The sequence below is a fragment of the Citrobacter sp. Cpo089 genome, assembly GCF_030332695.1.
GTDB lineage: Bacteria > Pseudomonadota > Gammaproteobacteria > Enterobacterales > Enterobacteriaceae > Citrobacter > Citrobacter portucalensis.
The window spans coordinates 86,986-138,603 of record NZ_JAOWHJ010000074.1 but is presented as its reverse complement, the minus strand read 5'-3'; the positions used below and the strand labels follow the sequence as shown (position 1 = coordinate 138,603).

General features: G+C 50.1%; 49 protein-coding genes, 3 tRNA genes, 2 rRNA genes and 1 pseudogene. 36 read left to right on the top strand and 19 right to left on the bottom strand.

The window, feature by feature from the left end; all coding sequences use genetic code 11:
- The 4 genes from OGX92_RS21770 to dkgB all read left to right on the top strand — a co-directional run.
- Positions 1 to 1,401 (top strand): 23S ribosomal RNA (locus tag OGX92_RS21770); the annotation flags it as partial.
- A gap of 96 nt (positions 1,402 to 1,497) precedes the next feature.
- Positions 1,498 to 1,613 (top strand): 5S ribosomal RNA (gene rrf / locus OGX92_RS21765).
- Positions 1,614 to 1,668: 55 nt separating this feature from the next.
- A tRNA-Asp gene (locus OGX92_RS21760) sits at positions 1,669 to 1,745 on the top strand.
- Positions 1,746 to 1,909: 164 nt separating this feature from the next.
- Positions 1,910 to 2,713 (top strand): 2,5-didehydrogluconate reductase DkgB, encoded by an 804-nt coding sequence (gene dkgB / locus OGX92_RS21755; RefSeq protein WP_164563105.1) that lies wholly within the window; start codon positions 1,910 to 1,912, stop codon positions 2,711 to 2,713.
- A 21-nt stretch (positions 2,714 to 2,734) separates the two neighbouring features.
- On the opposite strand, the gene yafC is transcribed toward dkgB, so the two are convergent.
- Positions 2,735 to 3,649, bottom strand: coding sequence for a DNA-binding transcriptional regulator YafC (yafC, locus tag OGX92_RS21750; RefSeq protein ID WP_164563104.1), 915 nt, complete (start codon positions 3,647 to 3,649; stop codon positions 2,735 to 2,737).
- Between the two features lie 104 nt (positions 3,650 to 3,753).
- On the opposite strand from yafC, the gene OGX92_RS21745 reads away from it, so the two are divergent.
- The 3 genes from OGX92_RS21745 (at position 3,754) to OGX92_RS21735 (ending at position 6,708) form a co-directional block, all read left to right on the top strand.
- Positions 3,754 to 4,929: an MFS transporter gene (locus tag OGX92_RS21745; protein WP_126319178.1), complete on the top strand. Its 1,176-nt coding sequence runs from the start codon at positions 3,754 to 3,756 to the stop codon at positions 4,927 to 4,929.
- A 131-nt stretch (positions 4,930 to 5,060) separates the two neighbouring features.
- Positions 5,061 to 5,861 (top strand): endonuclease/exonuclease/phosphatase family protein, encoded by an 801-nt coding sequence (locus OGX92_RS21740; RefSeq protein WP_008783770.1) that lies wholly within the window; start codon positions 5,061 to 5,063, stop codon positions 5,859 to 5,861.
- Between the two features lie 76 nt (positions 5,862 to 5,937).
- Complete coding sequence (locus tag OGX92_RS21735; protein WP_126319176.1) at positions 5,938 to 6,708, top strand: class I SAM-dependent methyltransferase; 771 nt, start codon at positions 5,938 to 5,940, stop codon at positions 6,706 to 6,708.
- Positions 6,709 to 6,757: 49 nt separating this feature from the next.
- Here the strand turns inward: OGX92_RS21735 and mltD are convergent, their stop codons facing one another.
- Together mltD and gloB are read right to left on the bottom strand one after the other, a co-directional pair.
- Positions 6,758 to 8,116: a murein transglycosylase D gene (gene mltD / locus OGX92_RS21730; protein ID WP_032934340.1), complete on the bottom strand. Its 1,359-nt coding sequence runs from the start codon at positions 8,114 to 8,116 to the stop codon at positions 6,758 to 6,760.
- 71 nt (positions 8,117 to 8,187) lie between these two features.
- Positions 8,188 to 8,943 carry a hydroxyacylglutathione hydrolase gene (gloB, locus tag OGX92_RS21725; protein ID WP_197385267.1) on the bottom strand — a complete coding sequence of 252 codons (756 nt, stop codon included), beginning with the start codon at positions 8,941 to 8,943 and terminating at the stop codon, positions 8,188 to 8,190.
- Between the two features lie 33 nt (positions 8,944 to 8,976).
- Here gloB and OGX92_RS21720 point away from each other — a divergent pair, with 33 nt between their 5' ends.
- A complete protein-coding gene (locus OGX92_RS21720) occupies positions 8,977 to 9,699 on the top strand; it encodes a class I SAM-dependent methyltransferase (RefSeq protein ID WP_126319174.1) in 723 nt (240 codons plus the stop codon).
- On the opposite strand, the gene rnhA is transcribed toward OGX92_RS21720, so the two are convergent.
- The gene (gene rnhA, locus OGX92_RS21715) at positions 9,696 to 10,163 is read right to left on the bottom strand and encodes a ribonuclease HI (RefSeq protein ID WP_063941989.1); all 468 of its coding nucleotides are present in this window, start codon (positions 10,161 to 10,163) and stop codon (positions 9,696 to 9,698) included. The two genes, OGX92_RS21720 and rnhA, sit on opposite strands and share 4 nt — an antisense overlap.
- Positions 10,164 to 10,227: 64 nt before the next feature.
- Here rnhA and dnaQ point away from each other — a divergent pair, with 64 nt between their 5' ends.
- Together dnaQ and OGX92_RS21705 are read left to right on the top strand one after the other, a co-directional pair.
- Positions 10,228 to 10,956, top strand: a complete 729-nt coding sequence (gene dnaQ / locus OGX92_RS21710) for a DNA polymerase III subunit epsilon (RefSeq protein ID WP_095533177.1) — start codon at positions 10,228 to 10,230, stop codon at positions 10,954 to 10,956.
- A gap of 133 nt (positions 10,957 to 11,089) precedes the next feature.
- A tRNA-Asp gene (locus tag OGX92_RS21705) sits at positions 11,090 to 11,166 on the top strand.
- 157 nt (positions 11,167 to 11,323) lie between these two features.
- Here the strand turns inward: OGX92_RS21705 and OGX92_RS21700 are convergent.
- Complete coding sequence (locus OGX92_RS21700; protein ID WP_003830806.1) at positions 11,324 to 11,842, bottom strand: FidL-like protein; 519 nt, start codon at positions 11,840 to 11,842, stop codon at positions 11,324 to 11,326.
- A gap of 1 nt (position 11,843) precedes the next feature.
- Complete coding sequence (locus tag OGX92_RS21695) at positions 11,844 to 12,527, bottom strand: winged helix-turn-helix domain-containing protein (protein ID WP_223240930.1); 684 nt, start codon at positions 12,525 to 12,527, stop codon at positions 11,844 to 11,846.
- 750 nt (positions 12,528 to 13,277) lie between these two features.
- Here OGX92_RS21695 and OGX92_RS21690 point away from each other — a divergent pair.
- The 9 genes from OGX92_RS21690 (at position 13,278) to OGX92_RS21650 (ending at position 22,381) form a co-directional block, all read left to right on the top strand.
- A complete protein-coding gene (locus OGX92_RS21690; RefSeq protein WP_003830808.1) occupies positions 13,278 to 13,826 on the top strand; it encodes a fimbrial protein in 549 nt (182 codons plus the stop codon).
- A gap of 69 nt (positions 13,827 to 13,895) precedes the next feature.
- A complete protein-coding gene (locus tag OGX92_RS21685) occupies positions 13,896 to 14,444 on the top strand; it encodes a fimbrial protein (protein ID WP_003830809.1) in 549 nt (182 codons plus the stop codon).
- Positions 14,445 to 14,485: 41 nt separating this feature from the next.
- Positions 14,486 to 16,957, top strand: coding sequence for a fimbria/pilus outer membrane usher protein (locus OGX92_RS21680; RefSeq protein ID WP_148362415.1), 2,472 nt, complete (start codon positions 14,486 to 14,488; stop codon positions 16,955 to 16,957).
- Positions 16,958 to 16,983: 26 nt separating this feature from the next.
- Complete coding sequence (locus OGX92_RS21675; RefSeq protein ID WP_100247262.1) at positions 16,984 to 17,760, top strand: fimbrial biogenesis chaperone; 777 nt, start codon at positions 16,984 to 16,986, stop codon at positions 17,758 to 17,760.
- A 12-nt stretch (positions 17,761 to 17,772) separates the two neighbouring features.
- A complete protein-coding gene (locus OGX92_RS21670; RefSeq protein ID WP_193135073.1) occupies positions 17,773 to 18,378 on the top strand; it encodes a fimbrial protein in 606 nt (201 codons plus the stop codon).
- Complete coding sequence (locus tag OGX92_RS21665) at positions 18,375 to 19,439, top strand: fimbrial protein (RefSeq protein ID WP_003830813.1); 1,065 nt, start codon at positions 18,375 to 18,377, stop codon at positions 19,437 to 19,439. The genes OGX92_RS21670 and OGX92_RS21665 overlap by 4 nt, the downstream gene beginning before the upstream one ends.
- Positions 19,440 to 19,448: 9 nt before the next feature.
- Entirely contained in the window at positions 19,449 to 19,991 is a 543-nt protein-coding gene (locus tag OGX92_RS21660; protein ID WP_003830815.1) for a fimbrial protein, read from the top strand.
- Position 19,992: 1 nt separating this feature from the next.
- Complete coding sequence (locus OGX92_RS21655) at positions 19,993 to 21,660, top strand: O-antigen ligase family protein (RefSeq protein WP_286587041.1); 1,668 nt, start codon at positions 19,993 to 19,995, stop codon at positions 21,658 to 21,660.
- 1 nt (position 21,661) lies between these two features.
- On the top strand, positions 21,662 to 22,381 hold the full coding sequence (locus OGX92_RS21650; protein ID WP_267397898.1) for an EAL domain-containing protein: 720 nt from the start codon (positions 21,662 to 21,664) through the stop codon (positions 22,379 to 22,381).
- A 15-nt stretch (positions 22,382 to 22,396) separates the two neighbouring features.
- Here the strand turns inward: OGX92_RS21650 and OGX92_RS21645 are convergent, their stop codons facing one another.
- From OGX92_RS21645 to fadE, 3 genes are all read right to left on the bottom strand, one after another.
- Positions 22,397 to 22,807: a Spy/CpxP family protein refolding chaperone gene (locus tag OGX92_RS21645; RefSeq protein ID WP_286587040.1), complete on the bottom strand. Its 411-nt coding sequence runs from the start codon at positions 22,805 to 22,807 to the stop codon at positions 22,397 to 22,399.
- A 178-nt stretch (positions 22,808 to 22,985) separates the two neighbouring features.
- Positions 22,986 to 23,753: an amidohydrolase gene (locus OGX92_RS21640; protein WP_003830820.1), complete on the bottom strand. Its 768-nt coding sequence runs from the start codon at positions 23,751 to 23,753 to the stop codon at positions 22,986 to 22,988.
- Positions 23,754 to 23,863: 110 nt separating this feature from the next.
- Positions 23,864 to 26,308, bottom strand: coding sequence for an acyl-CoA dehydrogenase FadE (gene fadE / locus OGX92_RS21635; protein ID WP_286587039.1), 2,445 nt, complete (start codon positions 26,306 to 26,308; stop codon positions 23,864 to 23,866).
- A 239-nt stretch (positions 26,309 to 26,547) separates the two neighbouring features.
- Here fadE and lpcA point away from each other — a divergent pair, with 239 nt between their 5' ends.
- Together lpcA and OGX92_RS21625 are read left to right on the top strand one after the other, a co-directional pair.
- Positions 26,548 to 27,129, top strand: coding sequence for a D-sedoheptulose 7-phosphate isomerase (gene lpcA / locus OGX92_RS21630; RefSeq protein WP_003031390.1), 582 nt, complete (start codon positions 26,548 to 26,550; stop codon positions 27,127 to 27,129).
- A 111-nt stretch (positions 27,130 to 27,240) separates the two neighbouring features.
- Positions 27,241 to 28,008 carry a class II glutamine amidotransferase gene (locus OGX92_RS21625; protein WP_003031388.1) on the top strand — a complete coding sequence of 256 codons (768 nt, stop codon included), beginning with the start codon at positions 27,241 to 27,243 and terminating at the stop codon, positions 28,006 to 28,008.
- Here OGX92_RS21625 and dpaA read toward each other — a convergent pair.
- Positions 27,979 to 28,719, bottom strand: coding sequence for a peptidoglycan meso-diaminopimelic acid protein amidase (gene dpaA / locus OGX92_RS21620; RefSeq protein ID WP_003830823.1), 741 nt, complete (start codon positions 28,717 to 28,719; stop codon positions 27,979 to 27,981). The two genes, OGX92_RS21625 and dpaA, sit on opposite strands and share 30 nt — an antisense overlap.
- Positions 28,720 to 29,050: 331 nt before the next feature.
- On the opposite strand from dpaA, the gene dinB reads away from it, so the two are divergent.
- Complete coding sequence (dinB, locus tag OGX92_RS21615) at positions 29,051 to 30,106, top strand: DNA polymerase IV (protein WP_003830824.1); 1,056 nt, start codon at positions 29,051 to 29,053, stop codon at positions 30,104 to 30,106.
- Positions 30,107 to 30,257: 151 nt separating this feature from the next.
- Here dinB and pepD read toward each other — a convergent pair whose 3' ends face one another.
- Positions 30,258 to 31,715, bottom strand: coding sequence for a cytosol nonspecific dipeptidase (pepD, locus tag OGX92_RS21610; protein ID WP_003830826.1), 1,458 nt, complete (start codon positions 31,713 to 31,715; stop codon positions 30,258 to 30,260).
- A 261-nt stretch (positions 31,716 to 31,976) separates the two neighbouring features.
- Between pepD and gpt the strand changes: the two genes are divergently transcribed.
- From gpt to crl, 3 genes are all read left to right on the top strand, one after another.
- Positions 31,977 to 32,435, top strand: coding sequence for a xanthine phosphoribosyltransferase (gene gpt / locus OGX92_RS21605; RefSeq protein WP_003031380.1), 459 nt, complete (start codon positions 31,977 to 31,979; stop codon positions 32,433 to 32,435).
- A gap of 100 nt (positions 32,436 to 32,535) precedes the next feature.
- On the top strand, positions 32,536 to 33,780 hold the full coding sequence (gene frsA / locus OGX92_RS21600) for an esterase FrsA (RefSeq protein ID WP_286587038.1): 1,245 nt from the start codon (positions 32,536 to 32,538) through the stop codon (positions 33,778 to 33,780).
- 57 nt (positions 33,781 to 33,837) lie between these two features.
- Positions 33,838 to 34,239, top strand: a complete 402-nt coding sequence (gene crl / locus OGX92_RS21595) for a sigma factor-binding protein Crl (protein ID WP_003830830.1) — start codon at positions 33,838 to 33,840, stop codon at positions 34,237 to 34,239.
- A 57-nt stretch (positions 34,240 to 34,296) separates the two neighbouring features.
- Here crl and phoE read toward each other — a convergent pair whose 3' ends face one another.
- Positions 34,297 to 35,352: a phosphoporin PhoE gene (gene phoE, locus OGX92_RS21590; protein ID WP_003830831.1), complete on the bottom strand. Its 1,056-nt coding sequence runs from the start codon at positions 35,350 to 35,352 to the stop codon at positions 34,297 to 34,299.
- Positions 35,353 to 35,641: 289 nt separating this feature from the next.
- Here phoE and proB point away from each other — a divergent pair, with 289 nt between their 5' ends.
- The 11 genes from proB to OGX92_RS21535 all read left to right on the top strand — a co-directional run bounded on the left by proB (position 35,642) and on the right by OGX92_RS21535 (position 48,722).
- Complete coding sequence (gene proB, locus OGX92_RS21585) at positions 35,642 to 36,745, top strand: glutamate 5-kinase (RefSeq protein ID WP_003031373.1); 1,104 nt, start codon at positions 35,642 to 35,644, stop codon at positions 36,743 to 36,745.
- An 11-nt stretch (positions 36,746 to 36,756) separates the two neighbouring features.
- Positions 36,757 to 38,007, top strand: coding sequence for a glutamate-5-semialdehyde dehydrogenase (gene proA / locus OGX92_RS21580; protein WP_286587037.1), 1,251 nt, complete (start codon positions 36,757 to 36,759; stop codon positions 38,005 to 38,007).
- Positions 38,008 to 38,285: 278 nt separating this feature from the next.
- Positions 38,286 to 39,005 (top strand): Crp/Fnr family transcriptional regulator, encoded by a 720-nt coding sequence (locus OGX92_RS21575; RefSeq protein ID WP_126319150.1) that lies wholly within the window; start codon positions 38,286 to 38,288, stop codon positions 39,003 to 39,005.
- Positions 39,006 to 39,603: 598 nt separating this feature from the next.
- A complete protein-coding gene (gene ecpA, locus OGX92_RS21570; protein ID WP_193135077.1) occupies positions 39,604 to 40,191 on the top strand; it encodes a common pilus major fimbrillin subunit EcpA in 588 nt (195 codons plus the stop codon).
- 52 nt (positions 40,192 to 40,243) lie between these two features.
- Complete coding sequence (locus OGX92_RS21565; protein ID WP_003830836.1) at positions 40,244 to 40,921, top strand: EcpB family pilus assembly chaperone; 678 nt, start codon at positions 40,244 to 40,246, stop codon at positions 40,919 to 40,921.
- 58 nt (positions 40,922 to 40,979) lie between these two features.
- The gene (locus tag OGX92_RS21560) at positions 40,980 to 43,472 is read left to right on the top strand and encodes a CS1-pili formation C-terminal domain-containing protein (protein ID WP_206159796.1); all 2,493 of its coding nucleotides are present in this window, start codon (positions 40,980 to 40,982) and stop codon (positions 43,470 to 43,472) included.
- 4 nt (positions 43,473 to 43,476) lie between these two features.
- Positions 43,477 to 45,093, top strand: coding sequence for a fimbrial adhesin EcpD family protein (locus OGX92_RS21555; protein WP_286587036.1), 1,617 nt, complete (start codon positions 43,477 to 43,479; stop codon positions 45,091 to 45,093).
- Complete coding sequence (locus OGX92_RS21550; RefSeq protein ID WP_126319144.1) at positions 45,090 to 45,785, top strand: fimbrial biogenesis chaperone; 696 nt, start codon at positions 45,090 to 45,092, stop codon at positions 45,783 to 45,785. The genes OGX92_RS21555 and OGX92_RS21550 overlap by 4 nt, the downstream gene beginning before the upstream one ends.
- Positions 45,786 to 46,302: 517 nt before the next feature.
- Positions 46,303 to 47,751: an EAL domain-containing protein gene (locus OGX92_RS21545; protein ID WP_286587035.1), complete on the top strand. Its 1,449-nt coding sequence runs from the start codon at positions 46,303 to 46,305 to the stop codon at positions 47,749 to 47,751.
- Positions 47,752 to 48,016: 265 nt separating this feature from the next.
- Positions 48,017 to 48,481, top strand: coding sequence for a methyltransferase family protein (locus OGX92_RS21540; protein ID WP_164563096.1), 465 nt, complete (start codon positions 48,017 to 48,019; stop codon positions 48,479 to 48,481).
- A 165-nt stretch (positions 48,482 to 48,646) separates the two neighbouring features.
- Positions 48,647 to 48,722, top strand: a tRNA-Thr gene (locus OGX92_RS21535).
- Between the two features lie 389 nt (positions 48,723 to 49,111).
- Here the strand turns inward: OGX92_RS21535 and ykfI are convergent.
- The 7 genes and pseudogenes from ykfI to OGX92_RS21500 all read right to left on the bottom strand — a co-directional run.
- Positions 49,112 to 49,453: a type IV toxin-antitoxin system toxin YkfI gene (ykfI, locus tag OGX92_RS21530; RefSeq protein ID WP_003031349.1), complete on the bottom strand. Its 342-nt coding sequence runs from the start codon at positions 49,451 to 49,453 to the stop codon at positions 49,112 to 49,114.
- Between the two features lie 20 nt (positions 49,454 to 49,473).
- Positions 49,474 to 49,791: a type IV toxin-antitoxin system YeeU family antitoxin gene (locus tag OGX92_RS21525; RefSeq protein WP_003031347.1), complete on the bottom strand. Its 318-nt coding sequence runs from the start codon at positions 49,789 to 49,791 to the stop codon at positions 49,474 to 49,476.
- Between the two features lie 17 nt (positions 49,792 to 49,808).
- Positions 49,809 to 50,030 carry a DUF987 domain-containing protein gene (locus tag OGX92_RS21520; protein ID WP_003031346.1) on the bottom strand — a complete coding sequence of 74 codons (222 nt, stop codon included), beginning with the start codon at positions 50,028 to 50,030 and terminating at the stop codon, positions 49,809 to 49,811.
- A gap of 8 nt (positions 50,031 to 50,038) precedes the next feature.
- Complete coding sequence (locus OGX92_RS21515; RefSeq protein WP_003031345.1) at positions 50,039 to 50,515, bottom strand: JAB domain-containing protein; 477 nt, start codon at positions 50,513 to 50,515, stop codon at positions 50,039 to 50,041.
- Positions 50,516 to 50,530: 15 nt separating this feature from the next.
- Positions 50,531 to 50,992 (bottom strand): antirestriction protein, encoded by a 462-nt coding sequence (locus OGX92_RS21510; protein ID WP_003031344.1) that lies wholly within the window; start codon positions 50,990 to 50,992, stop codon positions 50,531 to 50,533.
- 112 nt (positions 50,993 to 51,104) lie between these two features.
- A pseudogene (locus tag OGX92_RS23515) lies at positions 51,105 to 51,197 on the bottom strand (DUF905 family protein); the annotation flags it as partial.
- A gap of 358 nt (positions 51,198 to 51,555) precedes the next feature.
- Positions 51,556 to 51,618: IS1 family transposase (locus tag OGX92_RS21500; RefSeq protein WP_071603212.1), on the bottom strand; the 63-nt coding region annotated here is incomplete at its 5' end.

The window sequence follows — 51,618 nt, the reverse complement described above, 5'->3', positions numbered from 1 at the left end:
TTAACGCTGAGGTGTGATGACGAGGCACTACGGTGCTGAAGTAACAAATGCCCTGCTTCCAGGAAAAGCCTCTAAGCATCAGGTAACACGAAATCGTACCCCAAACCGACACAGGTGGTCAGGTAGAGAATACCAAGGCGCTTGAGAGAACTCGGGTGAAGGAACTAGGCAAAATGGTGCCGTAACTTCGGGAGAAGGCACGCTGATATGTAGGTGAAGTGGTTTACCCATGGAGCTGAAATCAGTCGAAGATACCAGCTGGCTGCAACTGTTTATTAAAAACACAGCACTGTGCAAACACGAAAGTGGACGTATACGGTGTGACGCCTGCCCGGTGCCGGAAGGTTAATTGATGGGGTTATCCGTAAGGAGAAGCTCTTGATCGAAGCCCCGGTAAACGGCGGCCGTAACTATAACGGTCCTAAGGTAGCGAAATTCCTTGTCGGGTAAGTTCCGACCTGCACGAATGGCGTAATGATGGCCAGGCTGTCTCCACCCGAGACTCAGTGAAATTGAACTCGCTGTGAAGATGCAGTGTACCCGCGGCAAGACGGAAAGACCCCGTGAACCTTTACTATAGCTTGACACTGAACACTGGTCCTTGATGTGTAGGATAGGTGGGAGGCTTTGAAGTGTGGACGCCAGTCTGCATGGAGCCATCCTTGAAATACCACCCTTTAATGGCTGGTGTTCTAACGTAGACCCGTAATCCGGGTTGCGGACAGTGTCTGGTGGGTAGTTTGACTGGGGCGGTCTCCTCCTAAAGAGTAACGGAGGAGCACGAAGGTTAGCTAATCCTGGTCGGACATCAGGAGGTTAGTGCAAAGGCATAAGCTAGCTTGACTGCGAGAGTGACGGCTCGAGCAGGTGCGAAAGCAGGTCTTAGTGATCCGGTGGTTCTGAATGGAAGGGCCATCGCTCAACGGATAAAAGGTACTCCGGGGATAACAGGCTGATACCGCCCAAGAGTTCATATCGACGGCGGTGTTTGGCACCTCGATGTCGGCTCATCACATCCTGGGGCTGAAGTAGGTCCCAAGGGTATGGCTGTTCGCCATTTAAAGTGGTACGCGAGCTGGGTTTAGAACGTCGTGAGACAGTTCGGTCCCTATCTGCCGTGGGCGCTGGAGAATTGAGGGGGGCTGCTCCTAGTACGAGAGGACCGGAGTGGACGCATCACTGGTGTTCGGGTTGTCATGCCAATGGCATTGCCCGGTAGCTAAATGCGGAAGAGATAAGTGCTGAAAGCATCTAAGCACGAAACTTGCCCCGAGATGAGTTCTCCCTGACTCCTTGAGAGTCCTGAAGGAACGTTAAAGACGATGACGTTGATAGGTCGGGTGTGTAAGTGTAGCGATACATTGAGCTAACCGATACTAATGAACCGTGAGGCTTAACCTTACAACGCCGAAGATGTTTTGGCGAAAGACAGAGACAATATTCAGCCTGATTACAGATTAGATTGACATGCAAAAGCGTGTTGATAAACAGAATTTGCCTGGCGGCTGTAGCGCGGTGGTCCCACCTGACCCCATGCCGAACTCAGAAGTGAAACGCCGTAGCGCCGATGGTAGTGTGGGGTCTCCCCATGCGAGAGTAGGGAACTGCCAGGCATCAAATTGCAGTAAACCGGGATGAAGAATCCGGGTGGTGACAAAGAAATTCGGTGGAGCGGTAGTTCAGTTGGTTAGAATACCTGCCTGTCACGCAGGGGGTCGCGGGTTCGAGTCCCGTCCGTTCCGCCACTTATTAAAAGCCCTGAGCTAACGCTCAGGGCTTTTTCTTTGTCTGCAATTTAATTATTGCTGAATCCGCAAAAATCCTCTGCATTTTTCACTCTTTTTCTATAAAGAGCTGAAGCTCATAATCCTCTCAGTTAACGAACATAGTGATTAAAAAGAGGAATTCTATGACTATCCCTGCATTCGGTTTAGGTACTTTCCGCCTGAAAGACGACGTGGTTATCGCTTCTGTTAAAACGGCATTTGAGCTAGGCTACCGTGCTGTCGACACTGCGCAAATCTATGATAATGAAGCGGCTGTTGGTCAGGCGATTGCCGAAAGCGGCGTACCGCGTAACGAGCTGTATATCACCACCAAGATTTGGATTGAAAATCTCAGCAAAGAAAAACTGATCCCAAGTCTGAAAGAAAGCCTGAAGAAGCTGCGTACAGATTATGTCGATCTGACGCTGATCCACTGGCCATCTCCAGGTGATGCGGTATCTGTAGAGGAATTCATGCAGGCGCTGCTCGAAGCAAAACAGCAGGGGCTGACTCGCGAAATTGGTATCTCAAACTTCACCATTCCGCTGATGGAAAAAGCCATTGCCGCAGTAGGTGCAGAGAACATTGCGACCAATCAGATTGAGCTGTCTCCGTATCTGCAGAGCCGTAAGGTGGTTGACTGGGCGAAAGCACACGGTATCCACATCACCTCTTACATGACGCTGGCTTACGGTAAAGCGCTGAAAGATGGAGTGATTGCGCACATTGCCGCTAAACATAACGCGACCCCGGCGCAGGTTATTCTGGCATGGGCAATGGGGGAAGGTTACTCCGTAATTCCTTCTTCTACCAAACGTGAAAACCTGGCAAGCAACCTGCTGGCGTTGGAACTGCATCTGGATGCCGAAGATAAAAAAGCGATCGCGGCACTGGACTGCAACGATCGTCTGGTCAGCCCGGAAGGCCTGGCCCCTGATTGGGATTAATTGCCTGACCCTCTGTACCCTTTAACCCTCTTTCACAGCTCCTTCGGGAGCTGTTCTTATATATTCACTTAAAAAGTCGATAAATGCCCGAATGCGCGTACTGACGGCACGATCGCTGTAATAAACTGCGCTAAAAGGCATCTCTACCGGCAGACGTTTATCTGCCAATAACTCCACCAGTTCTCCCCGCGCGATCTCTTTATCTATCATATAATCTGAAAGACATGCGATGCCGTTGCCATTCAGGCAAAGCTGTTTTAGCGTTTCTCCACTGTTGGAAGAAATTCCGCACTCGACCTCATGCAGCTGTCCGTCGATACAGGCAATCGGCCAGGTATTGAGTGAAACCGGTTCGGAAAACCCCAGACACAGGTGCTGGTTTAACTCCTCGACACTCTCTGGCTTGCCAAAACGGGCAATGTAGTCCGGTGAGGCAATAATCTTACGATAGCTGGTAAATAACGGACGCGCACGTAGACTCGAGTCAGTCAGTGTACCCGCTCGTATAGCAACATCCACTTTTCGTTCAATAAGATTGATGAACGTTTCTGAGGAGACGAGAGACAGCGTCATATCGGGATACCGCTCCCGGAACGGCTTGATTAGCGGCATCAGGAAATGCAACATCACCGGTGTTGCTGCGTCGATGCGCAGCAGGCCGCGCGGAGTATTACGCGACTCCATGATTTCCGTTTCTGCTGCAGCCATCTCTTGCAGTATCTGCTGCACCCGCCTGAAGTAGCGCTCTCCTTCTTCGGTCAGGCTTAGCTGTCGGGTCGTGCGATTAAGCAAACTGACGCCCAGTTTCATCTCCAGCTTTTTTACTGCCCGGCTGACCGCGGAATTGGCTTGTCCAAGCTGTTCTGCCGCCCGGCTAAAGCTGCCACTTTCCACTACCGCCACAAAAATCGCAAGTTCTTCAGAGGTTGCTTTCATTTTTGCACCTGACGCAAAATTATATTGAGATTTTGAATATTTTTGTCATTAAAACATCCTGGCATACTGCGTGTCATCTGATTACTGATGTTACGGAGTTATTTATGCCTCTCGCTTTATTTGCACTAACAATAAGTGCCTTCGCTATAGGCACTACTGAGTTTGTGATTGTTGGCCTGGTGCCAACCATCGCTCAACAGCTGGCGATCTCGTTACCTTCCGCTGGGATGCTGGTTTCAATCTATGCGCTGGGGGTGGCAATTGGCGCACCGGTACTGACCGCTCTGACCGGACGCCTTCCACGTAAACAGTTACTGGTTGCGCTGATGGTTCTGTTTACAGCGGGGAATTTGCTCGCATGGCAGGCACCCGGGTATATGACACTCATTGTTGCTCGTCTGCTGACTGGGCTGGCACATGGCGTATTCTTCTCGATTGGTTCTACCATCGCGACAAGTCTGGTGCCAAAAGAGAAAGCGGCTTCCGCCATTGCCATTATGTTTGGTGGCTTAACGGTGGCGCTGGTCACCGGCGTGCCGCTGGGAACATTTATCGGTCAGCACTTTGGCTGGCGTGAGACTTTCCTCGCGGTATCAATGTTAGGCGTGATTGCACTGATCAGTAGCCAGTTGTTGATCCCCGCCAACATTCCCGGTCGCGCAGCCGCCAGCATTCGCGACCAGATGAAGGTGCTGACTCATCCCCGTCTGCTGCTGATTTACGCCGTTACGGCACTGGGCTACGGCGGTGTATTCACGGCATTCACCTTCCTGGCACCGATGATGCAGGATCTGGCGGGATTCTCCCCGGCAGCAGTAAGCTGGATCTTATTGGGTTACGGTGTTTCAGTGGCTATCGGTAATATCTGGGGCGGTAAGCTGGCGGATAAACATGGTGCGGTTCCTGCGTTGAAATTCATTTTCGCCGCGCTGTTTGTTCTGCTGATGGTCTTCCAACTGACGGCCTCTACGCAGTACGCCGCGCTGGCTACCATTCTGGTGATGGGGATCTTTGCCTTTGGTAACGTACCGGGATTGCAGGTCTACGTGGTACAGAAAGCTGAGCAATTTACGCCTAATGCTGTAGATGTGGCGTCAGGGTTAAACATTGCGGCGTTTAACATTGGGATTGCACTGGGGTCAGTGATTGGCGGGCAAACGGTCGAGCATTATGGTTTAGCTCAGACGCCGTGGATTGGCGCCCTCATTGTTCTGGTAGCTTTCCTGCTGATGGGGGTCAGCGGTCGTCTTGATAAACCGGTGCGTGTTGCTCTGGGGTAAATCATTGATGTAAGCGCCCACTTACAAAACAAACTGCAATTGTTCGTTGAAAGTGAGTGCTAAAATCCCTATAACAGAAGAACCAGTCCGGCTGCGGACTGGTTGACGTTACAGAGGTTTGAAAGTCTAAAGTGCGAAAAAACACCTATGCCATGCGTTATGTTGCCGGACAACCCGCCGAGCGGATTTTACCGCCGGGGTCGTTTGCGCATATTGGCCAGGCATTACCCGCAGGCGTTCCGTTAAGCAGTGAAGACCGCATTCGCGTGCTGGTATGGAATATTTTTAAACAGCAGCGCGCAGAATGGCAGTCGGTGCTGAAGAATTTTGGCAAAGATGCGCATCTGGTATTATTACAGGAAGCGCAAACCACGCCAGAGCTGGTGCAGTTTGCGACCGCTAACTACCTTGCTGCCGATCAGGTTCCTGCCTTTGTGTTGCCTCAGCATCCCTCTGGCGTCATGACGCTCTCTGCTGCTCATCCTGTTTACTGTTGTCCATTGCGCGAGCGTGAGCCTATTTTACGGCTGGCGAAATCGGCTCTGGTAACGGTGTATCCGCTGCCTGACTCTCGATTATTAATGGTGGTGAATATCCACGCGGTTAACTTTAGCCTCGGCGTCGATGTTTATAGTAAGCAGTTACTTCCCATTGGCGATCAGATTGCTCATCACAGCGGTCCGGTTATTATGGCTGGCGATTTCAATGCCTGGAGCCGTCGACGGATGAATGCGCTGTACCGCTTTGCGCGTGAAATGTCGCTGCGCCAGGTACGTTTTACTGACGATCAGCGCCGACGCGCGTTTGGTCGCCCTCTCGATTTTGTGTTCTATCGTGGTCTGAACGTGAGTGAAGCCTCTGTGCTGGTCACCCGTGCATCCGATCACAACCCGCTACTCGTTGAATTCAGTCCCGGCAAACCTGAACAATAACGGTGTGTCAGGTCTGCCGTAGGGCAGGCCTGTGATGGTTGCCCTTCCTATTTCACAACAACCGAAGGACAACACAATGACAACACGCTCTCACCATGACAACGTCGAAAAACAGTTTGGCTCTCAGGCTAATGCCTATTTAACCAGTGCGGTGCACGCCTCTGGCCGTGACTTGCAGCGTCTGAGGGAAAGGTTATCGGCATTTCCGCAGGCCCGTGTGTTGGATATGGGATGTGGAGCGGGGCATGCCAGCTTTGTAGCCGCGCAACACGTAAAGCAGGTTGTGGCTTATGATTTATCGTCGCAGATGCTTGAGGTAGTCGCTGAGGCGGCAAAAGACAGAGGCCTGGAGAATGTCGCCACACGCCAGGGTTATGCCGAAAGTCTGCCATTTGAAGATAGCGAATTTGACGTGGTAATTAGCCGCTATTCTGCGCACCACTGGCATGATGTCGGACGCGCGCTGCGGGAAGTGAACCGCGTTCTGAAGCCCGGTGGTGTATTGATTGTGATGGATGTGATGTCGCCAGGCCACCCAGTACGTGATATCTGGTTGCAAACCGTGGAGGCGTTACGCGATACCTCGCACGTTCGTAACTATTCCAGTGGAGAGTGGCTGTCGTTAATCAACGATGCCAATTTGATTGCCGATACTTTGTTAACCGATCGCCTGCCACTGGAGTTCAGTTCGTGGGTCGCGAGGATGCGCACGCCCGCGGCGTTGAGCGACGCGATTCGTGCATACCAACAAAGTGCTTCTGCAGACGTGAAAGCCTACTTTGCGTTACAGGAAGATGGCTCGTTTACCAGCGACACGATAATGGTTGAGGCACATAAAGCGGGATAAATAAAAAAGGCACTGGGGGGAATCCAGTGCCTTCATTTCTACAATCCTATCAGGAATCCGGCATGCCGTTGTTTTTCACAAACAACGTGAGCTGATCGCCTGGCTGTAGATTGTCCGTATCGCTGTTCCAGCGCATGACATCTTTGATGTTAACCCCGTGACGTTTGGCAATGCTCGACAACGAGTCGCCTTTACGCACACGATAGGTGATGCTATCGCTGTTGTTCGCCAGACGCTGCGCGCTGGTACCCGCACCCACCGTCAGGTTTTGACCCACTTTCAGGGATGACCCGCGCAGATTATTCCACTGCTTAAGGTCATTGGTGCTCACGCCAAGACGTGAAGCGACGCCAGAAAGCGTATCGCCAGAGCGAACTTTGTAGCTACGACTGTTCAGCGGCGTGTTATCCGCGACCAGCGTTGACTGCACGGCTGCAATTTCGCCTGAAGCCAGAGATTCACGCAGCTTCTCTGCATGCTTCTTTGGCACCATCACATATTGCGGGCCGCTGGCACCCAACGTGGAGCCTTTCACACCTGCATTGAAAGTCTTCAGCTTGCTGACGGAAATACCCGCCATATCGGCAACCTGAGCCATCTCAACCGGGCTACTCAGGCGAACACGTGCCAACGCGCGGCTTTCGTCTGTTGTTGGCAGACGCACGCCATAGCGTTTGCTGTTTTTGAGTATATCGCTCAATGCCAGCATTTTGGGCACATACTGCTTTGTTTCCTGAGGCAATGGTAACGACCAGAAGTCAGTGGATTTTCCACGTGCTTTGTTCGTTTTGATTGCCTTCATGACACGACCTTCACCGCTATTATAAGCAGCAACGGTCAGCAGCCAGTCGCCATCAAACATCTTGTTCAGACGCTGCATCATGTCCAGTGCGGCGGTGGTGGAAGCCACAACGTCGCGACGTGCATCATAATTGCGGGTCTGTTTTAAACCATAATTGCGCCCCGTGCTCGGAATGATCTGCCAAATACCTGCGGCATTGGCGCCAGACGTTGCGTGAGGATCAAAAGCGCTCTCCACTATGGGTAGTAGTACCAGTTCCATTGGCATGTTACGTTTCTTAACCTGCCCGGCTATCCAGTACATATACGGCTCTGCCCGTAAAGTTACATCGTGGAGATAGCTCTTATTACGTAAATACTTCTGTTTTTGTTCGCGAATCCGGTTGTTTTCCGGAATTCCCATCTTTAGCTCGTCACCAATGAAAGCCCACAAATCTTGATCAGCAGCGATAGATGTTCCGTCGTCCATCCATCGCGCCTGACTTGTAAACTTTCCTGCTTCCCCTTGACCAGCTGCAGAAAGGCTCTGTGCGTGTTGTTGGACGTTACCAGTATTCTGGCACCCAACAAGCAGGACAGAGGCGAGTAATATCGCTTTTGCCTTCATGTGTGTGTCAATAGTTGCTTAAAAGACGACCGATCATAACGGCGAAGTTTTCAAAAGGCAACCCGGAATTGTCAGAACGTATCTTTCTTTGACCTTAACCAGGCAAAACGCTCTTCAGGTTGTTGCAATATTGTTTCTTTGTTTATTTCATTAATTAAATCAATATCTTCTGTTCTCAAAAAAAGATTATTTCGCCGCTCATTTTTCAGAATTACGGGTAGTGTCATTTGTTTTTTTACGCGTAACTCATTAACTTTACGATAATATTCATTTATGAACGAATCGTGCGGGAGAATGCTTAAGGCAAACTTCATGTTTGCTAATGTGTACTCATGTGCACAACAAATTAATGTATCGTCAGGAAGTTCGTTTATTTTTTTAAGTGATTGATACATTTGAGTTGCTGTGCCTTCGAAAAGTCGACCACAACCGCCAGAAAAGAGCGTGTCACCACAAAATAAGTAAGGATGGCTAAAGTAACAGATATGTCCTAAAGTGTGACCCGGAGTAGCAATTACCCTAAATTCATGCCCCAAAACGAGTGCAATATCGCCATCTTCGACTATGTGTGTCGTTCCCTTATCTTGCGTTTCAGCCGGTCCGTATACCACTATTTGTGGGAAATGTTGCAGGAGTTCTTTCACACCGCCCACGTGATCCTGATGATGGTGGGTTAGCAGGATGGCTTCCGGCACCCAGTTATGCTCTGCAATGGCTTTCAAAACAGGAGCCGCCTCACCCGGGTCCACAATCAGACAATGCTGGTCATTATTTGACAGGACCCAGATGTAATTGTCCTGAAATGCAGGAATACTGTTAAGATTCATATATTACCTCTCAATGCGTAACGGAAGGTTGTGATGAAACCGGCAAGGATCCCTCAAACTGTCGTAGCGCCCGTTAGCTGGGATGATTTGCCCTGGGGCGAACACTATCGTGAGGCGCTGGAGCATCAGCTTAACCCGTGGTTTGCAAAAATGTACGGTTTTCATCTGCTTAAGGTTGGTAATTTAAGCGCAGAAATCGATTCTGAAGCGTGCGCGGTTTCTCATCAGGTAAATGTTTCTTTGCAGGGATCTCCCATGCAGGTGACGGCCGATCCTTTGCATCTTCCCTTTGCCGATAAGTCCGTGGATGTCTGTTTATTGGCCCATACGTTACCGTGGTGCTCTGATCCGCATCGCCTACTGCGTGAAGCCGATCGCGTGTTGATTGATGACGGCTGGTTGATTCTGAGCGGCTTTAACCCGGTAAGCTTGATGGGATTGCGTAAACTGATACCCGTATTGCGCAAGACATCGCCCTATAACAGTCGGATGTTTACCCTCATGCGTCAACTGGACTGGCTATCATTACTGAATTTTGAAGTGCTGCACTATAGTCGTTTTCATGTTCTGCCCTGGAACAAGAAGGGCGGGAAAATGTTAAGCGCCCATATCCCCGCGCTGGGCTGTTTACAGCTGGTGGTTGCGCGCAAGCGAACCATTCCGCTTACGCTCAACCCGATGAAACAAAATAAAAGCAAAACGCCTATCCGTCATGCCGTTGGCGCGACCCGGCAATACCGTAAACCGGACGCTTAAGCCTCAGCCTGATACCCAATATCATCCTGAGTCGGGCTCATGGCCGCGGTGCGCGCAAGCTCATCGCAGCGTTCGTTTTCCGGATGGCCCGCATGGCCTTTAACCCATTCCCATTTGATTTGATGCGGCCCCAGCGCGGCATCGAGACGTTTCCACAAATCGACGTTCTTCACCGGTTTTTTATCTGCTGTTTTCCAGCCGCGCTTCTTCCAGTTGTGAATCCACTGCGTAATGCCCTGGCGCACATACTGGCTGTCCGTGCTGAGTATCACTTCACACTGTTCTTTCAGGGCTTCCAGCGCAACGATTGCCGCCATCAGCTCCATGCGATTATTAGTGGTGAGGTTGTAGCCCTCGCTAAAGGTTTTTTCGCGCCCACGATAGCGTAAAATCGCCCCATAACCACCAGGCCCTGGATTTCCCAGGCAAGAACCATCGGTGAAAATTTCTACCTGTTTAAGCATCTCTGGTAGACTTCCTGTTTTAGCAAATCGAAATCAAACGATAAGTCTGACATAAATGACCGTTATGAGCACTGGAATTACACGACAGATCGTCCTCGATACCGAAACTACCGGTATGAACCAGATTGGCGCCCACTATGAAGGCCACAAGATCATTGAGATCGGTGCGGTTGAAGTGGTGAACCGCCGCCTGACCGGCAATAACTTCCATGTTTACCTGAAGCCGGACCGGCTGGTGGACCCGGAAGCGTTCGGCGTACATGGAATCGCAGACGAATTCCTGCTCGATAAACCTACGTTTGCCGATGTAGCCGACGAGTTTCTCGACTACATTCGCGGCGCGGAGCTGGTCATTCATAACGCATCGTTCGATATCGGCTTTATGGATTACGAATTCGCGAAGCTCAAGCGTGATATTCCGAAGACGAATGAATTTTGCAAAATAACCGATAGCCTGGCGCTGGCGAGGAAAATGTTTCCTGGCAAGCGAAACAGCCTTGATGCGTTATGCTCGCGCTATGAGATAGACAACAGTAAACGAACTCTGCACGGCGCATTGCTCGATGCCCAGATTCTGGCCGACGTTTATCTGATGATGACCGGCGGGCAGACCACGATGGCGTTCTCAATGGAAGGCGACAGCCAGCAGCAGAATGACACGGGGATCCAGCGTATTGTGCGACAGTCCAGTAAACTACGCGTTGTTTTCGCCACTGATGAAGAGTTAGCGGCCCATGAGTCACGCCTTGACCTGGTGCAGAAGAAAGGCGGAAGTTGCCTCTGGCGGGCATAGTTTGTACGTTTACCGTATGAAAATGGCCATTCGGGTGATTTTTGCAGCAAACGATTAAAAACGTGAGAAAAAGCGTTGACGAGGCGCGAGGCAATCCGTAATATTCGCTTCGTTCACAAGCGGAACACAACGCGGAGTGGTAGTTCAGTTGGTTAGAATACCTGCCTGTCACGCAGGGGGTCGCGGGTTCGAGTCCCGTCCATTCCGCCACTATTCAGAAAGCCTGAATCAGAAATGATTCAGGCTTTCGTCGTTTTAGCCCGCCAAAAAATAATAATCTCATTATCACGCTTTATCGACCGCGCCCGAGCTTTCGGGTGGGCAACACATCAGGTCATCCTTAACCCGACGCATATCCAGAAGGCGATTAACTCGCGAAGTGATTCATCACGCAGGCGAAGCGGGGTGAAAAGTTATCGCCAATAAGAACCGTTTCCTCATTCAGGTGCTTTAGCATATACAGCTTGTCGGCACGTTCGTAAGCGTCGAAGAAGAGATAGTCGACAGCGTCCGTTGCATCATCATCGGGGGATTTTTCCCGACCATCGGGAGTGAGCATAAAAACGCCTGCGGTATGGCCGAGTGGACGGGCATAGCGAAAGAACAGTTTTCTATTAACAGCGAACTCGCCGTCGTCACTTTTGAGTTTCCCTTGGACTGACAATGAAAGGTGTCCGGAGTTGTAGCTGGTTATCAGCATTATTCCGTGGAGTTCCTTTTTTGTATTCTGGATGTCGAGTATCGACGTGAATTCCGAGGAGCAGGAAAAACTGATTTCTTGTTTTTTCGCATTCCCGGCGATAATAAAAAAAGCGATAGCCGCTAGCCCAAAAATGGCAATCACGACTGACCATAGTAAAGGAGAGTGATCGCTTTCCTGCTTCATATCATTCCTCATGATGGCGATACTGGCTGATGCAATGGTAATAGCCGAGGTTTAGCCCGCATTCAGCGGCAAACGACCACTCAACCAGATTATGGTTGCTCGCCCAGGTATTGAGATACAGATCTTTTGGGTACGAACAGTTGGGGTTAATACCCACGGACTTGAAAATATCCAGCGCTTTTTTTTCGGTTATGGTGTCGGTGAGGGCGTTTCCTAATATATGCACACGGCATTGCTCGTAGTCGATAGTCCGCAGGATCGCCGCGTCCGTCATCGCGATTTCATTGGGTATCCATGTTAACCACGCTGTCGCCAGCACGGCGATGCCGGTAATTAACGTTGTTATCGTGACAGGCCACAGGTTTCGTTTCTTTTCCCTGGGCGTCAATGCAACATTGACTATTCTGGTGGGCGCTTGCGACTCCTCCAGTTGCTGAATATTGATACTGGCGTCGCTCATCCGAAATCCTATTCGCGGAATAGTGACGATCAGTTCTGCAGGATGGCCCGTAGACGTTATTGCTTTGCGCAGAAATGAAATGTGCTGATTGAGATTAGCATCCGTCGCTCTGGCGCCATTATGCTGGAAAACATTCTGCAGAATTTCATCGCGCGAGGATATCTCTTTACCATTTTGCAACAGATAGAGCAGTAATTGTGTTGCCACATTATTCAATGTGGCCATTTCACCAGATGCCAGGTCTTTTAGGGTATTTTTATGTGGTCTGAAAACTAAGCCATCACCAATAATTACGGATTTAATTTTGTTTATTGGTATATGAGAAATCACTGATGTCTCCTTTAAAGCAGGATATCTCGCATTCGAGTGGGGGAAGCAATAGCATAACATAATTCATTTATAAAAAATGATTGTACCATAGATCACTTTATTAATATTTATATAACAATCTCTTAATGTATCTAATAGAATCCTCCAATCTCCTTCCTCTCTTTCACTATCTTATTGTCATTACTCGATTTTGATGCCCAATTTCATTTTTACAAAACATTCATAAATACATTTTGCCTGTTCTTCTGGCTAAATAAAAAAATAGTTGATAGATAAAAACTCTATAAAAACCATAAATGATAGACATTAACACTGGCATTGGCGTATTTTTTGGCTATTTTTTAGGTAAACGATCGCTCTACAGACAGTGTTACAACACGATTCCCTGAGTTTGATTAATACCGGACTTTTGCATTGTGTCATTTTTTCGTCGACTTAATATAAGCCCCGAAACAGCGTAAACAACTGTGGACGGTATTTCTGATGGAATACCAATGAAGTTCAAAATACGGGGTGGCTTGAGATGGATTGTTTGCAAGGAAATGCACTTCCGCCACCTGCAGATCAGGGTTTCCCTTGCATAAATTGTCTGTGGAAATAGATCGTCGGAATAACCAAAAAACAGATATAAGGTTAAGTAGTAATATGAAAATGAAAAACGTGGCTGTGGCTTGTGCGCTGATGGCGGGAATGACTTTTACTGCATCTTCTGCTTTCGCTGCAAAAAATGTTGAACCGACTAACGGTAAAATTCACTTCACTGGTTCTCTGGTTAATTCCGCATGCGGTCTGGCCCCAGAATCCAGCCCGGTGCAGGTTAATTTTGGTGAGATCCCAACTTCTCAGTTAAAAGACAACCAACGTGCTGGTGTTAAGCATGCCAAAATCGTTCTGCAGGGCTGCGATACAACTGTTGCGAAAACCGCCACAGTAACTTACACCCCGGCAACGATTGATACCGACAACAATGCGCTGGCTGCATTTACCTCGGGTACAGCAAAGGGCGCGGGCATCGGTATGATTGACAGTGGTAACCAGGACGTGAAATGGGGCGAAGCCGCATCTCAGGTCAACATTACCGATGGCGAAACCGACATTGATTTCGTTGCTTATCTGCAGGCCAACAACGCATCCGCAGCAGTAACCCCGGGTGACTTCGAATCTACCGTTAATTTCCAGATCGATTATCAGTAACGATCTGCTGCGGGCGCAATTATGCGCCTGCTTAACCCTTCCTGCGAATAACTGAAAGGAAATGCGGTGATGCCTGGATGGCGTATTTTACTGCTTTTTATCTTCATATCGCCTGCATGGGTTTTGGCTGACACCCATCGTCTTGTCAGTACGCCCGGCAAAATGCGCATGCGGGGAAATATTATTGAGGCTGCCTGTTATGTCGATCCACACGACCGGTCGCTGCTGGTTGAATTTGATGACCTCTCAGCCAGAGATATTTCCGGAAAACCTGAAAAAGTATCTGCGCATGATTTCAGCATTCATTTGCTGGGATGTTCATTAGGGGATTCTCAACACCCCGGGAATCTGTTCCAACGCGCCAATATTACCTTTTCCGGCGCACCGGATAGTGACAATCCTGATTATCTGAGCGTGCAATCGGAAACTGAAAATTTAGCGATAGAAATATATGACGGCAGAGGCAAGCAAATTCATTTGGGTGAGCCATCACCGGATTATGCGCTTAACCCAGGGAAAAACACGCTCAATTTTACGGCTTATTTGATCTCCCGCGACGGAAGAATGACGTCTGGTGAATTTACTGCAGTCACGCATTTTGTTGTGAATTATCTCTGAGCTGCACAGCAATTCGGGTATCTGAAGGTTTGCGAACGAAAATGATCACGCTGAAAACAGATAAAAAACGTCTGGCGCTTTTAATTGCTCTGGTCTGTGCCTCTTCATGGGCTGAAGCGGATGAGTCTATTGAATTTAATACTGACGTCCTGGATGCCAGTGACAGACAAAATGTCGATTTACAGCGTTTTTCCGAAGGCAACTTTGTGACTCCCGGAGAATATCTACTGGATGTTCGTATTAACAGCCAGGAGATCCCTCAGCAGTCGATCCGTTATATCGTTGATCCTGCCAACGCGCATAAATCCATGGCGTGCCTGACGCCGCAACAGCTCGAATTACTGGCGCTCAAAGAAGAGGCGCTGACCTATATTCATCCGATTAGCGCGACCTGCTATGACATTTCCCGCCTGCCGGGTGTGGTGCTGAATAATAGCGCAGGCGTACTGGACATTACCGTGCCACAGGCATGGATGAAATATACCGATCCAGACTGGACGCCGCCGGAGCGCTGGGATAACGGCGTCGCGGGACTGATTTTCGACTACAGCGTTTCGGGCCAGGCCACACATTACGAACAAGGTGGCGATCATTACCGCTCACTGTCTGGTTATGGACAGACGGGCTTTAACCTCGGCGCGTGGCGCTTTCGTGGCCAGTATCAGGCCAATTATGCTTCGGATGAAAATCGTGGGCGTATCGACTGGGATCAGATCTATGCCTATCGCCCGTTACCGATGCAGGCTGCAAAACTGACGGTCGGTGAAATATATCTGAATTCCCAGGTGTTTGATTCAGTGCGATTTACGGGGGCTAACCTCGCCAGCGACGAGCGCATGCTACCACCGAATTTGCAGGGCTACGCGCCCGAAGTGCACGGCATCGCCCGCAGTAATGCGAAGGTCACCGTCAGTCAGCAGGGGCGTGTTATCTATCAAACCACTGTTCCAGCGGGGCCATTTAATATTCAGGATCTACATGGCTCGGTACGCGGCACGCTGGATGTTCGCGTCGAAGAGCAGGATGGCAGCGTACAAACCTTTCAGGTCAATACGGCCGATATCCCTTACCTGACGCGCCCGGGCTATGTTCGTTACAACGCCGCTGTCGGTAAGCCATCGCGTTATAACCACGACGTCCAGGGACCTGCATTTTATAGCGGTGATTTTTCATGGGGGGTCAGCAATGCGTGGTCACTGTACGGTGGCGCGTTGCTCACTGGCGATCGCTATAACGCCTGGTCGATGGGGATTGGGCGGGATTTGAGCTGGTTGGGCGCGCTGTCGGCTGACGCGACGCAATCCGTGAGCCGGGTGAAGCATCAGGCTGAACAAAAAGGGATGTCCTTTAAGCTCAGTTATGCCAAAACCTTTGATGAATACAACAGCGCCATCACCTTTGCCGGTTACCGTTTTTCACAGCGTAACTTCCGCACCTTCTCGCAGTTCCTCGACGAGCAGTATGAAAATAACAACAGCGCCGGTAACGAAAAAGAGATGTACACCATCACCGGTAACAAGACCTTTTTTGCCGACGACCCGCAATTAGCGACCACGCTGTACCTGACCTATACCCACCAGAATTACTGGGATCGTGGCTCTCAGGATCGTTACGGGGTGTCGATGGGGCACAGCTTTTCGTTCGCAGGCATTCAGGGGATCAGCGCTAACCTTGCTGCTTACCGCTCTGAGTATCAGGGCAAACGGGACGACAGCCTTTCGCTGTCCATTTCGGTGCCATGGAGCGATGGCCGCTCAATGGATTATGAAGTGCAAAACAGCGGCAGCCAGACCAGTCAGATGGTTTCGTATTCCGATAACCGCGACCGTAACAATCCATGGCGACTGCGCGCAGGGGTTTCCGGTGAAGGGCACACCGCGTTTGATGGCTACTACAAGCATCGCAGCATGATGGCGGAACTGGAATCTAACGTCAGCTGGCAGCAATCACGCTATTTCTCCGTTGGTGGCACGATGCGCGGCGGCTTTACCGCAACGCGTCATGGCGCGGCGCTACACAACAGCCAGGCGTCGATGAATACCGCCAGGGTGATGGTTGATACCGACGGTGTGGCGAATGTACCGCTGAACGGCGAACAGGCGCACTCAAACCGCTTCGGTATTGCCGTCGTACCGGACGTCGTCAGCTATCACAGCTTTGATACCCGTATCGATGTGGACGCAATGGACGAGGACATTTCCGCGACCAAAGCCATTGTCACCAACACCCTGACGGAAGGCGCGATTGGTTATCAGCGCTTCGCCGTGGCGCAGGGGCAAAAAATGATGGCGCTGCTGCGCCTGAAAGATGGTTCGGTACCGCCGTTTGGTGCCGAAGTGTTTAACGCCAACGGTGTTAGCGTCGCCATGGTGATGGAAAACGGCATGGCCTGGATTGCGGGTGTGAATCCAGCCGAGCGTCTTTCTGTTGCCTGGGGCGGTCGCGCGCAGTGTCACTTACAGGTGCCTCAACAAATCAACCCGGAAGGTAACGTGCTGTTGCCTTGTGAATAATATCAATAACCTGAATGAATTTTGTCATGAAAAATCAAGCATTTTACTCCGTGCAGCGTTGGCTCAAACCCGTGGTCTGCGGTCTGCTTTTTATTGCAGAGATCAACGCCTCATGGGCGGGCATTGCACTTGACCGTACCCGTCTGATCATCACCGGTGATGCGCGATCTGTCAGCGCGAACTTAACCAACACCAGTCCAAGCATTCCGTTTCTGGCTCAGTCGTGGGTGGAAGACGCCAATGGAACAAAAATTACCTCGCCGTTGATGGTTTTACCGCCGCTGCAGCGGATTAACGGCGGGCAAAAGGGCATTGCGCGTGTGACAAAAACCAGCGGTATTAACGCTCTGCCGCAGGATCGCGAAAGTCTGTTCTACCTGAATGTGCGTGAAATTCCGCCCAAGCCGGATAAGCCGAACGTGCTGCAACTGGCGATGCAGTCACGCATCAAACTGTTCTACCGTCCGACCGCCATCGTGCCGGAAACACCGGGCGCCGTGTGGCAAAACCAACTGGTCTTTCATAAGCAGGGGCAGCGCTGGAGTGTGGATAACCCTACGCCGTACTTCGTTACCTTAATCGGCTTAAGCCGCAAGCCTGAAGCGCAGGGCGGCGACCGGCTGACTGACTTCCCTGGGATTATGGTTTCACCAAAGTCCTCTCTCGATTTCAGCGTGGCCGACGGCAGCGTTAGCCAGTTCAGCATGATGTATGTGAACGATTTTGGCGGTCATCCCGAATTGAAATTCAGCTGCACAGGCAATGTGTGTAAAGCATTGCCGATGGAGCAACAGCCCCGGTAACAGGATTCGTAAATGAAAAAGATGCTTTGCGCTCTGCTGATGGCGGGCATGGCCTGCTCGGTTCAGGCCACAAGCGGTCGCCAGGATATGAGCAATGTGTCCGGCGAGTATGGCAACGTCCGCTTTCATGGGCGAGTGTTCGTTTCGCCGTGCGTGCTGGATATGGCCTCCCACGATCAGACTATCGATCTTGGTGATATTTCCGCCAGCCGTTTTCGCCAGGGCGGCGATCGCAGCGATCCGGTATTGGTCACGCTGTATCTGAACGGCTGTTTAAAGGGCTCCGGTCATACCTTAAGGGATTTCCCCGGGCAGACCAGTGAGATGCCGGAGCTGGCGCATAGCACGGTGGAACGTGGCGTTTCGATGACCCTAATGGCTGAAGGTGCGCCGGAAAACAGCGATTTGGGGCGCATTCGCGGCGATGTGCGTGGTGCAGGCATTCGGCTACTGACCGAACGCAACCAGTTGATCCACCTGAACCAACCGCAACGCATGTGGATCCTCAAACCGGGCGATAACGCCATTCATTTTCTTGCCGCGCTGGAATCTTTTGGGAGAGAGGTGACCGCCGGAGAATTTAACGGTCTGGTCAGACTCAAGCTGGAGTATCTATGAGCGTATTACGTAAAACGCTGTTGTGGGTGGTGCTGGCAGGCTGTCCGATAGCCGGGCAGGCATTTACACAGGGAGAAGGTGAGCCGGAAGGTGGGTCGCCGCATCAGTACGATATTGAACTGAGCTCGCTGGATGTGAGCAAAAACCACGTGGGTGGCAGAACGGAGCCGTTCCCATGGAATCTGGGTGGCTGGTATGTGGTGAATTTCTATTGCGAACAGGCTGACATCTCCCGAGCACCAATTTACTACACCACCACAACCACGATGCCGCCTTCAAATCAGGGGGCGAACCGTTTTCGGCTAAACGAGTATCTGGATGTGGAAGTTCAGGTGTGGGTTGCCGGGGGCTATAAAAAATATGTGCAGGCGCCTTTTACCAACGTTTCAAACCGCAACAGCAACAACAGCTGTAAAAAGCGTAAGGGCTACACGCGAGCGACTAACGTTGAAAGTGGTTCAAAAGGGAAAGTGACGTTTATTGTCACTAAACCCATTATCAATGGCATCAATATCACTTCCCAGTCGCTGGTGGAGGTGGCCGGGCGCATGGGAAGCGCGGGACCTACGCCAACCACGGCGATTTCTCGCGTGGTGATTAAATCCGGGCTGATTACCGTCCCGGACAAATGCACCTTCAACCGGGGAGACAAAATCAGCATTGAGTTTGGCGATCTGCCTGGATCCGCTGCCCGGCTCAACGGCACTAACTACAGCAAGTCAGTCCCTATACATGTGGTCTGTGAAGGCGGGAGTTTCGATCAGGGCGCGCTGAACATTAATCTTGGTATACAAACGACCACGGCGTCAGGTACGGCGGGGTTTAACGGTAATCTCCTTGGCACGCTGAGCGGCGGACAAAAGCGCGACGATCTCGGCATTATGCTTAAAGACGAAAGTGGTGGCACCGTCGTGCCTAATCAATTCTACAACGTGAAGGGGTTTTACCAGAATCAGGGCGACTGGAATCTCACCGCTGCGCCGGTGGCAAAGCCGGGCGTGGGAAGCGTGAAGGAAGGTGAATTTGAAGCCTCTGCTACCGTTGTCGCGCAGTTTCAGTAGGGGGATGTCATGAGATTCTCGGCGTTATTCGCGACCAGTATGTTACTGCTAGGTGGCATGGCGCAGGCCGACACCAAACTGGTCGGCGGCGACATGTATTTTCACGGCACCATCAGAGCGCTGGCCTGCAGCCTTGCACCGGGAGGCGACAAAATCGAGGTCGATTTCAAGCAAATCGCGACACAGGATCTCTATCTCTCGGGGCGCAGTAAGCCGGAAAAATTCAGCATCCAGTTACGCGACTGCAACCCTGAGGTTTTCCGTGGGATCTCGGTTACCTTCAGCGGTCGTGAGGATGCGGAGCTGACCGATCATCTGGCGCTGGATAGCAGTGAACAAGGCGGCGCGTCAGGGATCGGGATTGGGATGAGCGAAGAGGACGGTACGGCAATCCGCCTTGATGAGAGCACGTCAGTCAAAGAGATAACAGAAGGTTCGATGACGCTGAATTTCTTGGCGTGGGTCGCAGCGGAGCCATCGGCGATAAAAAATCAGTCTCTCGAATACGGTCCGTTCAGCGCCAGCGGGACCTGGACGTTGAACTACCAGTAGCATGATGAACGTACTGAATCGCATTGCGCCGCTGCCTGCGCAGAAATTATTGCTCAGTATTAGTCTGTTTTTTTGGTGTGGGGCCATGCATCTCTACTGGCCGAACAACGGCGGCAGCGGTCTGTCGTTGCCGCTTAATATTACGAGCTGGATCTACGCTGTTGTACTGGCTGCAAGCGTATTGATGCTGGTGCCTCGTCAACGCTGGCGCATCACTGTGCCCGCTGCGGGTTTTACAGTCGGGGTGTTCATCCTGACGTTGCTTTGCCTGCTAACGCCTGATGTCTGGCAGGCCGAGGCACTGCTGGTGGCGGGGGCGTTACTGGGCGGTGTGAGCGTCTATCTGGTCACATTACAAATTCCGCTCACGGCAAACACCCTGACGGCACTGCTGGCTCTGCTATGGGGAGCGTGCGTGATTGAATGTCTGGCGTTTGTCTATCAGTACTGGCATTTGCCGGGCGTTGATTACTGGGAGTTTGCCTGGCGGCGCGGTACGCGACCCTACGGGATATTTCAGCAGGTCAACCTGATGGCCAGCTTCACGGCATGCGGTGTGCTGCTGTCAGCGCCGCTCTTTTTACGTCTGCACCGCGGGTATCGAATTGCCATTGGAATAGGCCTGGTAATGATGGGATTTGTACTGCATGAATCTCAGTCGCAAACCGGCTACTTGTCTCTGGTAGTCGGTGAAGTGCTGCTGCTGGCGGTTTTCCCGGCGCAACGGCGCACGCTACTGCTGCTTCTACTGCCGATGGCGTTAGGCGTGGTGATAGGGGCCACGGCCCGCCATTTTTTGTCTGTGGTCACGGTCGATCATCTGACGACTTCTCAAGTGCGCTGGACGGTGTTGAAAACGTCGCTGGCATTATTTGTCGAACGCCCGTGGATGGGGTGGGGCGTGGGCAGTTTTGCTGCCGTGTTTCTCGAACGCGCGGGGCCATTGGGGCTGGGCAGCATTTCGCATCCGCACAACGAACTGGTGCTGTGGCTGGTGGAGGGCGGTCTGGTTGGGCTTGCGGGGGCGCTCTGTTTTATAGCGGGTGGTTTCTGGCTCTGGCTGCACGGTAATTGCTGGCGTCGCGCCTGCCTGGTGGCGGCACTGCCGGTGGTTATTCATATGTTGACGGAATACCCCGTCAGGCAGTCAACGCCACACTGGCTGCTGTTGATCCTGTTGCTTCGATGTGCAGACAGCGCGCGAACGGGAATACGCCTGGTGCTTACGTCAACGTCGCTGATTCGCGCGGCAGGGTTTATCTCGTTACTGACCGTCGCGCCATTGCTGCTTCTCACGCTGCACACGCAACAGCAATTGACGCTGGCGGAGAGGCAGTCAACGCAGTGGCGTCTTGCCGAACCGCTCCCTGTCGGAGGCTGGCTTCTTACCAGTCGCTATCGGTTTGATGTCCAGATGGGGTATCTGCAACGGTATCAGCGTACCCGGGACGCACGTTGGCTGGAAGCGGTTCGCCGCTGGGCGCCTGATTATGTGCGCGTTCACCCAGACCCTAATGTCTCCTTCACGCAAATCTTACTGGCGTTGCACCAGCGCGACCTGGTCGAGGCGCATCGTTTGGCGACGCGCTTTTGCCTGATATACCCAAACGATCGCCGTATCCCGTGGCTGCAGGATGCACGACGTCCTTTTAATAAAATAATGGAATGATATGAACAGATTCAGTGAACAGGCCCATTATGTGCCAGAACTTCCCCGCAACGCCGAACTGCTGCGGATCACCGGGATCCGTTTGCAGCGCATTCATTTTTTTGATGACGCATCGCTGGATGTTTGTGAGGTGTTAAGCCAGGTACGCACACCGCTCCCACTGGATCTGTTTTTCAAGCACCTTTCCATCACGGCAAAACAGCAGCTTTTTCTATGGCAAATGCAGCGGGTGCTGGCCCTCTCGGGAAGCTATTCGCTGAATTTATCCGTCAGGATGCTGACCAGTCTGGCATGGATCACGCGTCTCACAAAGCAGGGGCATCAGGGGAGGATTGTTATTGAGATTCAGGATCCGGGCTCCATGATGCGCCTGGATAAGGCAGAGCAGCAGGCCGTATGCATTGCCGTAAAAACGCTGGTGCGTCACGGATTTCGCGTGTGGCTGGATGATGTTTCGCCTGAGCTATTTTTTGTCTGGCGGCTGTCGGGCATCCGTTTCGATGCCATCAAAATTGAAAGTGGAATGTTTCATCAGTTCAGAACATCGGAGTGGCAGTTGAGGGTTCTGGTCAATCAATTTCGTGGGCTGGGTGAACGGGTTGTCATTGAGGGGGTAGAAACACCACAGGATTATGCCATTTGCCGTATGAGCGGCGCAGATGCTGTACAGGGCTTTCTGTTTGAGCAGGAAATTTTACCGAAAAGCCTGAATCATTGCTGACTCAGGCTCTGAAAATTACTCGCTCAGCGTCTGTGCGATATCTTTTTGCACCTGCTGGCGCTGTTCTGGGGTCAGCACTTTGTTCAGGTCAAAATAGTATTTTACGCGATAATAACGCGCCTGCTGTTCGATGTTGCTGAACGCAGAAAGCTGTTTCTGAACGGCAGCTTCATCCCATTTCCCGGACTTGATGACGTCAATCAACGCGCCGTCTTTAATATCTTTCACCGAAATCTGGCTGACGTTGGTTTCAAGCTGCTGGTGCAGTTTTTTAATCTGCGCCACCTGGTCGTTGGTCAGCTTAAGATGCTGAACGACAGGGTCCTGAGCTGGAGCAGGAACATTGGATACGTTTGCTGCAAGCGTACTAAAAGAAGCGCCCGCTAAGGTAGCCGCCAGCAAAGTCATGCGTAAGAAGTTCTTCATGTCGAGATCCTGATAAGGGAATTATTAACATTGTCAGTCACTCGCTGGTTGCGAGTGATTATCCTTTGCAGAATACGATGCCCGCCGCATGTCGCCACGCGAATTTGTTTTGCGGTTGGTTACGGAGTGAAACAATCCCGCCACGGAAAACGTTGTGCAGCGGGAGTGAAGGCGATAGTTATAGCGTGAACGGGTCGGCGTCTTGCCAGGCGGGAAACTTCTCGCGATACTCGCGCAGCGCTGAGAGTGACAGTTCGGCGTCAATGCGTGTGGCCTGATGCGGCTCGGCGGTGGCAATAATCTCACCCTGCGGATTAATCACCCGGCTGTCACCGCGATAATGATGACCGTTACCGTCTGTGCCCACGCGGTTACATCCTGCTACATAAGCCTGGTTCTCAATCGCCCGTGCGGCAAGCAGAAGCTGCCAGTGCAGCGAACGCGGCGCAGGCCAATTGGCAACATACAACGCCAGGTCGTAATCGTTGCGATTGCGCGACCATACCGGAAAACGCAGGTCATAACAGACCAACGGCAGAATGCGCCAGCCGCGCCATTCAACAATAACGCGCGCGTCACCCGCATGGTAATGCTGATGCTCGTCCGCCATGCGGAACAGATGGCGCTTGTCGTAGAAATGCACATTACCTTCGGGCTCAACCAGAAAAAAGCGGTTTACCGGGCCGCGTTCAGACTGGGTAGCAGCGCTGCCCGCGATCAGGGCGTTGGTCTGTTGCGCTTTGGCACGCATCCAGCTTACGACTTCTTCTTGCGGCAACGATTTATTTGCCGCTTCCATGGCAAATCCGCTGGTAAACATCTCGGGCAACACGATGACATCACGTCCGGCGACGGTTTCCAGTTGTCGGTCAAAATGGCGCAGGTTGGCCGGGCCATCCATCCAGATCAAGGGTTGTTGCAGCAGAGTAATTTTCAAACCAGGCACGATCGAGGCTCCTCGTTGAACAACATTTTGACACTGTAGCATGAGCATTAATGAAAATGTGGCAATAAAAAGCCCCGCATTAAGCGGGGCTAAACGTTGTGCGTATATCGTTATGCGGCTTCGACTTTACGCACTTTCTCTGGCAGCTTTACCGGCTGAGTCGCCAGCTCCTCGGGTTCAAAGTCATCCACGTTGATACTGCGCAGTCGGCTCGCTTCGGCTTTCACCAAAATCGCGGCTTCATCTTTATCAATCAGCCCTTTCGCCAGCGCATTGTGCGCCAGTTCGTCGAGGCGGGTAAATGGCAGGTTTTTACCCAACTCTTTACAGATCCGCTGGTGGATAGGGTCGGCTGCAATCACGTCCAGCAGCGCCTCTTCCAGCAAACCAACCGGGTTATGCTCGCTTGGCGTCAGATATTGACCACGACCAATACGAGAACGAGTCGCGCTCGGAACCTGCAAAATCTTCGCGACTTTATGGTCCAGCTTGTCAGACGGAGCATCATAGTGGCGACCGGTCGGGAAGATAACCACGTTCAGCAAGCCCGCGACCAGACGGTTCGGGAAGTTTTTCAGCAGATCGTCCATCGCCTGTTCCGCTTTGTACAACGCATCCTGAACGCCCCAGTGAACCAACGGCAGGTCCGCTTCATTACGGCCTTCATCGTCATAACGTTTCAGTACCGCGGAGGCCAGATACAGTTGACTTAACACATCGCCCAGACGCGCGGAGATACGTTCACGACGCTTCAGACTGCCACCCAGTACGGCCATGGACACATCTGAAAGCAATGCCAGGTTGGCGCTCAAGCGGTTCAGGTGCTGGTAGTAACGTTTGGTCGCATCGCCGGTTGGCGTGCTGCTGGTTAAGCCACGTGTCAGACCAAGCCAGAAGCTGCGTACTTTGTTACTGCCAACGTGACCGATGTGTTTGAACAGCAGCTTGTCGAACGCATTCACATCGTTACTCTGTGCCGCAGCCATCTCTTCCAGAACATACGGATGGCAGCGAATCGCACCCTGACCGAAGATCATCATGCTACGGGTCAGAATGTTGGCACCTTCTACGGTAATGGCGATTGGCGCACCTTGATAAGCGCGGGCGAGGAAGTTGCTTTCGCCAAGCATAATGCCTTTACCGCCAGTGATATCCATCGCATCGATGATTGACTGCTGCCCGCGGTGGGTACAGTGATATTTCACGATAGCCGACAGCACCGCCGGTTTTTCACCCAGCATAATGCCGTAGGTAATCAGTGATGCCGCAGCGTCCATCACGTAGGCGTTACCGGCAATACGTGCCAACGGTTCTTCAATACCTTCCATCTTACCGATGGAGATTTTGAACTGGCGACGAATGTGTGCATAAGCGCCGGTGGCCATCGCGACCGATTTCACGCCGCCCGTCGAGTTAGACGGCAGGGTAATACCACGTCCCACAGACAGGCATTCCACCAGCATGCGCCAGCCTTGACCGGCCATTTTCGGACCACCGATGATGTAATCAATCGGTACAAACACATCTTTACCGAGGGTCGGACCGTTCTGGAACGGCACGTTCAGCGGGAAGTGACGACGCCCAATTTGTACGCCCGGCGTTGAGGTTGGGATCAGTGCACAGGTAATGCCGAGATCTTCTTCACCACCCAGCAGTTTTTCCGGGTCGGAGAGTTTAAATGCCAGACCCAGTACCGTGGCGATAGGGGCCAGCGTGATATAACGTTTGTTCCAGGTTAGGCGCATACCCAACACCTGCTGGCCCTGCCAGTCGCCCATACAGACCATACCGGTATCAGGGATCGCCCCTGCGTCGGAGCCTGCTTCCGGGCTGGTCAGAGCAAAGCATGGGATCTCCTGACCGCGAGCCAGGCGCGGCAGGTAATGATTTTTCTGCTCTTCAGTGCCGTAATGTTGCAGCAGTTCGCCTGGGCCTAATGAGTTAGGTACGCCAACGGTGATCGCCAGGATCCCGGAAACACCGGAGAGTTTCTGCAGAACGCGAGCCTGAGCATATGCTGAGAATTCCAGCCCGCCGTACTCTTTCTTAATGATCATCGCGAAGAAGCGGTGTTCTTTCAGATATGCCCACAGTTCCGGCGGCAGATCCGCGAGTTCATGGGTTATCTGGAAGTCGTTCGCCATGCGGCACGCTTCTTCCACTGGACCATCAATAAACGCCTGTTCTTCAGCGGTCAGATGCGGTTGAGGATAGTTATGCAGTTTTTTCCAGTCAGGCTTGCCCTGGAACAGGTCACCTTCCCACCAGGTTGTACCCGCATCAATCGCTTCTTTCTCAGTACGCGACATCGGTGGCATGACTTTACGGAAACCGCGGAACACCGGCGCAGAGATCATGGATTTGCGCATCGGCGTAAAGTTAAACGGTACGAGAATAATGGCCAGAGGAACCAGCAGCCAGACTGACCACAGGCCAGCCACGCCAAGCGCAGCCGTCCAGGCGAGCAAAATTAAGCTGCTGAGGAATAAGCTCACGCGGTGATAAAACAGAACGCTGAGCAGAACAACCGTAGCGATAATACTCAAAATCATCATAACGAAAAGCTCCCTTGCTTGTAGGAGGTCTGACCACTTGTGATGATATGTTTGTAGTGGATGTAAATTCTTTTAGCAATGTGTTTACAAAATAATTACAACAAAGCTCACATTGTTGCTGTTTTAACCGGCACAAAAAATCAAAAGCGACAGCCATTCCTGTGGCTTGTACTTCTCGCTGGTAGCGCTATCCGGTACACTGCGTCTTGTCATTTACATTCATGCTGAAGGATATCCTCATGTACCAGGATCTTATTCGTAACGAACTGAGCGAAGCGGCGGAAACGCTGGCTAATTTTCTTAAAGATGACGCCAATATTCACGCCATTCAGCGCGCGGCGGTTCTGTTGGCAGACAGCTTTAAAGCGGGCGGTAAGGTGCTTTCTTGCGGTAACGGCGGTTCCCATTGCGACGCGATGCACTTTGCTGAAGAGCTGACCGGACGCTATCGTGAAAACCGTCCTGGTTACCCTGCTATCGCAATCTCTGACGTTAGCCATATCTCCTGCGTCAGCAACGATTTTGGTTACGATTATGTGTTCTCTCGCTACGTAGAAGCCGTGGGTCGTGAAGGTGATGTCCTGTTAGGCATTTCGACTTCGGGTAATTCCGGTAACGTAATTAAAGCGATTGCCGCAGCGCGTGAGAAAGGGATGAAAGTGATCACCCTGACCGGTAAAGATGGCGGCAAAATGGCGGGCAGCGCAGATATTGAAATTCGCGTGCCGCACTTTGGCTACGCTGACCGTATTCAGGAAATTCATATCAAAGTGATCCATATCCTGATCCAGCTGATCGAAAAAGAGATGGTTAAACCATAAGAAGACGATTGCCGGATGGTGGCTGAAGCCTTATCCGGCCTACATGAGCACCACGTAGGCCTGATAAGCGCAGCGCCATCAGGCAGTTCACGGTTTTAAGGTAGGTGATGTATGTGCGAACTGCTCGGGATGAGCGCCAATGTGCCAACCGATATCTGCTTTAGCTTCACTGGGCTGGTTCAGCGCGGCGGAGGGACCGGGCCGCACAAAGACGGCTGGGGTATTACGTTTTATGAAGGTAAGGGCTGCCGTACGTTTAAAGATCCGCAACCTAGCTTTAATTCGCCTATCGCCAAACTGGTACAAGACTACCCCATCAAATCCTGTTCCGTGATTGCCCATATTCGTCAGGCGAACCGTGGCGAAGTGGCGTTGGAAAATACCCATCCCTTTACCCGCGAATTGTGGGGACGCAACTGGACCTATGCTCATAATGGACAGCTCAGTGGCTATAAATCGCTGGAAACCGGAAATTTCCGCCCGGTCGGGGAAACCGACAGCGAAAAAGCTTTCTGCTGGCTGCTCCACAAGCTGACGGAGCGTTATCCGCGCACGCCTGGCAATATGACGGCAGTGTTTAAATATATCGCGATGCTGGCAGGAGAACTGCGGGAGAAGGGCGTCTTCAACATGCTGTTGTCTGACGGACGCTATGTGATGGCCTTCTGTTCGACCAACCTGTTTTGGATCACGCGTCGTGCGCCGTTTGGCGTGGCAACATTGCTGGATCAGGACGTGGAAATCGATTTTAGCTCAGAGACCACACCCAATGATGTGGTCACCGTGATTGCCACTCAACCGTTAACCGGCAATGAAACCTGGCAAAAGATTATGCCAGGCGAGTGGGCATTATTTTGTCTCGGGGAGCGTGTAGTTTGATGCCAGTTGCGGCTGAACCACTTCGTGACTCAACGGCTTGCTGACGACGTAACGACCATCGACGACAGAGACGGTCGGTGGTTTACGTGTTTGTTCAAAGTAATCGTATCCCGGCTTTAACTGGGCCCAGAAATCTTTGTAATACGAGAACTTATGGCGCTGCATGTTGGCATCGGTCATGCGGAACGGGTAAATGCTAACCTGTACGCTGGACTGCCCGAACACCAGAGCACCGGTCACAAACTGGAAAATCTCATCAATGCCGTTGTCTGTCATTGCGTAGCAGCCGACGGAAACACAGGCACCGTGGATCATCAGGTACTTACCTTCATAACCGTGTGCGCGGTCATAGGCATTAGGGAAACCAATGTTAATCGCTTTATAGAAGCGACTATCTGGTTTCAGCTGTCCACGCTGAACGCTGTAAAACCCTTCCGGACTTTTGAAATCACCCTGACGCTGTTTTGGCCCTAAGCCACCGGAATAATTACAGATCTTATAACTGTCGAGCAATTGATACTGTTCGCCCATCTTGACGTACAGATCCAAGGTTCGCTCTTCTTTGAAGATCTGGATATAAACGGGGGAGCCCATTAATTGCTGCTTATATTCTTTGCTGACAGGCGTAGTCGGGCTGCTGCTGCTCAGCAAACCGGCAAATGAAACGCACGGCAATAAAAGCATCGCAAGAAAAAATGCGATTTTACGCATACTGCTTATTCCTTGATAAAACGATCACACACGCCAGGACGGCAAAAAGAATCCCCAAATCGGATAAATCTGGATCTGGAGCGCTCACATTAGCACCAAGAGAGTTTTTCGCAAGTCTCTCGTGCGGCGTTTACACTTTAGTTTTTCTTTATACGGAAAATTGCGCTTAAAGGCAGTCAGACACTGGCGTATTTTGCTGGTTACTGCGCTTCATTGGGTCTTAATCGTGCTGGATGGATAATGGGTCAGGAACGGCTCAGCATTAGGTAAAACCAGACTTCTCACAACATAAAAATACTGTATACTTAAACAGTGATGTGGGAGACAAACGATGCGTAAAATCATACATGTCGATATGGACTGCTTTTTCGCGGCGGTGGAAATGCGCGACAACCCCGCCCTGCGTGATATTCCCATTGCTATTGGCGGCAGTCGAGAACGTCGGGGGGTCATCAGCACGGCCAATTACCCGGCGCGCAAATTTGGCGTGCGTAGCGCAATGCCAACTGGAATGGCATTAAAGCTGTGTCCGCATCTCACTTTATTACCTGGTCGTTACGAGGCCTATAAAGAAGCCTCCCGCCAGATTCAGGCTATTTTCTCCCGCTATACCTCGCTGATAGAACCACTTTCGCTGGATGAAGCCTATCTGGATGTGACCGACAGCACCCACTGCCACGGCTCAGCTACGCTGATCGCTCAGGAAATCCGCCAGACAATTTTTAACGAGTTACAGTTAACCGCCTCTGCCGGAATTGCGCCGGTAAAATTTCTGGCAAAAATAGCTTCCGATCTCAACAAACCCAATGGGCAATATGTGATTACCCCTGCCGATGTTCCTGAATTTCTCAGAACATTACCGTTAGGCAAAATTCCCGGCGTTGGCAAAGTCTCCGCCGCTAAGCTGGAATCAATGGGATTACGTACCTGCGAAGATGTTCAAAAATACGACCTGGCAATGCTGCTCAAACGCTTCGGCAAGTTTGGTCGCGTGCTGTGGGAGCGCAGTCAGGGGATTGACGAACGGGACGTTAACAACGACAGGCTGCGTAAATCCGTCGGCGTGGAGCGTACGCTGGCGGAAGATATTCACGAGTGGTCGGAGTGTGAGGCGATAATAGAACGGCTCTATCCCGAACTGGAACGGCGTCTGGCAAAGGTTAAACCGGATCTGCTGATCGCTCGCCAGGGGATAAAACTCAAGTTTAATGATTTTCAGCAGACTACGCAGGAGCACGTCTGGCCGCGCTTAAATAAAGATGACTTAATTACGACAGCGCGCAAGACCTGGGACGAGCGTAGGGGAGGGCGAGGCGTCAGGCTGGTGGGATTACACGTCACGCTGCTGGATCCACAAATGGAAAGACAGCTACTGTTGGGGCTGTGACTCAGAACAATTGCCGGATGTCGGCGTAAACGCCTTATCCGGCCTACAAACCAGCGTGCAGGCCAGATGGCTACGTAACAACTTTATCCGGCCTACAAATCAGCATGTAGGCCAGATAAACGTAGCGTCATCCGACATTTAGCGCAGAATCTTACTTCGCCGGAATAGACTTCAGCAGTTCAGTCAGCAGCGTCCAGTAATGGCCGACGCTTTCGATATGAACCTGCTCATCCGGGGAGTGTGGACCGGTGATAGTTGGCCCGATGGAAACCATGTCCATATCTGGATACGGTTTCTTGAACAGACCACATTCCAGACCAGCGTGGATGATCTGGATATTCGGTGTTTTATTGAACAGACGCTGATAGGTTTCACGAACCAGGTGCATAACCGGAGAGTTAGCATCCGGCTGCCAGCCTGGGTATCCGCCTTTTGCCTGGGTTTTCGCGCCAGCCAGTTTACCCAGTGAATCCAGCATGCTCACCACGTAGTCTTTACCGCTGTCGATCAGGGAACGGATCAGGCAGTGAATTTCAACGTTGTCGTCAGTCATGGTGACAACACCGACGTTCAGAGAGGTCTCTACCACGCCTTTGGCGACGTCAGAGTTGCGGATTACACCGTTCGGGGTGGCGTTCAGCAGACGCACAAAGCTGTCGCGAGACTGAGCGGTCAGCGCGGCTTTGTCTTGAGCTACGGCATCCAGCAGCAGAGCCAGGTTCTTCTCTTTGGCTTCCAGTTCGTTTTTCAGGATTTCCTGATAGGTGTTGACCAGCGCTTTTAACGCATCAACTTTATCTGCAGCCACGGCGAGGGTGGCAAAGGCTTCACGCGGAATCGCGTTACGCAGCGTACCGCCGTTGAAATCAACCAGACGCAGATCCAGCTCTTCAGCGTGGCCCGCCAGGAAGCGTACCAGCAGTTTGTTCGCGTTACCGAGACCCACGTGGATTTCGCCGCCGGAGTGACCGCCTTTCAGGCCTTTTAACGTCAGCTTAAAGCTCTGGAATCCAGCCGGGATTGCTTCACGGGACAGCGGCAGGTTAGAGGTAAAGTCGATACCGCCTGCGCAACCCATGTAGATCTCACCTTCTTCTTCTGAGTCGGTGTTGATCAGGATATCTGCCTGCAGCCAGTTAGCCTGCAGACCAAACGCGCCATCCATACCCGCTTCTTCGGTCATGGTCAGCAGCACTTCCAGCGGACCGTGTACCACGCTGTCATCAGCCAGAACGGCCAGCGCAGACGCCATACCGATGCCGTTATCCGCACCCAGCGTGGTGCCACGGGCTTTCACCCATTCGCCGTCAATATAAGGCTGGATAGGATCTTTAGTGAAGTCGTGCACGGTGTCGTTGTTTTTCTGCGGGACCATATCCAGGTGCGCCTGCAGAACGACCGGCTTGCGGTTTTCCATGCCTGCGGTAGCGGGTTTGCGAATCAGGATATTACCGACTTGATCGCGCTCGACGTGGAAACCTTTCTCTTGGGCCCAGCTCAGAATGTGTTCAGCGAGCTGCTCTTCATGATAGGACGGATGAGGAATAGAACAGATTTTGGCAAAAATATCCCATAGCGGTTGCGGGGATAATTGAGACAGTTCAGACACGTTGAGTCTCCTTGGCGATGTCCTACAAAACTTGCTTGCAGGCCACGGGGTTAGCAGAATTAAAAACACCACAAGTCAGGCTTGCGCGATGCGATTGAGAATACCACTTTCTCCGCTGACGGCTAGCATAAAGCATGCAAAAAGAGGCGCGGATTCCGCGAAACACTGGTTTTTAGTGCGTCAGATCTCTATAATCTCGCGCAACCTATTTCCCCCTCGAACACTTTTTAAGCCGTAGATAAACAGGCTGGGACACTTCACATGAGCGAAAAATACGTCGTCACCTGGGACATGTTGCAGATCCATGCACGTAAACTGGCAAGCCGCCTGATGCCTTCTGAACAATGGAAAGGCATTATTGCCGTTAGCCGTGGTGGTCTGGTGCCGGGCGCATTGCTGGCGCGTGAATTGGGTATTCGTCATGTCGATACCGTATGCATCTCCAGCTACGATCACGACAACCAGCGCGAACTGAAAGTGCTGAAGCGTGCCGAAGGCGACGGTGAAGGTTTCATCGTAATCGATGACCTGGTTGACACCGGTGGGACCGCCGTTGCGATCCGCGAAATGTATCCTAAAGCGCATTTCGTCACTATCTTCGCTAAGCCGGCTGGTCGCCCGCTGGTGAATGATTATGTTGTTGATATCCCTCAGGATACCTGGATTGAGCAGCCGTGGGATATGGGCGTGGTGTTCGTCCCGCCGATCTCAGGTCGCTAATCTAAAAAGTTTTCAACGCCTGGCATTTGCCGGGCGTTGTTCTTTTTGTGCTGTGTCAGGTTACACTATGCCTTAGTGAGTACTCATGGAGGCTGCAATCATGTCACAGGCTAACCTCAGCGAAGTCCTGTTTAAACCCCGCTTCAAACACCCTGAAACGTCAACACTGGTTCGTCGTTTTAATCACGGCGCGCAGCCGTCCGTACAATCTGCCCTGGATGGCAAAACCATTCCGCACTGGTATCGCATGGTGAATCGCCTGATGTGGATCTGGCGCGGCGTCGACCCGCGTGAAATCCTTGAGGTGCAGGCACGTATCGTGATGAGCGAAGCCGAGCGTACAGATAAAGAACTCTACGATACGGTTATCGGCTATCGCGGTGGGAACTGGATCTATGAGTGGGCGAAGCAGGCGATGGACTGGCAACAGAAAGCGTCTATGGAAGAGGATCCGCAAGTGAGCGGACGTCACTGGCTGCATGCGTCTACGTTGTACAACATTGCCGCTTACCCACACCTGAAAGGCGATGAGCTGGCAGAGCAGGCACAGGCTTTGGCGAATCGCGCCTATGAAGAGGCCGCACAGCGATTGCCGGGCACGCTGCGTGAGATGGAGTTTGCTGTTACCGGCGGTGCGCCGATCACCGGCTTCTTACATATGCCAAAAGGCGACGGTCCGTTCCCGACGGTGCTGATGTGCGGTGGCCTCGATTCCATGCAAACGGATTATTACAGTCTGTATGAGCGCTACTTTGCCCCGTGCGGTATTGCCATGCTGACGCTGGATATGCCGTCGGTCGGGTTCTCGTCAAAATGGAAACTGACTCAGGATTCCAGCCTGCTGCATCAGCATGTATTAAAAGCGCTGCCTAATGTTCCCTGGGTGGATCACACCCGCGTGGCGGCCTTCGGTTTCCGCTTTGGCGCTAACGTAGCGGTACGTCTGGCGTATCTGGAATCATCGCGTCTGAAGGCGGTGGCCTGTCTGGGGCCAGTGGTTCATGCGCTGCTTAGCGACCCGCAGCGTCAGGCGAGCGTCCCGGAAATGTACCTTGATGTACTGGCTAGCCGCCTGGGGATGCATGACGCCTCCGATGAAGCGCTGCGCGTTGAGCTAAATCGCTATTCATTAAAAGTGCAGGGCCTGCTGGGGCGACGCTGCCCGACGCCAATGCTCTCGGGATTCTGGAAGAATGATCCGTTTAGTCCGGAAGAAGAGTCACGTTTAATCACATCTTCATCTTCAGACGGTAAGCTACTGGAGATCCCCTTCAACCCGGTGTATCGCAATTTTGACAAAGGGCTGCAGGAAATAACCGGTTGGATCAATCAGAGATTGTGTTAAAAGTTTGCTAAATTTTATCGATTTGGTAAAACAGGTGCTTCACCTAAGGAGATCGTAATGACGTTACCGAGTGGGCATCCGAAAAGTAGATTGATCAAGAAATTCACCGCGCTTGGCCCGTATATCCGGGAAGGGCAGTGCGAAGATAATCGATTTTTTTTCGATTGTCTGGCTGTTTGCGTCAACGTGAAACCCGCCCCTGAGAAACGCGAGTTCTGGGGCTGGTGGATGGAACTGGAGGCGCAGGAAAAACGCTTCACGTACAGCTATCAGTTTGGTTTGTTTGATAAAGACGGTAACTGGACGGCAGTGCCGGTGAAAGAGACTGAAGTGGTAGAGCGACTGGAATACACCTTACGTGAATTCCATGAAAAATTACGTGGCTTGTTAACGACGCTGAATCTGGCGCTGGAACCTGCTGACGGCTTTAAGGATGAACCGGTTAAGTTAACGGCATAATGAACAGTGAAATGCCGGATGGCGGCGCAACCCCATCCGGCATTTTTTTATGCTATATCAAAACTGGTAGACCATACCGACAGCAACGATGTCATCATCGTTGATGCCCAGTTTATTATCGCTATCCAGCTGGTTGATTTTATAGTCAACAAACGCGGACATATTTTTGTTGAAATAATATGTTGCGCCCACGTCGATATAATTCACCAGGTCTTCATTGCCGACGCCTTCAATATCTTTCCCTTTAGAAAGTACATAACCCAGTGACGGACGCAGACCAAAGTCAAACTGGTACTGAACAACCGCTTCGAAGTTCTGTGTTTTATTGGCGAAGCCGCCGGAAATTGGCGTCATATTGCGTGTTTCAGAATAGAACGTCGCAATATAAATATCGTTAGCATCATATTTTAAGCCGGTCGCCCAGGCTTCAGCTTTATCACCCGTACCACGAGTTTGCAGATTCTGCTGGTTGGTACGATCGGAGTTGGTATAAGCGCCGCTCACCGCGAAATCGCTGCCGCCAAAGTCATAGGTAACGGAAGTACCAAAACCGTCGCCGTTCTGTTTTTTCACATCACGATCCTGGTTTTTACCCTGGTACTGCAGGGTCAGATCCAGGCCATCCACGACGCCGAAAAAGTCGGTGTTACGGTAAGTTGCCAGACCGCTGGCGCGTTTGGTCATAAAGTTATCGGTCTGTGCGGAGGAGTCACCACCGAATTCCGGGAACATATCGGTCCAGGCTTCCACGTCATACAGCGCGCCCAGGTTACGACCATAATCAAACGAGCCAAAATCTTTTAATTTCACACCGGCGAAGGCCAGACGTGTTTTTTGTTGGTTAGAGTCGCTTTCAGCTTTATTGCCGGCAAACTCTGCTTCCCAACGACCATAACCGGTTAGTTGATCGTTAATTTGCGTTTCGCCTTTAAAACCTAAACGGATATAGCTTTGGTCACCATCTTTGCTGTCATAATCCGTCATGTAATGCATGGCTTTTACTTTGCCGTACAAGTCTAGCTTATTACCATTCTTGTTATACACTTCCGCCGCCTGTACGGATGCCGACGCAACAATTCCCATCACCACTAATGCCAGAGTGCTCTTTTTCATTTTCATTCCTGATTAAAAGTACGCGCTAATATTCACTGGGTGTGATCCCCGTTAAAAGACAGGAGGGTTTTTAACGTCTGGCAATGAACGTTTTATGACAAAGTAAGAATATTTTTAAAAAAGGATGTTTTTATGTTTCTGTAATAAATGCGTCAAAATCTGCCGCTACGCTTGCTGATCCTGCGCAATAAAATTTCATGCTTTGTGCGCTGGTTGTTGGCAACCGGGGCCAGTCCTGCTAAAACGTTCGTTTGATATCATTTTCCCCAATTTTGAATGGCAGAGAATCATGAGTGACAGCCAGACGCTGGTGGTAAAACTTGGCACCAGTGTGTTAACGGGCGGATCCCGCCGCCTGAACCGCGCCCACATCGTAGAACTGGTTCGCCAGTGCGCGCAGCTCCATGCCGCAGGGCATCGTATTGTTATAGTTACCTCTGGTGCGATTGCCGCCGGACGTGAGCATCTTGGTTACCCGGAGCTCCCGGCAACGATAGCTTCGAAACAGCTGTTGGCGGCGGTCGGGCAGAGCCGACTGATTCAACTGTGGGAACAGCTGTTCTCGATCTACGGTATTCATATCGGGCAGATGCTGCTGACGCGTGCAGATATGGAAGACAGAGAGCGCTTCCTCAATGCCCGCGATACGCTCCGCGCGCTGCTGGATAACAACATTGTTCCTGTCATTAATGAGAATGACGCCGTAGCGACCGCTGAGATTAAAGTCGGCGATAACGACAACCTCTCCGCGCTGGCGGCAATTCTGGCTGGGGCCGATAAGCTGCTGCTGTTGACCGATCAGCAGGGGCTGTTCACCGCCGATCCACGCACCAACCCACAGGCTGAGCTGATTAAAGACGTACACGGCATTGATGATGCGTTGCGCGCCATTGCCGGGGATAGCGTCTCAGGTCTGGGAACCGGCGGCATGGGCACAAAACTGCAGGCCGCCGATGTCGCGTGCCGCGCCGGGATTGACACCATTATTGCCGCAGGCAGCAAGCCGGGCGTGATTGGCGACGTGATGGAAGGCGTTTCCGTTGGGACGCGTTTTCATGCTCAGGCCTCTCCGCTGGAGAACCGTAAACGCTGGATCTTTGGCGCGCCGCCTGCCGGGGAGATTACCGTCGATGAGGGCGCGACCGCAGCAATTCTGGAACGCGGCAGCTCATTACTGCCAAAAGGCATTAAAAGCGTGACAGGTAACTTTTCTCGTGGTGAAGTGATCCGCATCTGCAATCTCGAAGGGCGCGATATTGCCCATGGCGTCACCCGCTATAACAGCGACGCGCTGCGCCGTATTGCCGGACATCACTCACAACAGATCGACACCATCCTGGGCTACGAATACGGTCCGGTTGCTGTCCATCGCGACGACATGATCACCCGTTAAGGAACAGGCATATGCTGGAACAAATGGGCATTGCTGCCAAAGCCGCGTCATACAAGCTGGCGCTGCTCTCCAGTCGCGAAAAAAATCGCGTACTGGAAACCATTGCTGATGAGCTGGAAGCGCAAACGGAAAGCATCCTCAGCGCGAACATACAAGATGTTGAGCAGGCGCGAGCCAACGGCCTGAGCGAAGCGATGCTCGACCGCCTGGCGCTGACGCCGGCACGTCTGAAAGCGATTGCTGACGATGTGCGCCAGGTCTGTAATCTTGCCGACCCGGTAGGGCAGGTGATTGACGGCGGCCTGCTGGATAGCGGTCTGCGTCTGGAGCGTCGTCGCGTCCCGCTGGGCGTGATTGGCGTGATTTATGAAGCGCGTCCAAACGTCACCGTTGACGTTGCCTCCCTGTGCCTGAAAACCGGCAATGCGGTGATTCTGCGCGGTGGGAAAGAGACCTACCGGACCAACGCGGCGACCGTGGCTGTTATCCAAAAGGCGCTGGAAGCCTGCGGTTTACCCGCGGCTGCCGTACAGTCAATTGATAACCCGGACCGCGCGTTGGTCGCTGAAATGCTGCGGATGGATAAGTACATCGATATGCTGATCCCTCGCGGTGGCTCGGGCCTGCATAAGCTGTGCCGTGAGCAGTCGACTATCCCGGTCATCACCGGTGGCATTGGCGTATGCCATATTTATGTTGATGATACCGCGGAGATCGCCCCGGCCCTGAAGATTATCGTTAACGCCAAAACGCAGCGTCCAAGCACCTGTAACACCGTAGAAACTCTGCTGGTGCATCAGGATATTGCTGAGCATTTTCTGCCTGCGTTAAGCCAAAAGATGGCGGATAGCGGTGTTACGCTGCACGGTGATGAAATCGTGATGCAGGTACTGCATGGCCCTGCCAAACTGGTGTCACTGAAACCGGAAGAGCTGGATAACGAGTTTCTGTCTCTGGATCTGAATGTTGTGGTGGTCGAAAATATGGATGGCGCTATCGCCCATATTCGCGAACACGGCACCCAGCACTCGGACGCCATACTGACGCGCACGCTCAGCAACGCCAACCGTTTCGTGAATGAAGTGGACTCTTCTGCCGTGTATGTAAACGCCTCTACTCGTTTTACCGATGGCGGCCAGTTCGGACTGGGTGCGGAAGTGGCGGTGAGCACGCAAAAACTGCACGCACGTGGCCCAATGGGACTGGAAGCACTGACCACATATAAGTGGATTGGCTTCGGTGACGACACGGTTCGTGCATAATTGAAACTGGGTGATGCAATAATAGCCATCTGATTTAAAAGGCTATTAAGGCATCACCCAGTTAATTCTAACCTTCATCCCGCTGCCGTATTTTTTATCCTGTGTTTTTAACATCATCCGCACCAGTCTGGTTCTGACCTATGCATTCTCTGGCGCCAGAAAGGCGGCGTATCACAGAATTTTCCCTGCCTGCATAAATTTTCCTGGTCTTCGTTTCACGTATTGTTCCTATGGCCCGATCTATTAGAATCAATCTCATTTTTATGAGGAGTTGTTGCGTGAAATCGGATATTCACAAACTTAGCATTCCTGTTGTGCCGCTTGGCAACCCGTTTCCTCCCCGTCATTGTTCGCTGTGCCCAAAGGGAGCGGCGATTGATCGTAATAATCAATACAAATTAATAGACAAAAGAAGGCGGTTTAAAGCTGGGGAGATACTCGCCCGACAGGATGAAACCGCGGATATGCTTTTTGTTATCCATGAGGGGTACTGCAAGTCCAGCGTGGAATGTGGCGATAACGTTTTTATCAGCCGCTTTTATGTTCCGGGAGATATCATGGCGCTGGATGCTGTCGAAGGGGGGAAGTACCTGACAACGATTAAGGCGGCAACGGCTGCGGAGGTTTGCCACATTGATATTGCGCGGTTGTTCAAGGTAGCAGAGAAGGAGCCTTCGGTTGCTGCCGCAGTCATCAAGTTTCTCTGCAGGGACAATGGATTCATTGTTGAAAAACTGCGGCGCTATGCGAATAAACATGCTGAGGCTAGGATCGCGGCTTTCCTGGTGGAATTTTACGAGATGCATTTGCGCATCGGCAGGCCAGAAACGACGCTTCGCTTGCCATTTTCTCGGGACGAAATTGCCAGTTATCTCGATCTTAAAATTGAAACCGTTAGCCGCTCATTAAAATCACTTGAACAGCAGAATCTGATTACCTTACATAGGGTACGTACCGTAACAATTAATAGTTATCTTGGTTTAAAACGTTTTATCTAATTTTCTATTTAACGATAATCATTATCTCTCCTGATAAGCCAGGAATATTCATTTTATATGGAAAATTCCTGGTTTTAATTTTGTTAAATAATTATCAATTAGAATGTAGTTTCTGTAGGTGAATGATTTTTTTATAAGAATATTCCCGCGCAAATGGATATATCATGAGAATTTTCTTGCGGCGTTAAAAATTTAGCATAATTGCAACAAATAATAAGCATTATAGAGAAACTATGGAGGTGTTAATTATCTTTATGTTTTGTAAGGGTTTTGCTCTCGTGATATTTGTATGATCTTTTTGATATTTATCAAAAACATAAAAAAGATGAATTGTTTGATTTATCTTATTTATTTGGGTGATAGTTCTGATTCATGGTGTTATTTAAGTAAATTAAACTTAGGAAACTTCTTATATTATCGTTTTAGTGGGAAAATTCTTAGTCTTTTTGTAATTTTTGCGTTTCAGGGTTTGTTGAGATGTTACTTAATTCAAATGATAATTTTTGGGCGCGGCAATTCTGGCTCGCAATTAATGGAACCGCTGGAGTGACTTAATAATAAGACTCGGTGGTGAGTATGTTCTTAGGAGAAGATAAAAATGAAAAAATTATTATTAGTGACCTCTCTGGCGTCTGTATTTGTTGCGGCAAATGCAATGGCAGATGTCACTGCTTCTGCAACGGCCTCGTGGGATGCGACGGCAACAAAAGATACCACCAGCATGTTGGTCGTCACTCCGTTGAACTCTTTGACTTTCCAGTATGCGGAAGGTCTTAATGGCTTCAACTCCCAGGATGGCGCGTTTGATGTGACTATTCAGGGCCAGGAAACGGCAACTGATTTTGAACTGACCGCTCAGATTATTAGCAATACTCTGACCAACGCCAGTGGCGATGCGTCTACCCTGAACGTAGGGGTGGCATGGAATGGCACCGCGTTGACTAATTCATCAGATACTGTCCTGGTAAATTCCAGCTCGACTTCTGGTCTTGAAACCCTGATGGCTGATGGCGCTTACAACGGTGCTGATCGCGTCAGCGATCAATCTAACTTCAAATTCACCATTGCGTCTGCGACTTCTGATGGTAGCACGCCGGTAACGGATTACTCTGCGCTGCCAGACGGCTATTGGACTGGTGATGTAAAAGTACAGTTCAATGCAACCTGGACGACTCCGTCCGCCTAATAAATAAAGGTTCGGGAGGAGAAATTCTCCCGAATTTATCAGGAATGGTGTCATGAATAAATATTTACCGGCAGCAATGTTGGTAGGGTTGGTAATCTCTTTTTCCAGCTGGGCAATTAACGTCGGTGATATCACGTCGATAATGACTTCTACTGAGAGTTCATTATCGAAAGAAATCACTAATACGACAGATTCGGCTCGTTATGTCAGCGTATCGGTAAAACAACTGTCATCACCTTTAGCGGGCGGAGTCGAAATAAAACCCGTTAATTCCGGGGAATTACTCTCTACGCCTGCCAATCTAATTCTGCCTGGTCAGGCAAAGGATGTTTTTCGCTTCTTTTATAAAGGGCCAGTTGATGATGTCGAGCGTTATTATCGTCTGCAATGGATAGATGAGCCGGTCACCGAGAGCGCGGAAACCCGGGCCAATAAATTGGCTGTTGCGACAGCGTCAGCAGAAATTGGCACGATTTTGGTCGTTGCGCCGCGAAAAGAGCGTTTTGAATATAGCCGTAATGGTGATGTTATTAGCAATACTGGCAATGTTTCATTTCGAGTAATCGCCTATGGAGCTTGCAAAGATAATGCTCGCGATCAGGGACGGGGCTGTCGTGAACGTTATTACATTATGCCAGGTACAAAAATAAAACTGCAGTTCACCGACATTAGTAATAGCCGCTCACGCATCGGTATCTGGCACGGTAAGCAGTTTATTACAGTGAAGTGATGGTCAATAGCAGCCATCTGTACGGGATAAATAAAAATACCGGATTGTAAGGATGCATATGACAACAACATATATTGTTGGCGGTAGCATTTGTCTTTTTCTTGCGCTGACACCAGGAACTTCACATGCAGCCCCAGTAAAAGTGGGTAATTACGTTATTCCCAGTGCTTTCGCCCGTTCACTGGAGCAGGGAATGACGGTGCCGGTATATATACGTTACAACGAGACTGATGAGAAAAGTCAGCAAAAAATTGCCGATGCGGTGATTTCGCTTGTTGATGGCAATATTACAGTTAAAGCACTGACTCTTGCTGAATTGCCCAATAATGCTGTGTTATCCGAGAAAACCCGTGCGTTAGTGGAAAAAATCCGTGATGTAAAGTTTCACGATAATACGAATATTGAACTGTCAGATGATGCTCGACTTCAACTTAATGTCTCATCATTTCACCTGGAGATGATTGTCAGCAAAGATGCGTTAACTGAAGCGATTGTCGCGCGCAGTAGCTTGCTTGGACCTTCCAGCGTTGAAACTCTGTCTAACGTCCTGAACTACAACTTTGGTACCTACTACAACGATTACCGAAATGGCAGCAGTACCCGCAGCTATCTGACGATGGACAATACAACATCGCTGCGGGAGCACCACATTAATGTTAACGGTTCGTTTTACGGCATCGGTGACAGCAATGGTACCAGTAAACTTTATCGTGCGATGTATGAGCGCGATTATGAAGGGTATCGACTGGCGCTGGGGATGCTTGATACATGGAATGTCCAGTCTATTGCCAGCCTGAATGCGCTGAATGGTGGGAAAATTTACGGTGTGAGCTACGGGAACAAAGGAAGTACGGTTGTTGAGAATACCGCGCTTTCACTCACGCCGATTACCGTATTTTTGCCAGCCGCTGGTGAGGTTCATGTCTTCCGCGATGGACGTTTACTCAGCGTGCAGAACTTTAATATGGGCAGCTATGAAATTGATACCAGTCGCTTTCCGTATGGTGTTTACGACGTCACGGTAGATATCGTGGTCAATGGGCGGACAATTAATAGTCGTGTCAGCCGGGTTAATAAGATCTTTGCTCGCCAACAAGCTGCTGGAGTTGATCAGCTCTCATGGCAGTTTTTTGGTGGTTCGCTGGATTATGATCGGGTGAGCTATAAGCGTAACCACTATCAGGATTTGGGTAATGAGCAGACCTGGATTGCCGGGGGGGCCGCATCGGTGACGCTGGCGATATTGTCGGGGCTGGGCCTGAAATCAACGATCTACGGTTTTGACAACAATGCGGTTAATGAAACGGATGTCACGCTGAATGTGAATGAATACGTCAGTATTGGCAATCAGATGTTGGTAGCGAACGATTCATCATGGCGAAACATCAGTAACATCAATCTCAATGTCCCTGAAGGATATGGTTCCCTTTGGGCATCTCGTGAAGACAGTAAAATTGGCGATCGCTTGCCCATGCAGGAACGTGATAACTATTCCATTGGCGGAACTCTTAACCTTGGAAAGTTTATTCCTCATGGCGGCTCGCTCACCGTGAGCCAGACGGAGAATCGTTACTCAGGCAATAAATACCGTAATCTGGATTACAACACGACCCTTTATTCAGGCAGGTATGCCACGGTTGGGTTGCGTGCAGGTATTCAGCGTTATTACTACAACAACCGAAATGACGATGGGCGACAGGAACGTTATGTCAGCCTGGACTTATCGTTGCCGTTGGCGACCTGGTTGAGCATGGGCGTCTCCCGAGATCGCTATGGTAGTACCCAGGGTAATCTCAGTGCACGAAAACAGTATGCTGAAGGGCCGATTAAATCGGTCGGATTATCGGCATCAACGCGTCTGAGCGGCGAACAGTATTATGACAATAATTATTCGGTAAACGGCAATTTGAGTTATGACACGAAATATAACGCCGGCACCGTATCGGTAACGCGTTCTGCTGACAATTCCACCAATATGAACTTCTCTTCCCAAGGTTCTCTGGCGTGGGCTGGTAAAGACTTCGGTCTGAGTAAAGAGAGGCAGCGTTCTGGCGTTATCGTAAAAACAGATTTGACCGGCGAGGGGAAACTGGCTGCGAAGATTAATAACCGCAATTATCTTCTCAGCGGTAAATCAAATTTCATTGCACTGCCGCCCTATGCTCAGTACAAGCTGGAAATCCTCAATGATAAAAATTCTGAGGACAGCTTCGATATTGTTTCAGGACGCAAACAGGAGTTGACGCTATATCCGGGTAACGTGGGTGTTATCAACCCTGAAGTGAAAAGCATGGTCACCGTATTCGGTCGCATTCGTTATCCCGATGGACAATTGGCTGCAAATACCGATATCCATAACCACATCGGTAAAACGCGTACGGATGAAAAGGGTGAGTTTGCTATCGATATCGATAAAAAATATCCGGTCATCACGTTAATTTCAGCCAATGGCAGCATATGCGAAGCCGATCTTGATTTGGAAAAAGCACGCGGTGCAGCGTGGGTTGGTGATGTGAAATGTGCAACGCAAACCACGATGGCACAGAGGTAATAAAATGAAAGTATTGATTAAATTAGCTACTGTAATCTGTGCCGTAGGGAGTTTTTCACCTGTGCCTGCGTTGGCGTTGAATGCAATCTCTTCGGGATCAGTCAGTAATAACTATTTGTTTATCGAAAATGCCATTGATAGTGAATACTTTATTACCCCATCGGCACTTGATCCGCGTTTCAGCGGGTCAAATGCGTGGATAAAATACGGTACCTCTCAGGTCAGTCTCGGGTATTTAGGTTTTGTCGGCTGGACTGCGCCTGGATATTATTATCAGGACATGTGGATTGATAACTCCCCGATTAACGGGCCTTTCCGGGGAATCCGTTGTTATAGTGGCACTCAATGCCCATCAACCGGGTTTATTGCCGGATTGGGCGCTGACAAAAACGGTTTTTATCATGCGCAGGTCGGCTCTGTCGCAGGCGTTATTGGTGGCGCCTACGGATTCGCTTCCCTGACCGATACTGCTTATGAGTACTTCCGCAATGTGCCAACCGGTAGCAGCGAAACCTATGTGTTCAACCGCTGTTATACTTCTGTAAATTATGATTATTCTTCCGGGCAACGGTGCAAAGACCAATCGACAGGATCATGGAATTACGTCAATTACACGTTAACTAAACGCGGTCATCTGTCACTTGTCTCGACTAACGCATTTCAGGAGCTTTGGGTTGCCAGCGATGGTACGCCGAGCATCACCAAAGACTCTGGTTATTGTGAACTTGGCGTGGTTGGCGGTACTGACGGTGTGATTTGCAAAATGGTGAGCTATAACTTGCAACAAACGGCCAATCTGACCGCCTCCTTGACGTTTCGCGCTTTTGTCGACACGGCGATGCTTGGTTTTACGCCCGGAGCGGCCACCGTGAAATACTCCGGGAATGGTGCAAACTGGTATAACTATGGTACTTCAACTGCTTATTACAACGTTTTTACGACATCTGGAGAATACATTTATATTTTTCTGTCAAAAGCATTTTTGAAGAAGCTTGTTGATTCAGGGATCAGCATTACCAACAGTCAGCCGTTTACCTTCGGTTTTTATAATGGCTTAACACCAGAGTCAGGACACTACCAGTTTACCCCTTCGCTACAGCTCAATATTGTGCCAAAGGAATATGGGATCAGTATTATCTCATCGGATAACAGCACCTCGGCAAGCGGCAGCGGCACAATTGGCGAGACTGCTCCGATTGAGATGGATTACACCGTGACGGTTTCGGGGCCTCGTCAGGCTGATAGCATTACCGCACAAGTTATTGGGGAAAGTACGACGATAAACAATGTGCCTTATTGCCTGTTCACCTCTACGCAAGGTGGGTTAGCTGTCCCAATTCCCGCCTTTCTTCAGTACAACAGTCAATCGGGTGGCGTGGTACAGAAACGAAATAGCTGTAGTGAAGCGGCGATCAGCATGAGAGATGCGCAATGGCAACAGACGCCCTGGGACGCAAATAATACAGATGATGGAAGCTACTTTGCGACTGATTTAAAATTGCTTTTCCCAATGAATGATTCGCGTTCGATGTTGACCGTTTCCGGTGCGGATTGGGAAGGTGTTGTCAGTGCCAGCGGAGAGATAAAAGTGACGGCGAATTGGGTGGGAGTGACGCCATGAGCCACTGTCGTTTGGCGCTAAGATGGATATTGGTCTTGCTTTCCGGGCTAACGGTGTTCTCCGCTCAGGCCGTCTACCTGGAGTCGACTATTTATGAGATGCCATCGGATAAATCATTTATCAGTAAACGAATCTATAACGATAGCCAGAAACAGAACGTGTACAGTATTAGCGCAGTTAAAATAGATAAACCGGGACCGGGAGGTGAAAACAGAAGTGCTATTGCCGAAGGCGAACTTTTGTTTACTCCGCTCAGTTTTTCACTGGCACCGCAGGCAAGTGAGTTTTTTAAGATTTTCTATCGTGGCCCGCAGGATGATAAAGAACGCTATTACCGAATACTGTTTCGTGAAATGCCGATAACGCTGTTTACCGAACGTAATCTAGGGAAAGGCGGACAGGCTCTCCCGGTGATCGCTATGGATACCATATTGGTCGTTCGTCCGAGGAAAATGAACCTGGCCTACACCATTGATGAGATAAACGGGACGTTGAAAAACACAGGGAATACTTTTTTCAAAATTATTGTACACCAGGGGTGTCACTCAACTGATGATGAAGCCACCATGCGTTATGTGTTACCGGGGGAAACCTGGCATAGTAGTGAGTTGAAAACAAAAAACCGGAAATTTATCGTAGCGTTACAGAAATATTTACCCGTGGGTCAGGGTTGCTCAAAAATTAATCATTAGAGGTGTTGGGTCTGAGCCAATATGCCCAGATTATATATTGGACCTATACTGTCACTAGCTTTATAAAACGTAGCATTAAGTTTAGAGTCGATGAAACAATATGTCGTGCATATTGCCGGAAATGTTTATGAATAGAAGATCTACGACATCCTCTCTTAGTTTGTCGGTCAGCATAAACTACGGTAATATGTTATTCTGTTGGTCACTGTAGTTATATGTTTTGTAAATTTTGTATTTATAGCTTTTTGTTTTGTAATGAAGTGAAAGTGAGTAAAGGGATTTGTACTGATTAAGAAATGGAGTTTTTTCTTTTTCAATTTTTAAATGGAACTTACGGTGTGATGAGAATACTCATATGGATAACTGTGATTATAAATTCTGAATTTACGTGATATGGCTTATGGATAAAGTTTTATCACGAATCGCCTTATGATTATTGGAGGTCGAAGGTGTTGTATATTCTCTCGTGAATAGAGCGAGGGACCTGCTATGCCATAAATTCAAGTTGGTGATAACTATGAATACGAAAAAAATTTTTCTGCTCAGTTATGATACTTTCCTTTTTTCAGGAATAAAAGCATGGTTACCAAATCTGGTATTGATCGATGCACGGACATTTATTTCTGGCACGCAGTCAGTTATGTCACAATATCCGTCCTGCTTGCTGGTGATCGATAACCGGTTGCCATTATTATTGGTCAAAAAATGGCTTCAGAGAAACAGTACACAGTTCATCAACATACACTGTATTGTTCTGCGGATGTGCGAAACCCTGCCAGTTAATCGGGGATATGAAGAATATGCCTTTATCAATGGGGGGGAATTGTCGGAGCAGTTGATCGCTCAATTAAAAGAGAGTTTATTGGCACCTAACAAAGTTGTGGAAGTCAATAAAGATTCACCGATATTTACTTTTAACTTGACTGAATTTGAAGAAGAAATGCTGTATTCATCATTCACAAAAGAAAAACTGCATGATTTCTGTATTGCTAATTCGCTAACAATTAAGTCAGTGTATCGATATCGGGATAAAATTACTGCTCGCCTCGGCTTTTCCAATTTTAATGAAACTGTTATCTTTTTAACCCGAAATAATTTATTAAATGAAGGTTCTATAATCAATAATAATGTGAGTGGGGATGCAGTTTACACTGACGCATATGATGTTTCGGATACTAGTAGACTGAGTATGGCAATAAGGAATGAGGAGATCATTCCTTATTTTCAGCCCATCGTGAATATCAGGGGCGACGTTTGTGGAGTTGAGGTATTGGCTCGTTGGCCACAGGGACATAACTATGCTATTTCTCAGCGAGAGTTTATTTCATTGGCTGAAAAAAGTGGTTTAATCAATGAGTTAACTAGCTATTTAATGACCGCTGTTGCGCGCAATCTGGTCTCTGGAGGCGCGAGTATTAATAAAACTCTGTTCGTTTCTTTTAATGTCAGTCCGTCAGGTTTAAATAATCCTGTATTCTATTGGGAATGTCTTAATTTTATGGAGATAACGCAAGGTCTTCCGATAAAATTGATGATAGAGATAACAGAGAACCAGACGTTCACGATTACTCCTGCAATCAAAGAACTTATTCGCTCGTTGCGAAATAAAGGTGTATTGTTTGCTTTGGATGATTTTGGTACTGGATACGCTAATCTCTGCTATCTCAATGAGTTAGACCTGGATGTAATCAAAATTGATAAAAGCTTCATTAAGGAAATTAAAGAGGTTGATCAATATATCCCTATGCTCGAGTCAATTACTCACCTTTCAGGACTTCTGGGGTTACGTACGGTGGCAGAGGGTGTTGAAAATGACTATCAGCAACAATGGCTGGGAAAAAATAATGTTGACTATCTGCAGGGGTATCAGTTTCTACCGCCAGTGACATTTAATGATTTTATCCGGTATTACCAGCAGTCAGTAGATTTGTTTGAGTCAGCGTCGGATTCACCTTTATCTACGTAATTCCTTTTTGACACGGTTATTACATATGAAGGGTAAAACCTTTAAACGAGTATGTGCTCTGAGCTGACATAGCCTGCAGCATGATTTTTTCCTGAACACCAGGGGCAGACGCCTCTGGTATGGGCGTCTTTGCATCGCTGCCTGTCTGTCTGATTAAGTAAAAAGTCCTATAGTGAGGTGTGCACCGTTTGTTTATGTATCATAAACGGGGTATTTATAGTGATATCAGCGTTAATCAAACAGGTACTGAGGTTTGCCCGTAGCCATGCGTCCTTTCCTGACAAAATTAAGAGTCTGGCTTCCACCACCTCTCATCCTGTTATTATTCCTCATCGCGGATGCGTTGACGGCGATACCGCGTTTCACATTTGGCGCGGTGACTATCGTGATAAGTGCATTGTTGGCTAGCGTCAGTCTGGCGATGATACTGCATACCGCGTGGCAGATGCGGAAGAAACGTACGACGCTAAACCCACTGCATGCAGAGAAATCGACCACGCTTGTTACTGACGGATGTTACGCCTGGAGCCGCAATCCAATCTATCTTGGAATGAGTGGACTTCAGTTAGCTTTTGCTCTTTACGTCGGTAGCTTGATTGGAATATTGGCTGCACCGCTGTTTATGCAGGTGGTTGCCAGATTACATATTGATTTTGAAGAGGAACAACTACGAAAACATTTCGGGCCGGAATGGATACGCTATGAGCAGCGTGTTCGCCGCTGGTTATAGAATTCCCTTGCCGCGTACCAGGAAGCCTGTGACGACACGATTTGTGCGTAATTGAATCCGGATGATGCAAAAATAGGCGTTTGATTCGCAAGGCCATTGACGCACAGTCCGGTTAGTTTTAACCTTCTACCCCGTGTTCACATTCATGGGCACGTCCTTATCAGGGCCGATATAGCTCAGTTGGTAGAGCAGCGCATTCGTAATGCGAAGGTCGTAGGTTCGACTCCTATTATCGGCACCATTAAAATCAAATTCTTACGTAAGATCTTATCATTCTCCCACCAAAAAATTATTTTCATGTAACAGCTGGTGTAAGTAAATTCTATCAACGAAGATCAATCTTATCTACTGACCAAAAAGGCCTGATAGGGCTTCGCTCACTATACATCCGTGGCTGCAGGTTTAGTTGTCCATGTCTACACCACTCCTAAATTTAATGTGTTGGCAATGTGTTCAATAAAGCTCGAACAAATTAGCTCATTATGATCGGTTAATACTTCAACTTCTGGTTGCATGATTGTTTGTCCGTAAAAAGATAACGCGCCCGCCGGGTAGTAGCAGGCGCATTACGCAATAGGTAAACAAGGGAGGAAGTTCAGAAATGTAAATCGGGAAGGTTGTACGCAATGTTCATCGTACTACGTTGTTACGGCTTTGCCGCAACAAGCCAGTTGCCTGCCGCGCTCGCAGAATGTCTACAGCCCGGAGATAAGGAGATTGTTCCTGCCAGCTAAATCCCTTCCTGTCTATACGAACCAGCTCGTATTTTTCTACCAGAAAATTCACGGCATCGGCTAGGGTGATACCGGCATCGATGTGTTCCTTAATCACAGCCTCATTGCAGAATGGCGTGTCGTTTATTGTCAGACCATAGTGCTGTTCCAGCAGACGTGTCAGTAACATTTGCCAGACAGCCACGGGTGACAGGCAGGGCTTCACCGCCCGCTGAGTTGTTGCAGGTAAAGTTTTCATGTTTGCTCTCGTGAAGGTAATTAACGCTGAGTGGGGTAAATGGCGATGTATACGTAGCCGCAACTGCCAAGGGTGTCGGCTTCGCAGGTTAAATCGTTGTGGTACAGGGTAACGCAGTGGGCATGGTGGGTGCTGAGTTCACCAGTGGTCAGCATCGATTCCATCTGGCGGATAAAGTGCGGGAATGTTTCATCCAGCTTCCGGTATTCGATGTCACTGAACTTGCCGGTCATGCTGGCCCGGTCAGCCAGATAATGCAGTCGGTTGCCTTCCTGCACCAGACGGGCTCCCAGACGTGGCGTGATATCACGCTGCAGACCCCATGTGATTTTGCTCATTGATAACCTCTTTATTGTCAGTTCAGGGTGATGCTCATCAGGCAGGCATAAGGCCCCTCGCGGTCCTGGCGGCGTTCGGCGTATACCGCCAGGACTCCTGTGATATCCGGAACGTCCCTGCCGGTGTAATGGCAGACGCTACCGTGCCACTGGTATTTGCCGGTGCAGAAACGAAAGATTCGGGACTCAGGATGCTGGCGGTATATCGTCATTGCCCGGCGTTTACTGATAATTTTCATGTAATACCTCACAGCAGACCGTGTTCTGCGAACGAATAGATTTGCCTGCCGCCGACAATCAGATGGTCAGGGACACGGATATCCACCAGTTGAAGTACCTGAACCAGTCGCTGCGTGAGGGCTTTGTCAGCCTGGCTGGGCGTCGTCTCGCCGGAAGGATGGTTATGCGCCAGTATTACCGCTGCCGCGTTGAAGTACAGAGCGCGCTTGACCACCTCGCGGGGATGTACCTCGGTACTGCTAATAGAACCGGCAAACAGGGTTTCGTGGGCAATCAACTGGTTCTGCTGGTTCAGATACAGCACCCGGAACTCTTCCCGTTCAAGCGCGGCCATATGCAGCCGCAACCACTCCCGGACGGCATGAGTGGAGGTGAAGGCTACCCCAGGCTCATGCAGGTGCCGCTCCAGAGCCCTGAGCGCCCGCTGAATGAGACGCCGGTCCTGTGGCGTTATCTCGCCGGGTAAAAAGGAAAGCTGTTTCATTCGTTGCTCCTCCGGTCAGTCAATGATACGCAAAATGGCGTGGGCTTCAGAATGCTGCAGGGCATAGTCCCGCAGGCGGTAATAGTGCGCGGTCATTGCGTCACACTCTGTACGGCAGGCGTGATGGCTGTATTCAATCAGGCAGACAGCAATGCCTGCGGCTTCAGCACTCATGTCCGCGCCATTGCCGTTCATACCGTTGAACAGATGCCATTTATCGTCAACGTCAGCATCAGGGGCCATAAACGCGCCGCCATTGCTGAGCGTGTAAAAGGACCAGATACCACTGTTGTACTCGTCACAGAAGCGGTCCATCCAGGCGAAAATGCGGGGTTCCAGCGTTATCCATTGTGGGATAGAGCCAAAGTACTGCGGCCAGAAGCAGATACGCTGTTCGTCGGGTATCTGCGTTACGGTCAGTTCAAATTCGGATTCGTTAGCAGCAGATGCGAGGTTGTTTTTTGTCGCTGTTGTCATGGGTATGTCTCCGTCAATAAAAAAACGCCAGCGGCGACGGCTGGCGTATGCGGTAATAATGAGTGTTCGGGAAGATTAAATGTTGCTGGTAAATCATGCGGAGCCAGCAGATGGATACGTCCGTACAGATGCCTGGCTTGCGGGTATAGCGGTTAAGACCTTCACCGGCATCCGGTTCAAAGTTCCATGCCTGCCCTAGTCGTCTTCAATGTTAACGCCGGTGATACTGGCAGGAACTAATGGCCCTGCTGCGCAATCAGCCGATACCCACTACGGTAGGTCATAAAGCGATTAGTGAAACGACTTCAAACCTTCAGAATTATTCATTACTCCCCCCCTGAAAAATAATAAAAAAGCGGCAGAATCGTGAGATTCTGCCGTTAGTTGTGTATGTTCAGAGGAATGATATATATCTGAATATTTTTATAATGCTGATAGGCCGTTTTGTGCCAAAAGCAGAAGCTGGTAATTCGTGTCTAATATACTTCACTTAACGTATATCCCAGCTCTGGTACAGAATATGCAAATTAAATACCCAAGAAGTGGCAGGTAATGACTCCAACTTATTGATAGTGTTTTATGTTCAGATAATGCCCGATGACTTTGTCATGCAGCTCCACCGATTT

Excerpts from the sequence above, each read along its gene's own strand:
- dkgB (WP_164563105.1), top strand. The coding sequence starts at position 1,910 with ATGACTATCCCTGCATTCGGTTTAGGTACTTTCCGCCTGAAAGACGAC.
- yafC (WP_164563104.1), bottom strand. The coding sequence starts at position 3,649 with ATGAAAGCAACCTCTGAAGAACTTGCGATTTTTGTGGCGGTAGTGGAA.
- OGX92_RS21745 (WP_126319178.1), top strand. The coding sequence starts at position 3,754 with ATGCCTCTCGCTTTATTTGCACTAACAATAAGTGCCTTCGCTATAGGC.
- OGX92_RS21735 (WP_126319176.1), top strand. The coding sequence starts at position 5,938 with ATGACAACACGCTCTCACCATGACAACGTCGAAAAACAGTTTGGCTCT.
- mltD (WP_032934340.1), bottom strand. The coding sequence starts at position 8,116 with ATGAAGGCAAAAGCGATATTACTCGCCTCTGTCCTGCTTGTTGGGTGC.
- gloB (WP_197385267.1), bottom strand. The coding sequence starts at position 8,943 with ATGAATCTTAACAGTATTCCTGCATTTCAGGACAATTACATCTGGGTC.
- OGX92_RS21720 (WP_126319174.1), top strand. The coding sequence starts at position 8,977 with ATGAAACCGGCAAGGATCCCTCAAACTGTCGTAGCGCCCGTTAGCTGG.
- rnhA (WP_063941989.1), bottom strand. The coding sequence starts at position 10,163 with ATGCTTAAACAGGTAGAAATTTTCACCGATGGTTCTTGCCTGGGAAAT.
- dnaQ (WP_095533177.1), top strand. The coding sequence starts at position 10,228 with ATGAGCACTGGAATTACACGACAGATCGTCCTCGATACCGAAACTACC.
- OGX92_RS21700 (WP_003830806.1), bottom strand. The coding sequence starts at position 11,842 with ATGAAGCAGGAAAGCGATCACTCTCCTTTACTATGGTCAGTCGTGATT.
- OGX92_RS21695 (WP_223240930.1), bottom strand. The coding sequence starts at position 12,527 with ATGGCCACATTGAATAATGTGGCAACACAATTACTGCTCTATCTGTTG.
- OGX92_RS21690 (WP_003830808.1), top strand. The coding sequence starts at position 13,278 with ATGAAAATGAAAAACGTGGCTGTGGCTTGTGCGCTGATGGCGGGAATG.
- OGX92_RS21685 (WP_003830809.1), top strand. The coding sequence starts at position 13,896 with ATGCCTGGATGGCGTATTTTACTGCTTTTTATCTTCATATCGCCTGCA.
- OGX92_RS21680 (WP_148362415.1), top strand. The coding sequence starts at position 14,486 with ATGATCACGCTGAAAACAGATAAAAAACGTCTGGCGCTTTTAATTGCT.
- OGX92_RS21675 (WP_100247262.1), top strand. The coding sequence starts at position 16,984 with ATGAAAAATCAAGCATTTTACTCCGTGCAGCGTTGGCTCAAACCCGTG.
- OGX92_RS21670 (WP_193135073.1), top strand. The coding sequence starts at position 17,773 with ATGAAAAAGATGCTTTGCGCTCTGCTGATGGCGGGCATGGCCTGCTCG.
- OGX92_RS21665 (WP_003830813.1), top strand. The coding sequence starts at position 18,375 with ATGAGCGTATTACGTAAAACGCTGTTGTGGGTGGTGCTGGCAGGCTGT.
- OGX92_RS21660 (WP_003830815.1), top strand. The coding sequence starts at position 19,449 with ATGAGATTCTCGGCGTTATTCGCGACCAGTATGTTACTGCTAGGTGGC.
- OGX92_RS21655 (WP_286587041.1), top strand. The coding sequence starts at position 19,993 with ATGATGAACGTACTGAATCGCATTGCGCCGCTGCCTGCGCAGAAATTA.
- OGX92_RS21650 (WP_267397898.1), top strand. The coding sequence starts at position 21,662 with ATGAACAGATTCAGTGAACAGGCCCATTATGTGCCAGAACTTCCCCGC.
- OGX92_RS21645 (WP_286587040.1), bottom strand. The coding sequence starts at position 22,807 with ATGAAGAACTTCTTACGCATGACTTTGCTGGCGGCTACCTTAGCGGGC.
- fadE (WP_286587039.1), bottom strand. The coding sequence starts at position 26,308 with ATGATGATTTTGAGTATTATCGCTACGGTTGTTCTGCTCAGCGTTCTG.
- lpcA (WP_003031390.1), top strand. The coding sequence starts at position 26,548 with ATGTACCAGGATCTTATTCGTAACGAACTGAGCGAAGCGGCGGAAACG.
- OGX92_RS21625 (WP_003031388.1), top strand. The coding sequence starts at position 27,241 with ATGTGCGAACTGCTCGGGATGAGCGCCAATGTGCCAACCGATATCTGC.
- dpaA (WP_003830823.1), bottom strand. The coding sequence starts at position 28,719 with ATGCGTAAAATCGCATTTTTTCTTGCGATGCTTTTATTGCCGTGCGTT.
- dinB (WP_003830824.1), top strand. The coding sequence starts at position 29,051 with ATGCGTAAAATCATACATGTCGATATGGACTGCTTTTTCGCGGCGGTG.
- gpt (WP_003031380.1), top strand. The coding sequence starts at position 31,977 with ATGAGCGAAAAATACGTCGTCACCTGGGACATGTTGCAGATCCATGCA.
- frsA (WP_286587038.1), top strand. The coding sequence starts at position 32,536 with ATGTCACAGGCTAACCTCAGCGAAGTCCTGTTTAAACCCCGCTTCAAA.
- crl (WP_003830830.1), top strand. The coding sequence starts at position 33,838 with ATGACGTTACCGAGTGGGCATCCGAAAAGTAGATTGATCAAGAAATTC.
- phoE (WP_003830831.1), bottom strand. The coding sequence starts at position 35,352 with ATGAAAAAGAGCACTCTGGCATTAGTGGTGATGGGAATTGTTGCGTCG.
- proB (WP_003031373.1), top strand. The coding sequence starts at position 35,642 with ATGAGTGACAGCCAGACGCTGGTGGTAAAACTTGGCACCAGTGTGTTA.
- proA (WP_286587037.1), top strand. The coding sequence starts at position 36,757 with ATGCTGGAACAAATGGGCATTGCTGCCAAAGCCGCGTCATACAAGCTG.
- ecpA (WP_193135077.1), top strand. The coding sequence starts at position 39,604 with ATGAAAAAATTATTATTAGTGACCTCTCTGGCGTCTGTATTTGTTGCG.
- OGX92_RS21565 (WP_003830836.1), top strand. The coding sequence starts at position 40,244 with ATGAATAAATATTTACCGGCAGCAATGTTGGTAGGGTTGGTAATCTCT.
- OGX92_RS21560 (WP_206159796.1), top strand. The coding sequence starts at position 40,980 with ATGACAACAACATATATTGTTGGCGGTAGCATTTGTCTTTTTCTTGCG.
- OGX92_RS21555 (WP_286587036.1), top strand. The coding sequence starts at position 43,477 with ATGAAAGTATTGATTAAATTAGCTACTGTAATCTGTGCCGTAGGGAGT.
- OGX92_RS21550 (WP_126319144.1), top strand. The coding sequence starts at position 45,090 with ATGAGCCACTGTCGTTTGGCGCTAAGATGGATATTGGTCTTGCTTTCC.
- OGX92_RS21545 (WP_286587035.1), top strand. The coding sequence starts at position 46,303 with ATGAATACGAAAAAAATTTTTCTGCTCAGTTATGATACTTTCCTTTTT.
- OGX92_RS21540 (WP_164563096.1), top strand. The coding sequence starts at position 48,017 with ATGCGTCCTTTCCTGACAAAATTAAGAGTCTGGCTTCCACCACCTCTC.
- ykfI (WP_003031349.1), bottom strand. The coding sequence starts at position 49,453 with ATGAAAACTTTACCTGCAACAACTCAGCGGGCGGTGAAGCCCTGCCTG.
- OGX92_RS21525 (WP_003031347.1), bottom strand. The coding sequence starts at position 49,791 with ATGAGCAAAATCACATGGGGTCTGCAGCGTGATATCACGCCACGTCTG.
- OGX92_RS21520 (WP_003031346.1), bottom strand. The coding sequence starts at position 50,030 with ATGAAAATTATCAGTAAACGCCGGGCAATGACGATATACCGCCAGCAT.
- OGX92_RS21515 (WP_003031345.1), bottom strand. The coding sequence starts at position 50,515 with ATGAAACAGCTTTCCTTTTTACCCGGCGAGATAACGCCACAGGACCGG.
- OGX92_RS21510 (WP_003031344.1), bottom strand. The coding sequence starts at position 50,992 with ATGACAACAGCGACAAAAAACAACCTCGCATCTGCTGCTAACGAATCC.